Source organism: Nocardia sp. NPDC051570, assembly GCF_044454005.1.
GTDB lineage: Bacteria > Actinomycetota > Actinomycetes > Mycobacteriales > Mycobacteriaceae > Nocardia.
Map to the genome: position 1 here is coordinate 56,355 of NZ_JBITDI010000017.1, position 55,325 is coordinate 111,679.

Sequence of the window (55,325 nt, forward strand, 5' to 3'; positions counted from 1 at the left end):
ATCCGGGGAAAAGGTGTGGACCGGTCATGGCGTTTCCGTATGGAATAGACCTGGATCAGGCGCCGTTCGATCGGTGTGTCGGGCCGAGGACAGGGGATGCCGTTGACTGCCGCTACCACCACGAAAGCCTCGGTGGGTTTTCGCTCCGAGCGAGGGCCGATTCTCGCGGCGCTGATGGTCGCCACCTCGTTGGTGGCGCTCGACTCCACGATCATTGCCACCGCGGTGCTCACGATCACCGATAGTCTCGGCGGGTTCGCCCAGTTCCCGTGGTTGTTCTCGATTTATCTGCTGGCGCAGGCGGTGACGGTGCCGATCTACGGCAAGATCGCCGACACCGTGGGGCGCAAGCCGGTCATACTGTTCGGCATCGCCGTGTTCGCGCTCGGCTCGCTGCTGTGCGGGATCGCGTCGAATATGGTGGCGCTCATCATCTTCCGCGCCGTCCAGGGTGTCGGTGCGGGTGCCGTGCAGCCGATGTCGATGACGATCGCGGGCGATATCTACACCCTCGAGGAGCGGGCCAGGGTGCAGGGCTATCTGGCGAGCGTGTGGGCTGTTTCGTCGGTGCTGGGTCCGCTGCTGGGCGGGGTGTTCTCCGAATATCTGAGCTGGCGCTGGATCTTCCTGATCAACCTGCCGCTGGCGGCGCTGGCCGGATGGATGCTCGTCCGAACCTTCCGGGAGACGACGCGGCGGCAGCGCCAACGGGTCGATTACCTCGGTGCCGGATTGCTCACCGCCGGCGCGGGGGCAATCATGTTGGCGCTGCTCGAGGGCGGGCATTCGTGGGGCTGGACGTCGCCGACGAGCATCGCCCTGTTCGCCGGTGGTGCGGTCGCGCTCGCCGGATTCGTCGTGGTGGAGCGCCGGGCCGCGAATCCGATTCTGCCGCTGTGGATCCTCACTCGGCGGGTCCTCGTGGCCAGCAGCCTGATTTCGATGCTGGTCGGCGCTGTCATGCTCGGGTTGACCTCCTACGTACCGATTTTCACCCAGGACGTGCTCGGCACCGGTGCGCTGATCGCCGGGCTCACCGTAGGGGCGCTGACCCTGGGTTGGCCGCTGGCCGCCTCGCAGTCCGGCCGGATATATCTGCGCATCGGTTTCCGCATCACCGGCATGATCGGCGCGAGCATCGCCACGCTGGGTGCCGGGTCGCTGCTGCTGCTCACCGGCCATCCGCCGCTGTGGGAGGTGGCCGCGGGCTGTTTCATCGTGGGCGTGGGCTTGGGCCTGATCGCGAGTCCCAGCCTGATCGCGGCGCAGACCAGCGTCGACTGGTCCGATCGCGGCGTGGTCACCTCATCCAACATGTTCGCCCGCTCGATCGGCAGCGCGGTCGGTGTCGCGGTATTCGGCGCGATGGTGAACGCCAAGGTCGGCGGAGTCGACCATCCCGCCCCCGCCGCCCTCTCGTCGGCCGTCCACGGCGTCTTCATCGGCGTCGCCGTCATGGCCGTGATCATGATCGCCGCCGGCGCGGCTATGCCGCGCCCTCGCCCCGCCACTTCGGTCCCGGTGCCCATCGGCGACTGACCTGCCGCTGGTGCTAACAGGGCATGGGTTGGCCCTGGTAGTCGAGGAACCGCAATCCCGATTCGCCGCTGTGGCTTTCGATCGTGTCCACGACGATGAGGGCGGTCTCGGCGAGAGTACTCATTGCTCGCTCGAGCCCGGACCGCCGGCGTGAGGATCTGCTCACACCACTCGCGGAAGCTCGTCGGGCTCGCGGTGCATCGGTGCGGGAGTCTGCCGCTGACTTGGTGGTGGTAAGTCCGGGTTTGTGGCTTGTCCGAAGAATCGGTGTGTGGGGTCGGGTCGATTTTCGTGCATCCGGCAGAGAGCGTTACCACCGTCGCGATATGCCGGTATCTCGGATACTATCCTCGCGTGAGTCGTTACTGGCACGCTGTCACCCCGCCGCCGTCCGCTTGATCGGGCGCGCCTGCTGATCATTTGACCTGAACTCCGGCTGATCCAACGGCAGTCGTGAGCGTCGTGCGCCCGATTCGGATGATTTCCTGACGAATTCGACGACGGAGTACACGACTGTGCCGAATCGGCCTTCTGCTACATCAATCCGACCCGCTACTCTCGCACCGGCGAGTCCCTGGACCGGCCCGGTGCCCATCCTCACTGCCGCGGTGCTGTGGGGCTCGACAGGGACTGCTGCCTCCTTCGCGCCCACCGGAACACCCGCTGCCGCAATAGGTTCCGCGGGCCTGGCCCTCGGCGGTCTACTGCTGTTCCTGTCCGCGCGCGGTCACCGCCTGGCCTGCACCTCGTCCGAGCGCTGGCTGTTGCTACTCGGCGCGTGCGCGGTCGCCGGGTATCCGCTCAGTTTCTATCCAGCCGTGGCGCGAACGGGGGTCGCGGTGGCAACCGTGATCGCCTTGGGCTGCGCACCGATATTCTCCGGACTGCTGGCCTGGATGACGGGAAGGAGCGCCCCGACGGCACGCTGGGGTTGCGCTACCGCCGCGGCTGTAATCGGCTGCGCTGTGCTCGTTCTCGGCTCCGAACTGAGTGGGAGCACGGCATCTGTCGATCTCCTGGGAATCGTGCTCGCCGTACTCGGCGGCCTGACCTACGCCGTCTACGCACTGATCGCTGGTCGGCTCATCGCGCGCGGTCACGCCTCCGGTTCAGTAGTCGGCATCATGTTCGGCACAGCTGGACTGCTCGTCCTGCCGGTGGTGTTGTGCACCGGTCCGCGGTGGCTGGCCACCCTTCCCGGCGCCGCGGTGGCGCTGCACCTGGCGGTGTTCACCACCTTCCTCGCCTACCGGTTGTTCGGATACGGGCTGCGGCACACCAGTCCGGAAACAGCCACGACACTGACACTCGCCGAACCAGCGGTGGCAGCAGTCCTCGGCGTCACGATGGTAGGTGAGCGATTATCGGCACCGTCCTGGTACGGAATGGCGCTGCTTGCTATCGGTCTCATCACACTTGCCTTGCCTGCGCGCCGAACGAGCTGACCCTCATGGCGGTTCGTCGGGTGTGCTGTGCCGCCGTCCGTGCACAGGCACCCGAACGCGGTTCGGCACAGCAGGGCCCCGCCTCGACCTGCTGGCCGCAGGGTCGGGGTGGGGGTATCCCCGGGGTGAAGGCGGCGGCTGCCCCAGTGCGCGGCGACACCATCGCGGGTGACGCTTCTTGTGAGATCGCACCATCACAAGTCGAGGGGTATACAGCATGGTCAGGGACTGGAAACGCGTCAGCCGGCAGGGGCTGTTGGTGACGGCGGCGGTGATCGCCGTGGGGGCGATCACCGCATGCACCGCGACCCAGGCGGTGCCGGATGTGCAGCAGGATTCGCTGATTCGCGTACTGGAGCAGGCGGCTCATCCACTGCGCTCGACCGAGCCCGGGAGCGACACGGCCGATCTGCGAGCCCTGGGCGCGATGATCGGCAACGCCACGGTGGTCGGCCTCGGCGAGGCCACGCACGGCTCCCATGAGTTCTTCACCATGAAGCAGCGAGTCTTCCGCTATCTGGTGCAGGAGAAGGGTTTCACCACCTTCGCCCTGGAGCTGAGCTGGTCGGCGGGGCTGCGGATCGACGAATACGTCCAGACAGGCCAGGGCGACGCTCGCGCCATCGCCGAGGCGACACTGGCCGAATCTCCTTGGGACCGCGAGGAATTCGTGAGCCTCATCGAATGGATGCGGGACTACAACAGTCACCATCGTGGCCGCACCGTCCACTTCATGGGCGATGACATCGGCGCACCCACACTGGACGATGAGTTCTTCGGCCGAGTGACCGGCTATGTGCAACACAACTATCCGGAATCGCTGCCGCGGCTCACCGAGCTCTACACCGGACTGCGCCCGATCAACGACGTCTTTGCCTACCTGGGCAGGCCGCTTCCGGAACGACAGCGGCTGGCCGCCCAGGCACGGCAGGCCCTGGACCTGATCAGCGGATTGAAGGGCGCCGGGGGTGAGGCATTCGACCGGCTTGAGCAGAACGCCCGATCCATTGCCCAGACCGCCGAATTCCTCACCATGGACGTCGACGATCCGGCCTCGGTGACCACCTCCGAGCGCTTCCGCGACGAGGTGATGGCCCAGAACGTCACCTGGTGGCAGCGGCAGACCGGTCAGAAGATACTGCTGTCGGCGCATGACGACCATGTCGGCTACATCGCCGGGGATCCCAAGACATATCCCAAGACGCAGGGATCGTTCCTGCGCGACACGATGGGCGCCGACTACCTGGCCATCGGCTGCACCTTCGACCGAGGGTCGTTCCTGTCCAAGGACACCGCCCTCGGTGGCGACTGGAAGAAGTTCACCGTGGGCGCCGCCGCGCGCGGTTCGAACGAGTACACCCTCGACCAGGTCCGCGACCGGGACTACTACCTCGACGTCCGCACCGCACCGGCAGCCGCGCGCGCCTGGCTGGACATCGCCCGGCCCACGCGTGCGATCGGCACGCAGTACCCTGTCGATCCCGAGGACATCGCGATCGCCCGCTCCTTCGACGTCCTCGTCCACCTCCACGAGGTCCGCGAGGCCGATAAACGTAAGTCGTGACAGTGGTGGAGTTCAGTGGAGCGCTACCGAGATGCCCGCTGACGCATCACGGTTCAGCGTGTTCGCACCGGTGGACGAGGTCATCGAGGAGGCGGCCGAGCTGTGCTGGTCCATCTGGGACGGATTGTCGGTTCAGGCCAACCTCGGCACGGGCCGCGAGGACCTCCTCGCGGCGGCGCGCCTCGCCCGCGAGCTGATCTGCCGACAGACCACCGCAGCGGATCGCTCAGCCCGAATCTTCCCGATGGGCTACTTCAGTAGTTCGATCACGGCCCCGAACTTCTCCAGATCCGGTTCCAGCACAGTGAAATACGTGATTCCGTAACGGTCCCGGCATTCCCGCACACTGTCGGCGATCTGCTGTGGCGTCCCCACCATCACCGCGGGCGCGGTATCGATCCGATCGTCGGTGAATCCGGGCAGGTACCGGCGCACTCGCTCACTCACGGCGGCACGCTCCGACGGTGTGCCCACCGCCCACACCAGCAGGTTGAGTTCCACCTGATCGCCGCGGTCGCCGAGCAGGCCGCGCACGTACTCGGCGCGTTCGGCGAGCTGGTCCGGGGTCGAGGCGTTCGGCGGACCGGATTTCGGAGTCGTGGTGCCCGGTAGGCCCACCACATCGGCGTGCTGAGCGGCGATGCGCAGCAACCGGTTTCCCGATCCGGCGATCAGAACCGACGGTCCTTCCGGCCGTGCGGGCGCCGGTTGGTATCCGGGATCGGAGTAGAGCTTGCGCATGATGAGCAGGGTCTGCTCGAGGTGGTCGACGCGGGCGCCCGGGCTGGGCATCGGTATCCCGGCGGCATCGAATTCTTCCTTCACGTATCCCGCACCCAGCCCCAGTTCCACTCTGCCGCCGCTGAACTGGTCCAGTGCGGCAACGTCACGGGCAAGCAGCACCGGGTTGTAGAACGGGGTGTTCAACACGAAGGTGCCCAACCGAATTCGTTCGGTGGCCTCTGCCGCCACCGACAGGGTGGGGAACGGCGCGGGCATCCCGAGATGATCGGGCACCGCGAAGACGTCGAAGCCGAGTTCTTCTGCGTGGCGGGCCTTTTCGGCCCATTCGGAGCGGGAGCCCGGTGACATCATGTTGATACCGAAGCGGAAACTAGCAGCAGCCATGATCTCGTTCCTACCATCCGAACATCCGGCGCGCACCGAGCGCGCAATCGCGCCCCGCGTGAAGTCCGTCCGAAGCGGGCTGCGCGGGACCTCCGAAGATCTACGCGCCGTGGTTATCTCGGCCATCGCGCGAAGGCCGGGTTCATGGCCGTGGAGCGGGGCAAGCGGCCTCCCAGGCCGCCTCGATCATCGGAAAGATCTCGTCCATCGCGGCGTCCGGATCGTCCGCCTCGCGGGTCAGCGCGAAGGCGTCGATCACGAACCTCGCGATCGTCCGGCAGGCCGTTGTGGTCTGGGACAGGCCGGGATCGCCGGCGATGGCCGCGGCCAGCGACTCCGCATGGCGAAGCCGCATCGACTCCTCGTACTCCCGCAGCGCGGGTGATCGGTCGATCATGTGCCAGATCGGGGCGGCGCCGTCGGCCGTGCAATGTCGCACCATGGCGTGGATCTCGTGGCGCAGCGCGGGGATGAGCGGTTCGTGTGGCGCCCTGCCGGTGACCGCCCGCGTGAGACGCTGCTCGAAGTCTTCGTCCTGCTCGAACACCAGGGCCTCTTTCGAGGCGAAGTGGGAGAAGACCGTGGTGACGGCCACGTCGGCCTCGGCGGCCACGTCACGGATGCCCACCGCGTCGTATCCGCGTTCCAAGAACATCCGCAGGGCGGTGTCGGCGATCTTCTGGCGGGTGGCGGCCTTCTTACGCTCACGGCGTCCGGGAGGCACGGTCATGTCTTGACACTATCAGATGCAAATCTGTAGCAGTATCTAAACACTAACCGTTAGTGTTATGTTCGTCGGCATGAAGAGAGTGAGCTTCGCCGAGTTCGGCGGTCCGGATGTTCTGCGACTGGTAGACGTCGAGGAGCCGCACGCGGGCCCTGGTCAGGTACGCATTGCCGTGCGGGCGGCGGGCGTGAACCCGGTCGACTGGCGGATCCGCGAAGGCCAGTTCCAGCAGGTCCATCCGATCGAGTTGCCCGCCGGAGTCGGGCAGGATGCCGCCGGGGTGGTGGACGAGGTCGGCGAGGGCGCTCGAGGGGTCGAGGTCGGCGACCACGTATTCGGCGAGGGGTCGAGCACCTATGCGGAGTTCGCCGTGCTGTCGGCGTGGGCCCGGATGCCCGAGGGGCTGACGTTCGAAGAGGCGGCCGGGTATCCGTCCGTGGTGGAGACCGCGCTGCGCATCATCGGCCAGGTCGGTGTGCGGTCCGGGCAGACACTGTTGGTCAGCGGTGCGTCCGGGGGAGTCGGATCGGCGGTGCTGCAGATCGCCCGCGCCCGCGGCATCACGGTGATCGGTACGGCCGGGGCCGCGAACCAGGACTATCTGCGCGGCCTCGGTGCCGTCGCCACGACATATGGCGAGGGCTGGGTCGAGCGGGTGCGGCGGCTGGGCCACGTCGACGCGGCACTCGATCTGGCCGGCTCGGGCGTGATCCGCGAGCTCGTCGAGCTGACCGGGGATTCGCGAAAAGTGGTCTCCATCGCCGATCTCGGCGCGCCGGAGCTCGGTGTCCGGTTCTCCGGCGTGGCCGGGAGCATGCCGGATGCCCTCGCCCAGGCCGCCGACCTCATCTCGCGGGGAAAGCTGCACATTCCGGTCGAGAAGTCCTACCCGCTCGCCGAGGCCGCGGTGGCGCAGATCGATAGCCAGGCCGGTCATACGCGCGGGCGCCGGGTCGTGGTCGTCTGAGCCGTTCTCGCGCAGGATGTTCCGCGGCCGGAATGCGGTCGGGTGAACCGGTCGGCGCCGGCAAACCCGTCGGCCGCTGGATCCTTAGGTCGTGAATGGACTTGCTCAGCGGTGGATCGGCGGGCCTCGTGTCTATGATCATGAGGCCTTCACAATTGTTGTTGTGCCCCACGGGCAATGTGACACGGCACGAATCACCGCCCTTGCGTTCGGTTGGGCGAGCATCGGCTGACCGAGAATGTCGGGTGTGGCCGAGCCCGAGAACGATACCGTGACGATTGTCGATCTGCGAGGAATCGCGTTGGCGCACTATGAGCGCGGCCAGCGCGGTGATCGGCCGTGGGCAGAAGATCTACGCTGGGGTGACTTTCGGGATCCGAATTCGGCAGGCCTGATTCTGCGGGCACTGGCGGGATGGGGTGCGACCACCAACGCCGATTTGGGTGCCGTGTTGGTGAATGTGGGGGCTCACCGGCGACGGTTGTTCCACACGTACACACGGGATCTGACCGCGGTGCCGTCGACCGAGCCCGAGCTGCCGCCGGGGCTGCGGTCCGTCCCCGCATCGGACGTGCCGCCCGCCGCGCTGCACGAGGCACTGCTGGCGGGTTATCCCTCGACTCATCCCGACTACGACGAAGGGGCACTGGAGATTCTCGACGCGCTGTATGACGGCTCGTTCATGGGACCGCTGCTGTCGTGTAGCACCGTGGCATGGGATGGGCGCCGAGCGGTCGCCGCGGTGCTTGTCCAGGACATCGGGGGCGAGCCGCCCTTGGAAGGTCCCTGGATCTCCGACATCTTCCGCCAACCAGGCCCTGGTTACGCGGGACTCGGAGCGCTGCTGCTTCGGATCGTCATGGCCCGCGCGGCCGCGTCCGGCCTTGCGGCACTGGGGCTTTCGGTCACCGACGGCAACCCGGCCCATAAGGTCTACGACCGGGCCGGGTTTCGTCGCACGGCGAGCTGGATGGATCTGATCTTCCCCGCCTGACCGCTGGGTCTAGAGGTTTCGTTCGGCCGCGCTTCGTTCGACGCAGAACTCGTTGCCCTCGGGGTCGAGCAGGGTGACCCAGCCCAATCCGTCCGCGGTGCGATGGTCCTCATACAGCTTGGCGCCCAAGGCGATAACGCGTTCGACCTCGGCGTCGCGGGTCCGCTCGGTGGGCATCCAGTCGAAGTGGATGCGGTTCTTGACCGTCTTGCTCTCCGGTACGCGGATGAACAGCAGGGCCGGGCCGGGTGCGGGAGCCTCGATGAGGACCTCCTCGTCGCCCGGCTCGTCCCCGTCAGAGATCGGCCAGCCGGTGACGGCGTTCCAGAAGGTTGCGAGTTCGTACGGGTCGGCGCAGTCGATGGCCAGAGTGCGGAGGAGCATGATCGAGAGCGTAGCCGGAGATATTCTGTGCGGCAGTGCATCTCGGTGCGTGGGCGCGCATCAGGTCGGGGTGGCCAGGGCGAAGGGGAGGACCGCGGGGGCGCCGGACCGGCGGAGGGTGCGGGCGGCGAGGGTGAGGGTCCAGCCGGATTCGGTGAGCGTGTCCACCAACAGGATCGGGCCGTCCAGAGGAGGGAGGGTGGGCGGCTCCCAGGAGTCGAACAAGGCGGCCACTCGGTGGGCGGAGTTGGCGGCCGAGACCGGAGGATGGCCGGCGCGGGGGAGCAGGGTGCCGAGATCTTGGAGGCGGCCGACTTTGGCCAGGCGGGTGGCGAGGTCGGTGGTCAGGACGGGGTGTGTGGTCGAGGGCATGGCCATGATGGCGGTGGGGCGGTGGCCCCAATTCCAGTCGCGCAGAACGGCTACGCACGCGTCGAAGACCGAATCGGGCAGCGGGCCGTCGGGGCCGTCGAGCAGGGTGCGCAGGCGGCTGCCCCAGCCGAGGTCGCTGATGCGGCCCAGGACGCGGCCCGTTTCGGGACCGTCGGTTATCTTGCCCGACAACGGGATTCCCAGTTTGGCCATGCCGGTGGGCCATTGCTTGCGCGGGGACAGGTCGATGCCGGGGCGATCCAGGCGGGTGCGGATGGCGGCCAGATCGTCCTGGTTCACCGCGGTGTCGGGGCGGGTGCCGGTGCAGTTGTCGCAGCGGCCGCAACCCTGGTCGGTCAGGCCCGGATCGTCGAGCTGGCGGCGCAGGAAGTTCATGCGGCATTCGGTGGTCGACTGATAGTCGATCATCGCTTGCTGCTCGGTTTCGCGGGCGGCGGCCAGGCGCTCGTAGCGTTCGGCGTCGTAGTACCAGGGGTCGCCGGTGGCCAGCCAGCCGCCGCGCACGCGGCGCACCGCACCGTCGACATCGAGCACCTTGAGCACCATCTCCAACCGGGATCGGTTGAGTTCCACCAGCGGTTCCAGCGCGATCGTCGATAGCGGGCGTTCGCGATCGAGGGCGTCGAGCACCGCGCGCACCGCTGGTTCGCGCGGAAAGGCCACCGAGGTGAAGTAGCTCCAGATGCGGCGGTCCTCCTGACCGGGCAGCAGCACCACCTCGGCGCGGTCGGTGCCGCGGCCCGCGCGGCCCACCTGCTGGTAATAGGCGATCGGTGAGGAGGGCGCGCCGACGTGCACGACGAATCCGAGATCGGGTTTGTCGAAACCCATGCCCAGCGCCGACGTCGCCACCAGCGCCTTGACCTCGTTGTCGAGCAGGGCCGTCTCCAGCGCCTCGCGTTCGGCGGGATCGGTCTGCCCGGTATAGGCGGAGACCCGATGACCGTGCGAGGCAAGGACATCGGCGAGGTCGTGGGCGGCGGCGACGGTGAGGGTGTAGATGATTCCCGAACCGGGCAGCTCGTGCAGATATCGGCTCAGCCAGGCGGTGCGCTGTACGGCGTCGTCCATGCGCAGCACCGACATGTGCAGCGATTCGCGATCCAGTGTGCCGCGCAGGACGAGGGCGTCGTCGCGGCCGAGGCCGATCTGGGTGGCCACGTCCGCGACCACGCGATCGTTGGCCGTCGCGGTGGTGGCCAGCACCGGGATATCGCTGCCGAGGTCGGCGATCAGGGTGCGGATGCGGCGATAGTCGGGCCGGAAATCGTGACCCCAGTCCGAGACGCAGTGCGCCTCGTCGATGACCACCAGACCGGCATCGGCGGCCAGCTTGGGCAGCACCGAATCACGGAAATCCGGATTGTTCAGCCGCTCGGGACTCACCAGCAGCACGTCGACCTCACCCGCGGCCACCCGCGCATGGATCTCGTCCCATTCGGTGACGTTGCCCGAATTGATCGTTCCCGCAACGACTCCCGCCCGCTGCGCGGCCACCACCTGATTACGCATCAGCGCCAGCAGCGGCGACACGATCACCGTCGGCCCGCGCCCCTGCGCCCGCAACAGTTTGGCGGAGATGAAGTACACCGCCGACTTACCCCATCCGGTGCGCTGCACCACCAGCGCCCGGCGCCGACCCACCACCAGCGCCTCGATGGCCGTCCACTGATCCTCGCGTAGCCGGGCACGCGGCCCGGCCAATTCACGCAGCAGCGCCTCGGCGGATTCCCGCAGGTCGGTAGTCATGGGGCCCATCGTGCCGTACCCCACCGACAGCTGGCTACGCCGACCGCGCAGCCGCACCCCTTACACGCCGAGAAAGGGTGCGGGATGCGTGTGTTGCCCGATGTCTCGTCCGTCAGGCCAAGGTCAGTTCATATAGTGGTAGTTTCCTCAAAGTGCGGCGCTGAGCCAGCGTTTCCATTGTTTTAGGGTATCGGGGGATCTCCCCAGATTCCGGCCTCGCGAGCGATGGCGACCAGTTCGTGGAAATCGAGTGGTTGCACGACACCGCTCAAAGCGATGGAGTCTTTGACGCCCAGGGAGTCGAGCTCATCACGCAGGAGCATCATTCGGTAGTAGCCATTGCCGTGCGTCGGAGTTCTTGCTGGCCTGATAATTGTTCGTGTCAACGTCGGCAATTTGGATTGCCATGTGCGACAAGGCTATTCGAACCTATTACCCGAATGCGTGAATGGCGTGACCTCCGCCGAGGAGGTCCGCCTGCAATCCTGAGACGCCCCCATTGTCAGTGCGCTATACGTAACTACATTGTGCTCCTTCAGGTTTCGCTGTTGTGACGCCCGCGGTACGTATCCGGTAGAGTCCCGGGTCGAGCCCGGATCCCCTGTGCTACAGAGGAACAAAGGGGAAGTAGCCGCGAGTCAGCTAATCGATACACCATCGGAATGTCAGCCGTACGCGTGGTCGGCAAGGCGCACGGGTTGCCGTACTTCCGAGTGTCAGCGTTGGGGTCGGTTGCCTTGCTGGACAGTAGTGGCAGGTTGTTCTCGGCGGTGCGGCCCGCAGCGAAGGGCGGCTCGGGATGTAATGCCGCCCTTCCGATTGCGGTGTCCGTCACTCCTCGATCGATCGGCGTACGCCCTCGAGCGCCACCACCAGTACGGGAACGAGGGTGATATGCATCAGCGACAGGGCGATCGTCGACGCGGTGTCGAAATCGGCGGTGACGGTGAACCCGATAGTGGCCAATGCCAGCACTGAACCGGTGATTTCGGCGATCCGAAGTATGGCGATCCACCGGTAGGACAGCAATACAGCGGCAGTGGTGCCCACGAGCAGCGGTACCGCCGACAAGATGAGGACGCCGCCCGGTGCCACGGCGGACACATTGCCACTGGCATCGGTGATTTCGTAGGAGCCGCCGGCCAGGTTGCCGATGAGGCAGATGGCCAGATTGACGATCACGGCCATGGCGGTGCCGCCGAGCACGGCGACCGGGCGGCTGACAGCGGGGATTCGGGCGGTGGCAGTCGATACGGCCTGGACTGATACGGCCTGGACACTGCGCATGATGATGACTCCTGAATGGTCTGTGAGTTGCTGGACATCTATCGTCAAACATCAACAATTGTTCAGGTCAAGACCCGGTGCGGGAAGCACGGCTGAGTCAGCGGAGCCCGCAAGCTGGGGCAGGCGTCGAGCCGCCCGCTGGGTGGTGTTCGGTTGTTCTGTTGGGGTTTTCAGGCGGCGGTGCTTGTCGGGGGTGGGTGGGAGTCGGGGGTGGGTGGCCGTTGGTGGTGTTGTTCGCGGCTGCGTTCGTTGCGTTCGTTGCGCTGGTGGAGGTGGGTGAGGGCTTGGGCGAGGAGTTCGCTGGCGTGGTGGCGGTGGTTGACCTGTGGGGTGCCGGTGGGGTCGATGTGGGTGGGTGCGATCCAGGCGGTGCGGCCCGGGTAGCGCGAACTGCGGGTGCGGGGAACGGTTTTCCAGCCGCCGGGGCCGTCGTGGACCAGGGCGTGGCAGGGGTCGCAGGCCAGGGTCAGGTTCGACAGGTCGGTGCGGCCGCCTTTGCGGTAGTCCAGGACATGGTGGACCGCGCACAGGCTGGCGGGTGCGTCGCAGCCGGGTCGTGAGCAGCCGTGTAAGGCAGCGATCAACGCCAATCGTTGTGTGCGGGTGGCGAGCCGTCTGGTGCGTCCGAGGTGTAGTGGTAGTCCGGCGTGGTCGAACACGGCCAGGAACGGCTGGGATTTCTCCGCCAGCCTCAAGGCTTCGCGGATGGGTAGGGTGCCGCCGGTGGCGGTGGTCGCGACCCCGGACAGCTGTTCCACGTCCGCGAGGTTCATTGTCAGGACGGTCGTGACCGACATGCCGCGGTGGGTGCCGAGTTCGGTGCTGATCACCCCGGACTGCACCAGCGCCAGCAGCGCGTCGTGGGTGCGTTGCGCGGCACTGCGATGATCACGAGCCGCGGCGGCGGCCAGACGATCCGGATCGACATGATCGGGGTCCACGGCAGGACTCGCGGGGTCGTCGGGGTTGCAGACGCCCGGACGCGCGTATTTGGCCAGTATCGGGTCCAGTAGCGCGCGCAGGGTCGGGGTGATCTCGCCGCGGATCGGGGACATGCCGTCGGGGCGTTGGCGCCCGAGGATGATCCCGCGCATGCGGGCTCGGTCGTGGTCGTCGGTGAGGCGGCCGTCGGGGTCCAGGTGTGTCAGGATGCGGTCGCCGATCTTGGCGATGTCGTCGGGGGAGCCCGAGCGGGCGAACTCGGCCAAGACCTGTTCGGCTGCTTCCCGATCCTCGGCGGCCGTGGTGCGGGGGACGCGGTTCATCACCGCCACGACACCACGCACATGGTCGATCGAGATCTCCCCTGCCGCCAGCGCTTTCGCCGTATACAGCAGTGGTGGATCCACACACTCGCCCGCCGTATCGTGGCGGGTCCCGACCCAGTCCACCAGGTTCACCCGGCTGCCCGCATCTCCGCTCGACAGGCGCAGAGTCTGCATGAGGAACCGCTTCAACGTTTTCACCCCAGCACGGGAGGGAATCGAGCGTTCACTGATCTCGACCGCGAGGCGATGCTGGACCGCGGCGAGCATCCGCATACCGCGTTCGACCTGGCGTGTCAGTTCCACCACCGCATCGTCGGACAGCGGCGTGAGTGGGGATTCGAGCAGGGTGGTGGCGGTGGCCAGCAACGATTCCGCTGCCTGCTCCCCCACCTCATTCCGATTCGAATACATGTTCGAATACTATCCCTGGTCCGGGCTCGGCGGCTAGGTCCCGCCGGATCTGATATCGACGTCTTCACACTGGACGGACGTTCGAAAAGAACTGGCAGACCAGCGATTCGGATTGGGCAGTGAGTATCGGCGCACGGTCGATGTCATGACGCTGTTCAAAACAGTCCGCTGAGGTCGGCTGTGCTCGCGATGCATGCCCGGTTCGAGGGGCGCGTCATGGCGAATGGATCATGTTGTCGCCGACGAGAAATCGCTGTTGTAGACCCGGCGTATGCGGGGGTCGCCGTATTGCTTTCCGACCACGGATGCGGCGGTGTTCACCGTCGGCTTACGTCGACAGCCGTATGAAGCCCGTTACCATCGGTACCGAACATCCGCTTATCGGCGCGTCGAGGCGTCGTGTACTTCGCCGCGTGTGAAGGAGTACTCCCTCTCCACCCGTGCCACCTCGACCGTGTAGCTCTGGTACCAGCGTTCTTTGCCGAGTCGTTGGGCTTCGAGATGCTCGAGATCGGCCTTCCAGGCGTGGATGGATTCGTGGTCGCGGTAGTAGATGATCGACAGGTCTCGGCCCTGTCCGTCCGACATGCCTTGGCGCCCTAGGTAACCGGGCTGTCTGGTGCCCAGTTCAGCCATGCGGGCGGCCATGTCTCGATAATCGGCGGTTTCCTCACCGTGGAGTTGGGTGGTGATGATGACTGCGTAGTAAGGCGGTTCGAGGTGTTGGGGCGAGGACGAAGATGACACGGCGAGATCGTAGCGCCACGTGATTTCGCCGGCTGGCGACGCAGTTGACCCGAACGTCGGGGCAGAGATACGTGGTTTCGGCGGGCGAATGATGTTGCTGTGGAATGCCATTGGGGTGGAATCGTTTCTCGAATCGCTCGTGGATACTCCTGATCGGTCGTAAAGTCTTGGGTGTGCCCGGGTTCTGTCTCGGTGGCATTGCCATCGAGACGGGGCCTCCTCTTCCTGCAAATCCCTCCCGGGCGCGGAGTAAGCACAGCTCGAACTCGGTCTAGGGACAAGTAGATACGGGGGTATTTCGGTGGAATTCGTGTGTTTGCCCAGGATGAAGTCCGGAGCTGCCGGGGCGACGATCCAGCGAACCTCGGCGCCTCATCCACAATTCGAGGATTTCTCATCCGCAGCAGGAGGACGCTATGCCCGATACAAGTGCTACCCACGTCGCTTGCGACTCCGCCGTACCGCGACGTCAACTGGGTCGGCTGCTCCGCGATCTGCGGCAAGGGGCCGGGTTGACCCTGGATCAGGTGGCTCAGCTCATCGGGGTCGGAAGGACCACAGTCCAGCGGTTGGAGACCGCAGGCACGAATCGTATTGATCTGGAGGATGTCGAGGCGTTCTGTCAAGCCTGCGGTGCGGACGATCTCATGACAGAGGCATTAATGGGGCTTGCTCAGGGCGGGGATCCGAAGGGCTGGTACCACAGGTTCGAGCTCTATCTGGGGTTGGAGGCTGTGGCGGAGGTGTTGACCGATTTCAATGAGATTGTGCCCGGATTGCTTCAGACCGCCGACTACGCTCGCGCCATGTATCGGATCGGACATCCGAACGAGTCTCCAAGCGAGATAGAACAGCGTGTCGAGAGGCGAATGCGTCGTAGGCGCTTGGTCGTTCGCAAGTTGCGGCCGGTCCAGCTCAATGTCGTGCTCGATGAATCAGCACTCCATCGGGTGATCGGTGACCGGCGGACGATGCAGGCACAGTGTCGCCATTTGGCGGACATGAGCACCAAGTCGAACGTCGCTGTTCGCATCCTGCCCTATTCTGCGGGTTTACCGGTGGGAGAGCTGACAGGTCCGTTTGCCATCATGGACTTTGGGTCGAGGTCCGACGATGAGCCAGTCGAGCGGTCCTTGGTCTATGTGGAGAACTACCGGGGAGCAATGTATTACGACGATAAGGATGAAGTTCGAGCTTATCGGGCCACGCATGAAACGTTGGTACATGCAGCGCTGAACCCTGAAGCTAGTCGAGCCTTACTGCGGCGGACCGCGAGGAAGTACGAGTGTGAGCGTTGATCTATCTGGGGCACATTGGTTCAAGAGCAGTCGCAGTGGGGGCAAAGAGGATTGCCTGGAGGCGGCCTTCCTGCCCGGCGACATGGTCGGCATCCGGGATTCCAAGAACCCCACCGGCCCGGCCCTGATCTTCGACGCCGCCGACTGGGACGCTTTCATCGCGAGTATCTGAGCAACGGCCCTGCCCTCTGAGCAGGGCCGTTGCTCCGTCAGAGCTGCATGACGTACTGCACGAACCCCCGGTTCTCCGCGACCTGGTCATAGAGTCGCCGAGCCGTCTCATTGGTTTCGTGTGTCTGCCAGTAGAGCCGCGCGCACCCTCGTTCGCGTGCCCAGTGCTCGGTTTCCGTAATCAGCGCTCGCGCAACGCCTTTGCCTCGGGCGTCGGGATCGGTGAAGAGGTCCTGGAGGTAACAGACGTCTGCGCTGGTCGTGCTCGGGTGCGTGAGGAAGTGTGCGATGCCGACCAGGCGGCCGTCGATGCGCGCGCCCAGGGCGTGGATGCGGTCGGCGGTCTGGATTTCCTTCCAGGTTCGGTCCGCGAGTTCGGGTGGGAGATCTCGGCCGTAGAAGGCGTTGTATCCGGCGAACAGCCGTTCCCAGGTCGCGCGGTCGGTGGTCCGCAGGGTTTCGACGATCATGCTTCCATCATCGTGACCGTCCGGTCTGGGTGGGCGGCAAGGGATTCGGGCGACACCATCGATGACACGCGGAGAGTTTGCTGACGCGGCATCGGATTCGATGAGAGTTTGATAGAACTGGCGAAATGATGTCCTACGCGACTCAGAGCCGGTTCACCGATCCTCGCGATATGGCGTGGTGGTTGGGTGATGTGTCTGCTGAGATCGCCGACATTCATGCGGCCGCGGCCGGATTGGTGTTCCACTATCGGGCCAATGGGAATCTCGCGCGGCACGGTTTCGGTGCCGAGCGTGTTCATGAGATCGATCTGCGCTACGCCGATTCCCTGCTCACGCGTCTGCGCGAGTTGAATCCGGCGCCGCCGGGGCAGGCCCGCGCGCGGACCGATCGCGTGGTGGGCTGCTGCCGCGATTTCACCGTGCTGTTCATCGCCATGGCCCGGCAGCGCGGCATTCCGGTTCGCGCGCGAGTCGGATTCGCGACGTATTTGCTGCCGGGTTGGGCATTGGATCATGAGGTCGCGGAGGTCTGGGATGACGGCGAAAGTCGTTGGCGGCTGGTCGATCCGCAGCTCGTCGAGCATGACGAGTTCGATGTGCTCGACGTGCCGCGCGACGCCTTCCTGACCGGGCCGCGAGCATGGCTGGAGTGCCGTTCGGAGGCCAGGGACGCGGGGCGGTTCGTGGTCTCGCCGGATGACCCACTGCCCATGCTGCGGAGCTGGCCACAGCTGCGGCACAATCTGGTTCAGGATCTCGCGGCGCTGAACAAGTACGAGATGATCCTGTGGGACGTCTGGGGTCTGCTCGAAGAGACGCCGATCATCTCGGATGAGCAGGCCGCGAAACTCGATGCGCTGGCCGAACTTCTGGGATCGGTGGATATCGCGACGGATCGGATCGAGAATGCGTTCACCGACGCGGCGTTGAACGTTCCCGAGGTGGTGACGACCTTCTCGCCCGCCGAACCGGTGCCCACCCGAATTCGCCTGCGCCCTGTGTAATCAACCCTCGAGGCCCAGCGCCGCACCGAAACCGATCAGCGCCGTTCCCGTCACCACGTCGAGTGAGCGGCGGACCTTGCGGCGATGGAAGGCCGGGCGGATGCGGTGGATGAGCAGGATGAGACACAGCAGCCACAGGCCGCCGAGCACGGACACCGTGTAGGCCAGCAGGAGGGCGTCCCAGGTCGTGGTGACGCCGGGATGCAGGAACTGCGGCAGGACCGACAGATACAGTGCCAGCACCTTGGGATTGGTGATGTTCGAGAGGAAGCCCTCTCGCCACCGCCGCAGCGAGCCCGTGCGCGCGCCCTCGGCGTCCAGGGCCACGTACTCCCCGCGCCGGGCCGAGCGCAGCGCCTGAATGCCCAGGTAGGCAAGGTAAGCCGCGCCGACCCAGCGCAGGGTGAGGAACAGCGGCTGCGACCCGACGATGAGCGCCCCGAGTCCGAGCGCGACGGCGGTGCCCTGGATGAGATTGGCGACGGCGATTCCGAACGCCGTCATCATTCCACCCCGTTGACCACCCGCGAGAGCGTTCTTGAGCGTGACAACGGTATCGGGACCGGGAGCGATCACCACGAGTACGACGAAAACCAGATATGCACAGTACGAGCTCCAGGTCACCCCGATGATCATAGCCAGCGATCGCCCGAATCAGACAGCCGTTTCCGCGGCCAGATCCAGCAGCCGCTGCCGGACCAGCGCCGGGCGCTCCTCGGGGATGAAATGGCCGCAGCCCGAGACGTATTCGACGGTGTAGTCGTCGGCGCGGGCGGATTCGGCGGCGGCCAGGGAGTAGTGGATCGCGCCATCGGCCTTGCCGAACAGGGCGCGGACCGGGATCGTGGCGCGGGGGCGGTGAGCGCGGCCGAGGGCGGGGACCTCGTGCAGCAGGAAGGTGCGGTAGCTGTCGGTCGCGGTGCGGGCGGTGATCGGATCGCGGAAACTGTCGGTGTAGGCGCGGATCACCTCGGGTGAGAACTCGGTGCGGTCGACCACGCCGCGACGGAACAGTTCGTTGAGAAAGGGCGTGTGCCGCTGCAGCGGCACACCCAGGCTCGCGACCAGCGGCTGATACAGCAGGAAGCGCCACACGTGCGGCGCGAGAATGCGCGGTGTGATCCACGGGTGGGCGATGTTCAGCGGCATGAAGCCGTCGAAGCGTTCCGGTTCGCGCAACGCCATCAGGAAGCCGATGTATCCACCCCAGTCGTGTCCGACCAGCAGCGCGCGCCGCACGTCCAGCGAATCCAACAGGGCCAGTAGGTCACTGGCGACCTCGTCCTTCTCCCAGCGATGCTGGGCCGGGCCGGACCAGCCGTAGCCGGGCAGATCCGGTGCGATGATGCGCAGGCCCGCGGGCGGATCGGCGAGCAGATGCCGATACGCGTAGTGATGCTGCGGCCAGCCGTGCAGCACGACCACGGGCCGCCCGTCGGCGGGGCCCGCTTCGGTCACGTGGAAACGCACGCCCCGGGCGGTGATATGGGACCTGCGCACCCCTTCGATATGCGGTGGTTGCTCGGCCGATCCGGTACTCGCCATACCCGATGCTAACCACGCGGTAACGCGACAGGCGCGCCACGCGAACGATTTCCGACTCTGGTCGGACAATTCTGCGACCGCGGCATGACAATGAATGCGGCAGACACGAGGAGGACGGGCGATGCCGAAGAAGTTCGAATCACCTGCGGGGTGGTCGCCACCCGGTTCCGAGTTCCAGAGCCGCGGCGTCACCGCCGGCACCGCGGCGGGGGTGCTGTTCGGCCTGGTGGTGACGCCGATCGGGATCGCCCTCGCGGCCAAGGGCGGCGCCGATATTCGTTACTGGGTGATCGTCGGCGCCGTCACCGACCGCGCGACCGCCTCCCTCGAGATCATCGGCGGCTCACTGCTATTGCTGATCGTCGCCGCGCTGGCGACGTTCTCTCCGGCGGGCACGATCGCGGCCAGCCTGGTGTGGGGCGTGTTCCCGGGGATCCTGCATCTGCTGTTCCCCGACGATACGTTCCGATTGATCGGCGATCTGCCGTTCATATCCAGTGCGATGCAGGTGGCGCTGCACTCCTGGGTCACCAACGGTTTCGCGCTGATCTCCGGATTCATGTTGCTGGGCGCGGGCCTGGTCGGCCTGCTACGCAAGAGGTGAGGTTGGGCCCTGCACGCACAGCACCTGCTGCCGCAGTGTCGTGTGGGCCCACATGAGCATCTGCGCCCTGGTGCCGCGCAGCTCGACGGGAAATATGGTCTCGGTCCTGATTTTCGGTGGATACGACGTTGACGAGCGTGGTCATGGTGTGCGCCGGTGTGCTGGCGTTGCTCACGGCCGCGGTGATCGGTATGGCGCGTGCGCCGGAAGAATCAGTCGGGGCTGCCGATGCCGCCGCCGGGCGGGCAGTAGATCATGCCGTGGTCGGGTAGGTGGGCGGTCCATGCTTCGAATCGGGGGTCGGGTGGGCAGAGCAGCCGGGCGCCCGTATCGAAGGCGAGTTCGAGTTCCCAGTGGTCGACCCGCGCCGCGGATACCCGGTGATGGAGCAGTCCGAGCATCGGTGCCGCCGTGCGCGGGTCCTGCTCGATACTCACCTCCGATTTGCAGCCCTCTTCGTCGGTGAACATGAGATTGGTGAGGTCGATGAAGGTCCCCGGCGATCCGGGCGGGCCGGGGTCGAAGATGAGTCGCAGCGACCACCGGATCCAGACCTGCTCCACCTCGAGGTCCTCGAACGCCGAGAACATGCCCATGGTCGCGATTGTATGGACAGCGGGGGCGCAGTGGTCGGAGGCTCAGCAGGAGCTGATCTGCCGGCGCCGCAGCGCCCACCACAATTCCAGGGCGACAGCGGGTTTGCGGAGATCCGCCCCGGTGAGCGCGCGGAATCGGTCGATGCGGTATCGGACGGTGTTGGGATGCACGATCAGGTCCCGGGCGGTGGATTCGATGTGCTGTCCGTTGTCGAGATAGCGGCGCAGGGTATCCAGATACAGGTCGGGGGAGTCGGTTCGGCGCAGCGGGTCCAGGTAGCGGCGGACCAGGTTGTCGCCGATCTCGGCGTCCGCGAGCACGGCCGGCAGCAGGCCCAGGGCGTCCAGATCCTGTGCGCCGGTATGCCCGAACGCGACCATGGTGTTCAGCGCCCGGGTGGCCCGGACGAAGCCCGCGGAGAGTTGATCGATCGGCGCCGCGGCGGCGAATCCCACGGCGACGGGAGGCTTTTCGGGTAGTAGATCGGTGAAGCCCGCGAGATCGCCGTCGACCGTGGTGGTGAATCCGGTCCGGTCCGGCCGGACCAGGAGCCGCGCCAGTTCGTCGAGCGGGTAGGCGAGGGTGGGGCGGATCCGGAACGGGAGATAGTGATGATCGGTCTCGATGCCGTAGTGCTGGGCGCGCACGGCGAGTTCGGCGCGGCCTGCGGTGCCGCTGAGGACCGCCCGGGTGAAATCCGCGCGGGCCTGATGGTCATGCCGGGCGTTCTCGAGCTCGACCTCGCGGTGGCCGTTCGAGAACTCGGAGGTTGCCGTATCGACGATGTCGAGGAGCTGGCGGGTGAGTTCGAGTTGCACGCGATCGGGGTACTTGTGAGATCTTCCAATCTCGGTGATCTCGTCGAGGATTTCGCGTAGTCCGATGCGCCACGCGGCGAGCAGTTCGGTCAGGGAGACGCCCTGGCGGCCACGCACGACGCCGAACTCCCGGAAACCACGGAGTTCCTCGTCCGAGGGGCCTCGCTCCGCGACGAAGGCATCGAGTAACGCCTCGACCATCTGCCCGGTGAGCGGCCTGACCTCGGCCGGATCGAGTCGAACGTAGGCGGGGATCTCCGAGCGGGCGCGGGTGACGATCCGGTCGAGCACCACCGACCGCCGCTCGGCCAGTTCGGTGAGCAGCCGACGTCGGGCGGTGGGCGCTTTCGCGGTCATAACGCCTCGAGTGTAGGACATCGAGTTTGGGATTTCCTACAAGTCGAGGGCCGCCCGTTTCGGAATGGGCTCCATTGTCCCGGATCGATAGCCGGGCGATGCTGACCTCATGGATGTGACCGGGCTCATGCGACAGGCCGCGATGCTCAATGCCGAGCATCCGGCGGTGATCACCGAGGAATGTCGTCTCACCTTCGCCCAGGCGTGGGCGCGTGGTGTGCGACTGGCGAATGCGTTGCGCGCCTTGGGTGTTCGGCCCGGTGACCGGGTGGCCGGTCTGGAGGACAACAACCTCGGCTGTGTCGATATGGTGCTCGGCTGCGCTATCGCGGGCGCGGTGCGGGTGCCGCTGTATCCGCGCAATGCGCGAGAATCGCACGCGCACATGGTGTCCCGCACCGACGCCCGGGTGCTGCTCGTCGACGAGGCGTACGCCGACTCGGTACGCGATCTCGACCGCGACCTGGACTGCCTCGGACATATCGTCGTTCGCGATGTGGACTACGAGGACTGGCTGGCCGAACAAGACGATACCGATCCACTGCTCCCGATCGACCCCGACTCCTGGTACATCATCCGGCATTCCGGCGGCACCACCGGTAAACCCAAGGGCGTGGCCTACACCCATCACGACTGGGTGCTGAACTGCCGCAACTGGTCCTACAGCACCGAGCGCATGCACCGCGGCAGCGTCGTCGGCCACGCGGGTCCCATCTCGCACGCCTCCGGATATCTGTTCCTGCCTGGCTGGCTGGCCGGCGCCGCCAATCTCGTCTTCGGGGCGTTCGAACCAGGCAAGGTGCTGGCGATGATGGCCGAGCATCAGGTGAGCCACATCTTCGCCTCGCCCAGTCTGCTGGCCGCGCTGGCCCGGCATCCGCAGGCGTCCGGGCGGGACTGGCCGGCGCTGCGGACCATCATGGTCGGCGGGGCGCCGATCACCGATGCCACCGCGCTGCTCGGCCGAAAGGTGTTCGGCGACACCCTGTTCCAGGGCTTCGGTCAGACCGAGGCCGTACCGATCACAGCGATGGGGCCCGAGGATTGGTTCGGCACGATCGAGGGGTCGACGCCGCTGCGGTCCGCGGGCCGGGTGCTGCCGTACGCGCAGGTGGAGATTCGAGACGAGGACGGGCGGGTGCTGCCGATCGGGGAGACCGGTGAGATCGTCGCCAAGGTCGAGGGGCAGATGCGCGGGTACTGGGGCGACGAGGAGCTGACCCGCACCCGCCTGGTCGATGGCTGGGTGCAGACCAAGGACATCGGGCGACTCGATCACAACGGCTTCCTCTATGTACTCGATCGCGTCGAGGACATGATCGTCTCGGGCGGTTTCAATATCTGGCCCGCCGAGCTGGAGACGGTCATCGCGGACCATCCGGCCGTGCTGGAGGTCGCGGTATTCGGCATCCCGGACCAGCGGTGGGGCGAGACGCCGATGGCGGTCGTGAGTGTCGCGGATCCGGCGGCGGTGACCGCCGAGGAGATCGTCGAACTGTGCCGGGATCGGCTCGGGTCCTACAAGAAACCCGGCCGCGTCGAGATCACCACCGATGCGCTGCCCAAGAGCGTCGTGGGTAAACTGCTGCGCAAACAGCTGCGCGAACCGCACTGGGCCGGACATGAGAGCAGAGTCTTCGGCGCATGAAATCCGTTGTCCGCCATCGAAGGAGCTGGCATATGACAGTATGGAATCGCATCGACCGCGGCACGGGCCGCCCGCTGGTGCTGCTGCACGGCGGCGGCTCCTCGGCCCGGTGTTGGCTGCCGGTCATCGACCTGCTCGCCGCGCACCGCCGCGTCATCGCGCTGGATTTCCCCGGTTTCGGGCGGACACCGGCCATCACCGACCGGCCGTTCAGCATGGACCTGGCGATGCGGGTGCTCGCCGAGGAGCTCGACCGCCTCGGCATCGGCACTCCGGTCGATATCGCGGGCAACTCCATGGGCGGCTGGATGGCGCTCGAGGCCGCCAAACGCGGCATGGCGAGTTCGGTGGTGGCGATCGGCCCGGCCGGGCTGTGGGCACACGGCATGCCGCGGCTGACCCGGCTGCAGTTTCGCACCGGTCTGGTCGGCGCGCCGCTCGTGCACACCCCGGCACGCGCACTGCTGCGGTATCCGGTGGTGCGCGCGGTCGCCCTGGGCATTCCGGTGGCGAATCCGCGCGGGCTCAGTACCGACGACGCCGTCGGCATCGTCGAGGACATCCACCGGTCCGCGCCGACGCTGCGGCGCGCGCTCACGGTGGCTTATCACTCCAGATTCGAAGGCGGACAGCAGATCTCGGTGCCGATCACGCTGGCGTTCGGCGCACGCGACCATATGGTCCGGGTCCGCGACAGCCGCTTCCTCGATCAGCTGCCCGCCCATACCCGGCAGGTGGTGCTGCCCGGCTGCGGGCATATGCCGATGTGGGACGATCCGGCGCTCATCGCCCGCACCATCCTCGACGGTATCACCGTCGCGAGCGTGGATGAGGTCAGCGCATGACCGCGTTCAACGAACTTCGGGGGCGGCTCACCCTGCCGCTGATCGCCGCACCCATGTTCCTGGTGTCCGGGCCGGATCTGGTGGTCGCCGCGGCGCGTGCGGGCATCGTCGGCGCGTTCCCGACCGCGAACGCCCGCGACGTCGGCGAATTGGCCCGGTGGCTCACCGACATTCGGGACCGCCGCGAGCCCGGCCGCGGTGCGGTCGCCGCGAATCTGATCGTGCACCACAGCAATAGCCGGATGCGCGAGGATCTGGCCGTGCTGTGCGACCAGCCGACCGAACTGGTGATCACCTCGGTCGGTTCGCCCGCGCCGGTCGTCGACGCGCTGCACGAGGTGGGCGCGCTGGTCTTCGCCGATATCGCGACCCTGCGGCACGCCCGCCGCGCCGTCGCCGCCGGGGCGGACGGACTCATCCTGCTCACGGCCGGTGCGGGCGGGCAGACCGGCTGGGCCAATCCGTTCGCCTTCGTTCGCTCGGTCCGCGAGTTCTACGACGGCCCACTCGTGCTCGCGGGTGGTATCAGCGACGGGGTGGCCCTGCGCGCCGCGTTCACCCTCGGCGCGGACCTGGGATATATGGGAACCAAGTTCCTCGCGACCACCGAAAGCCTCGCGCCGCGGGAACATAAGCAGATGGTCGTCGACTCCGAACTCGACGACATCACCCTGACCTCGGCCCTCACCGGCCTGCCCACGAATATGCTGCGGCCCTCGCTCGACCGCGGCCTCGATCCGAACACATCCGGTCCCGATGGCGCCGACGTGAGCGGGCTCCTGGCCCAGGCGGGCTCGTCGAGCCCGTGGCGAAACTTCTTCAGCGCCGGGCATTCCGCCGGTGGCGTCCAGGACATTCTGTCGGTCGCGGAGCTGGTGGAACGGACCGCGTACGAATATCGGGGACTGTTCCAGCGCGCCGACGGGCCCTGATAGCGGGCGGCTCCCGATGTTCACCGGCCGGTTGAACGGGCGTCGCCCGGCCGCGATAGACAGCGCGGGTGAGTGCATATCGTCGTCTTCATTTCGCCGTTCTCGCCGCCGTCGTGGGGGCGGCGGCCGCCTGTTCGTCCGGGGGCGGCGCGGAGGGACTGCGTGCCGAGAAGGATCGGCCACTGGTCATCGGCCTGGACGAGCTGCTGGCCCGCACGGGCGGCAGTGCCGCTGTGGGAGTGAGCAATCCGCAGCACGGCCGGATCGAGCGGCGCGGTGACGGTGCGCTGGTGTACACCCCGCAGGCCGGATTCGTCGGCGACGAGACCCTCACGGTGACCACCACCGACGCCGTGCGGCTGTACACCACCAACATTCCGCCGATGGGTCAGTTCGGCGGAATCACGGTGCAGGCCAGTGGATTCGGCTCGGCATTCGCACCGGTTCCGGGATCGCCCGACGAGTTCTACGGTCTGACCGACCGCGGGCCCAATGCCGACGGACCGAAGAAGAACGAGAAGATCGCGCCCACACCGGATTTCGCGCCGAAGATCGGCAAGTTCAAGCTGACCGGCACCAAGGCCGTGCTGGAATCGACCATCGAGCTGAAGAACCGGGCGGGCGTCCCGTTCAACGGCCTGGTGGATACCTCGGCGCCGACGGGTGAGACGATGCGCGGCCTCGACGGTAATGTCTTGCCGCCCACCGATCATGGGCTGGACACCGAGGGTCTGGTGGCCATGGCGGACGGAACCTTCTGGGTCAGTGACGAATACGGCCCGTTCCTGGTCCACTTCGACGCGAGCGGTACCGAGATCGATCGCCTGGCGCCGGGAAACGGCCTGCCCCAGGAGCTTTCGCTGCGCACCCCGAATCAGGGCATGGAGGGTCTGACCCTCACCCCGGACGGTAAGACGCTGGTCGGTGCGATCCAGAGCGGTCTGCAGGCGCCCGGCGCGGGTTCGGCGCGCGAGGTGCCGATGACCCGGATCGTCACCGTGGATCCGGCGACCAAGGCGACCAAGGAGTTCGTCTATCCGCTCGAGGATCCCAAGAGTCGGCTCGCGGTCTCGGAGATCACCGCGACCGGCCCGAACACCTTCATCGTCGACGAGCGCGATGGCAAGCTCGCCCCGAAGGCGAACAAGAAGCTGTGGACCATCGATATGTCCGACGCGACCGATGTGGGACCGCGGTCGACCGTGCCGGGCGCGCAGTACGATCCGAGGCTCGGTCTGCTGATCGACGGTAAACCGCTGGAGGTATACGTCGGCGCGGTGTCGACCGCCGACGGCGTCGCCGCGCTGCGGCACGCCGGAATCACCCCGGTGGCCAAGAAGTCGAATCTGGATCTGGCCGGACTGGTCGACAAGCTCGCCGCCGACGGCACCTTCTTCGGCCACGACAAGATCGAGGGCGTGGCCACCCGCGACGGCGGCAAGACCCTCTACATCTCCAACGACAGCGATTTCGGCCTCGCCGGTAGCACCGGTGACACGCCGCCGTTCGGCCTGAAGGCCAAGACGCTGCCCAACGGCACGCAGGACACCGGCGAGGTCCTCATGGTCGACACGACCAAGCTCCCGGCCGCCACCCGCACCGCGACGGTGACGATTACTGTGCGCTGATGTCGATTCCGGGCCGTCTCGTTCGACGGATAGGTGAAGGGGTCGCATCGGCGGCCCCGGCACCGAAAGGACGAGACAATGCGGACAGTGGCTGCTTTCGAGCACATGACCCTGGACGGCTACGCGTCGTCGGGTCAGGGGACGGGGTTCGAATGGACCTTCCATGCCTTCAGTGACGAATTCGCCGAATTCGCCGACGGGCATCTCCGGGCTGATATCGATACCGCGATCTACGGTCGCCAGACCTATCTCGGCATGTACGGATACTGGGGCGATCAGCCCACCGCGGAGAGTTCGGCGCATGAACGCGCCCATGCCGAATGGGTGAAAGCGGTCGACAAGATCGTCTGCTCGACCACGCTGGAATCGGCGGATTGGAACAATACGCGCCTGATCCGGGGCGATCTCGCGCGGGAGTTCGCCGAGTTGAAGGCCGGCCCGGGCGGCACGATGGCGATCTATGCCAGCCCGAGGCTGGTGCATTCGTTCGTCGATCTCGGGCTGATCGATGAGTTCCGGCTCATCGTGCATCCGGTGGTGCTCGGATCCGGCACGCCGCTGTTCCACGACAAGTCGGCGCTGGATCTGGATCTGATGGAATCCCAGGCCTTCGAATCCGGTGCGATCTATCTGCGTTACCGGGTCGGGCGGGAGAGGATCGCCTGATGCGCTATCTGATGCTGATCCGTCTCGATCCCGCCATCGCGCCCGTCGCCGGACCGGACCCGGCGCTGCAGGCGGATATGGGTGCGTTGATCGAGGAGATGACCAAGGCCGGGGTGCTGCTGGACACCGCGGGGCTGCGACCGATGGAGGAGGCGACGCGGATCCGGTTGTCCGGCGGCGCCCAGACCGTTCTGGACGGGCCGTTCACCGAATCCAAGGAGATCATCGGCGGATACTGCCTGCTCCAGGCGCGTTCGAAGGAGGAGGCGGTGGAGTGGGGCTCGCGGTTCCTGCGCGTGCACGGGCCGGAGTGGACGATGGAACTCGAGATCCGGGAGCTGGATCAGTCGTGAGCCGTCGATGAGCGACGAGCGCCCGCCCGGGGAGTGGGTGGGCAGGGCGGTCGAGGCGGCGTGGCGGATCGAATGGCCGCAATTGGTGGCCGGATTGACCCGCCTGGCCGGTGATATCGATACCGCCGAGGAACTCGCCCAGGACGCGCACGTGGCCGCGTTGGAACAGTGGCCGCGCGACGGGATTCCGTCGAATCCGGGCGGTTGGCTCATGCGCACCGCCAAGCGCCGGGCGGTCGATCGGATCCGCCGCGATCTGACCTTCGCGCGCAAACTGTCGCTGCTCGGAAATGATCTGCTCACCGAACAGCGCAGTGGCGCAATGGATTCGGAGGTCGGTATCACCGACGATCTGCTGCGGATGATGTTCACCGCGTGTCATCCGGCGCTGTCGCGGATGTCGCAGGTGACGCTGACGTTGCGGATGGTGGGCGGCCTGACCGTCGAGGAGATCTCGCGGGCCTATGTAGTGCCGAAATCCGCTGTGTCACAACGGATCGTACGCGCCAAGCGGACGATCAAAACAGAGCGGTTGCTCTTCGAGGTGCCCGGGAACGAGGAACTGGCCGGGCGGTTGGCCGCGGTACTCGAGGTGATCTATCTGATCTTCAACGAGGGGTATGCCAGCACGTCCGGGCAGGAGTGGGTGCGCGCCGAGCTGTGTGAGGACGCCCTGCGTCTGGCGCGCATCCTCGGCGGTCTGCTGCCCGGCGAACCCGAGGTGCACGGGCTGGCCGCGCTGCTGGAATTGCAGGCCTCGCGCGTCCGGGCCCGCAGTGATGATGCGAATCGCCTTGTGCTGCTGCCGGATCAGGATCGCACGCGGTGGGATCGGCTGCTCATCCGGCGGGGCTTCGCGGCCCTGGGCCGGGCCCATGCGGTGGCGCGGCAACGCGGCGTCGGGCCCGGCTCCTACGCCCTGCAGGCGGCCATCGCCGCCGCCCACGCGATGGCCGCCACCGCCCAGGACACCGATTGGCGGCGGATCGCCGGGCTGTATGCGGTGCTGGCGCAACGCTTTCCGTCGCCGATCGTGGAACTGAATCGGGCGGTGGCGGTGGCGATGATGCACGGGCCCGCCGCCGGACTGGAACTCGTCGACGCCGTGGCAGCGACCGGTGTCCTGGATGGTTATCACCTGCTGTACGCCGTCCGCGGGGATCTGCTCGCCCGCCTCGGGCGCACCGCTGAGGCTCGCGCGGCCTTTCTGCGGGCGGGCGAGCTGACCGCGAACCTCGCCGAGCGGTCACTGCTGCTCGATCGGGCGGCCATACTGGAGTGATACCCCGCACGAACGAATCATCCGTGATCGCGCACAGTCGGCGTGTCGGCGCGGACAGGAACGGGATGAACGGGCACGGTGAGGATATGAACGTAACCTCGGGAACGTTCCAGCGCATCTACGATCCGAGCGTGGGGGAGGATCGCGAGTGGTATATCAACGACCACACCGTGATTCGCGCCGCGGACGGGCGCTGGCATCTGTTCGGCATCACCCATCCCGAGCCGGCGGATCCGGAGAACGAGATCGAATTCGCCCACGCCACGGCCGATGCGCTGCTCGGCCCGTGGACCAAGCAGCCGCCCGCGCTGACCGTGGACTACGCCTACGGGGAGACGCATCTGTGGGCACCGCATGTCGTGCGGGACGGCGATCGGTACTGCATGTTCTATGCCGGGGGCGGGGCCGACCGGACCGCCGCCGAGATGAATCTCGCCGTCTCCACCGATCTGTTCGACTGGCAGCGCCATCCGGGTGGCCCGCTGTTCGAGGACGGGTACGACGCGCGCGATCCGATGGTGCTGCGGTTGGCGGATCGATGGGTGATGTACTACTGCGCGACCAGCGATCCGGCGGGCGGCAATCATGTCGTCGCCTACCGGACCAGCACCGATCTGGTGAACTGGTGCGACCGCGAGATCGCGTTCACCGATCCGAGCACCGGCACCGGCGCCGGGAATACCGAATCGCCGTTCGTGCTGCCGCACAACGGTTCCTGGTATCTGTTCATCGGTCCGCGCCCGGATTACGTGGGCACCGATGTATTCCGCAGCGATGATCCGCTGTCGTTCCAGCTGGCCGATCAGGTCGGTCACATTCCCGCGCACGCCGCCGAGATCGTCGACGACGACGGCGCCCTGTGGGTCACCAGTGCGGGCTGGGGTCAGGGCGGTGTGTCGGTCGCGCCCTTGCTTTTCCAGGAGTGAGCATGTTTCTCGGGATCGATATCGGTACGTCCGGCTCCAAGGCCGTGCTGGTGGACCCGGACGGCACGATCGTCGCCAGGGCCGAACGGGCGCACGGTGTTTCGACCCCACATCCGGGCTGGGTCGAACACGACGCACAGGCGGTGTGGTGGGCCGATTTCCTCGCCCTGGTCGGCGAGGTGATCCGCACCGACGCCGACCGCGCGGGCCTGCGCGGACTCGCGGTGAGCGGCATCGGTCCCTGTCTGCTGCCCGCCGATGAGCGGGGCACGCCGCTGCGCCCGGCGATCCTCTACGGCGTCGACACCCGCGCCACCGCCGAAATCGCCGAGTTGAACGAGGAATTGGGTGCGGAGGCGGTGCTGCGGCGGGCGGGCTCGCCGCTGACATCGCAGGCGGTGGGGCCGAAGCTGCGCTGGCTGGCCCGACACGAGCCGCAGGTGTACGCGCGGATGCGAATGCTGTTGATGGCCAGCTCATTTCTCGTGCATCGGCTCACCGGCCGGTATGTGCTCGATCACGAGTCGGCCAGCCAATGCGTGCCCATGTACGACCTGCATCGCCGCGAATGGGCCTCGGACTGGGCGGAATCCGTCGCGCCGGGTCTGCCGCTGCCCGAATTGGCCTGGCCCACCGAGATTGTCGGTGCGGTGACGCGGGAGGCGGCCGCCGCCACCGGACTTCCGGCCGGACTGCCGATCACCACCGGCACCATCGACGCGTGGGCCGAGGCCGCGAGCGTCGGGGTGCGGGCGCCCGGGGATGCGATGGTCATGTACGGGACCACCATGTTCCTGGTGCAGGTACTGACCGATCCCCGGCCGCATCCGGGACTGTGGGGCACGTGCGGAACCTGGCCTGGCACATACACTCTCGCCGCCGGCATGGCCACCTCCGGTGCGGTGACCGATTGGCTGCGCCGCCTGGTCGGCGGCGAATTCGCCGATCTGGTGCGAGAGGCCGATGCGGTGCCCGCGGGCAGCCGCGGCCTGATCCTGCTGCCCTACTTCGCGGGCGAGCGCACGCCGCTGTTCGATCCCGATGCCCGCGGCCTGCTCGCCGGGCTCACCCTCGGGCACGGGCGCGCCGAGATCTACCGGGCCGCGCTGGAGGGGATCGGATACGGCGTGCGGCACAATCTCGAGGCGATGGCGGCGGCCGGGGGCAGCGCGCGGCGGCTGGTAGCGGTCGGTGGCGGCACCAAGGGCGGGCTGTGGACGCGAATCGTCTCCGATATCACCGGTCTGCCGCAACAACTTCCGGCCGAGACCGTCGGCGCGTGCCTGGGCGACGCGCTGCTGGCCGCCGAGGCGAGCGGCGTGGCCACCGCCGACTGGAATCCGGTGGTGACGACCGTGCAGCCGGATCCCGCGCACACCGCCGTCTACGACGAGTTCTACCGGCACTACCGAGGGCTGTACGAATCCACCCGCGAGAGCGCTCATTTCCTGGCCGATCAGCAGCGCCGGGCCGCGCCGTGACGTGATGGGCTGGTTCGTGGGAGAATCCAGCCCATGTCCACGCAGGTGTTGACACAGCAAAACTTCGAGCGGACGGTGTCCGCCGGTGCGATCGTGCTGGTGGATTACTGGGCGGACTGGTGCGGGTGGTGTAGTCGATTCGCGCCCATCTACGAGGAATCGGCGAACCAGCATCGCGATATCGTGCACGGCACCGTCGATGCCGAGGCCGAATCCGCCCTGGCCGCGGCCGCCCAGATCAATAGTCTGCCGACCCTGCAGGCGTATCGCGAAGGCCTGCTGGTGTATTCGAATCCGGGCTTTCAAACCGCCGCGCAGCTGGAGGATCTGGTCCAGCAGATCATGTGGCTGGATATGGATGCCGTGCGCCGCGAGATAGGCCAGCAGATCCCCGGTTTCACCGAGGCCCACTCCGAGCCGATGCTGACCGGCCCCGCCCCGACCGCGGGCCTGGCCGCCGGGGCGACCGGCTACGGCTGGCCGGGCCTGCGCCTGAGCTGAGCTGAGTTGTCGCACTGAGTTGGCTGAGTGGTTCGTACCGAGTTGGCTGATTCGTTCGCGCCGAGTCGGCTGAGTCGTCCGCAGCGAGCCCTCAGAACCTGGTGCGCGCGAGCCACGTACTGAGCACTGCGGCATCGCCCGACACCCGCACCCGCGGCGGTTCGACCGGGATCCGCCCCAGCAGCACCAGGAACAGGTCCGCGGCCGTCGCCTCGACCCCCGCGGTGGCGGACGCGGTATCGGTATCCCATTCGATCACGCTGTCGCCCTTGCGGATTCGCCAGTGATCCGCGTCATCGATGGCGTGCAGCGACAGGGTGTCGCCCGCGTCCAGCGGCGGCGCGAAGCGGGGCGAGCCCAGCGCGATGAGCCCCAGCAGTTCGGAGATGCCGTCGGCGGCGAGGGCGGGATCCAGATCGACCTCGCGGTCCAGCGCCAGCAGCGCGTCGGCGCGATGCCCGGTCGCCTCGTGCAGGCGGCGGCGGACCCACCACTCGCTCGGCCGTGGCCGCGAAAACGGCGTCCACACCGGCACTTCCGGCCCGACGTCGTCGACCGCATCGATCACCACCCGCGCGCCCTCGCGTAGCCAAGCCGCCGCCTCGGCCACCGCCCGCGGTCGCCGGATATCGGGAACTCGATCGAAATCCATTGCCGTGGCGGCACGTTCGGCAATCATGGCGGCGGCCCAACGATGCCCACCCCCCACATGCGCGACCAGATTGGCCAGCGTCCAATCCGGACAGGTCGGTATCGGCGTGGCCGGATCGGCCTCGAGGTAGAGCTCGGCCAGGCGGTCGGTCTCCTCGAGCAATGCTCCGCGCACGACCGTGGTGTCGAGAGAAGTCACCACCGGAACGCTAGTCACCATGATCGGCGCGGACCACTCGTGCGGTCCGGGCGGTCGGCGGTGGAATCTCCGGGGGTGCGGGCGATTCGGCACCGGAATGGGGCTGGGCGTGCCAAAATCCGGATGGTGCACGAGATATGGCGGCTCGATCAGGCACGGACTCGTTCGATCAGCGCGGAGAACCCTACGGGGGCGCCGGGTCAAGGTGGGCGCGCGACCACCGGAACGGGTGCGGATGCGGCGCGCGATCTGGGTGTCGGCTGGAAGGTGTCGCCGTCGATCCTGGTGAATCCGGGGCAGACGGCCGTACTCGCCGATATCACCGGGCCGGGGATCATCCGGCACTTCTGGCTCACCACCGATCGGTCGGTGTTGCAGCAGATCACCCTGCGGCTGTATTGGGATTCCGATACCGATCCGTCGATCGATGTGCCGCTGGGCTCGTTCTTCTGCAATGCCTGGGACCAGCTGGGGTTGGTGGGCTCCGAGATGGTCGTGGTCGCGCCCGCGGGCGGATTCAACAGCTACTGGCCCATGCCGTTTCGCGCGCATGCGCGCATCGAGCTGACCAACGGTGCCGACCATGCGGTGCCGGTGTACTACCAGGTGACCTATCTCGAGGAGGATGTGCCGCGCGAGGCGGGATATCTGCATGCCAGCTGGCGGCATGTCGATCCGCTGGGTCATCCGGCCATCCACACCGTCCTGGACGACACGCCCGGGCCCGGCCGCTATGTCGGCACCTACCTATCGATCTGCCCGAACGCGCCGGCCTGGTGGGGCGAGGGCGAGATGAAGTTCTACTTCGACGGTGACACCGAATTCCCGACCATCTGCGGCACCGGCACCGAGGACTACTTCGGCGGTGCGTGGAACTTCGATATCGACGGCGCGTATCGCCCGTACTCCACGCCGTATCTCGGCCTCGTGCAGGCGTTACCGCCGGATCAGATCTATCAGCCCCAGCAGCGCTTCGGCATGTACCGCTGGCATGTGCGCGATCCCATCTGCTTCCAGCGCAGTATGCGGGTCACCATTCAGGCGCTGGGCTGGGGCGCCAACGGCCGCTATCTGCCGCTCGAGGACGCCGAGATCGGAACCACTGCGTTGTGGTATCAAAACCGTCTGGTTACGGCTCGGCGCTGAAGCAACATCGATGTGAAAAGCGCCGCGTTCGTTCGGATCGGGTGCAAGGTGGAGATATGCGTGCCCTCGTGATCGAAAAGCCCGGACGATTCTCGGTCGAGTCGGTGCCCGATCCGACCCCCGGACCCACGGAGGCGGTCGTGCGGGTGGGTGCCGTCGGCATCTGCGGCACCGACGCGCATATCGTCAACGGGGAATTCCCGCCCACCCCGTATCCGATCGTGCCCGGACACGAATTCGCCGGAGAGGTGGTGGCCGTCGGCGGCGATGCGGCGGGGGTGCGCGTGGGGGATATGGTCGCCGTCGATCCGTCGCTGTTCTGCGGGCGCTGCCACTACTGCGCGATCGGGCGGGGCAATCTCTGCGAGAACTGGGGCGCGATCGGCGACACCGTCGACGGGGCCATGGCCGAATACGTGGCGGTGCCCGCGGCCAACTGCCATCGGCTGCCCGGTCATCTCTCGGCCGCGCACGGGGCGCTGATCGAGCCGCTGTCGTGCGCGGTGCACGGATTCGATGTGCTGCCACGGCAATTGGGTTCGCACTATCTCATCTACGGCGCGGGCACGATGGGCCTGCTGATGCTGCAGCTGGCCACCGCGGCCGGTGCGGCGTCGGTCTCGGTGATCGATGTCAATGCCGGGCGGCTCGAAGTGTCGCGCACGCTCGGCGCCGATGCGGCGTCGACGTCGGCCGACGAACTGGATCGGCCCGAGGGCTGGGAGATCGTCATCGACTGCACCGGTGCGATCGCGGCGATCGAGGACGGGCTGGCGCGGGTCCGGCGCGGGGGTACCTTCCAGCAGTTCGGGGTCGCCGCCGGCGATGCGCGCGCGGCCGTATCGCCGTTCCGGATCTACAACGACGAGATCACCATCGTCGGTTCGATGGCCGTGCTGCACAGCTTCGGGCGTGCGGTGGATCTGCTGTGCGAGGGGGTGGTGGACGCCGACACGATGATCACCCACGATTTCCCGCTCGACGAATTCGACGAGGCGTTGCGCACCTTCCGGTCCGGGATCGGGCGCAAGATCCAGATCCGGCCCTCGGGGCGGCGCTGATGCTGGTCGCGGGCGTCGACAGTTCGACGCAGTCGTGCAAGGTGGTCGTCTGCGACGCCGACAGTGGAAAAATCGTGCGGGAGAACAGGATTGCGCATCCGGACGGGACGGAGGTGCCCGCGGCCGCGTGGTGGGACGCGTGGCTCGCGGCCGCGGACGGGCTGCTCGACGGGGTCGGGGCGATCGCGGTGGCCGCTCAGCAGCACGGCCTGGTGACGCTGGATGAGCAGGGGCGGCCGGTGCGGGATGCGTTGCTGTGGAACGACACTCGCTCGGCGGGAGCGGCGGTGGATCTGGTCGGGGAGTTGGGCGGTCCGGCCGAGTGGGCCGAGGCGGTCGGTAGCGTGCCGTTGGCCGCGCATACCGTGGCGAAGCTGCGGTGGCTGGCCGATCATGAGCCCGGCCATGCGGATCGGGTGGCGCGGGTGCTGTTGCCGCACGACTACCTCACCTGGCGATTGCGTGGTGGGACACCGGATGTCGAGCCGACCACCGATCGTGGCGATGCGTCCGGCACCGGGTATTGGTCACCGGCCGAGGGGCGTTATCGAGAGGAGCTGGTGCGGCTGGCCTTTCGCGGGCGTCGCCCCGAGTTGCCGCGGGTGCTCGGGCCCGCGGAGGCGGCGGGGCATACCCCCGATGGTGTGCTGGTGGCGGCCGGGACGGGCGACAATGCCGCCGCCGCACTGGGTTTGGGACTCGGTGACGGTGAGGTGGTGGTCTCGCTGGGGACCAGCGGGACCGTATTCACCCGCAGCCCGTCGCCGTCCGCCGACGCCAGCGGTGCGATCAACGGATTCGCCGATGCCACCGGCGGCCATCTGCCGCTGGTGTGCACCCTCAATGCCGCGCGCGTCCTGGAATACGCCGCGGCCGTGCTGGGTGTCGGCCTGACCGAGCTGGAAGACCTTGCCCGCCGGTCTGTTCCGGGCGCCCACGGCCTCACGCTGCTGCCCTATCTGACCGGTGAGCGGACCCCCGATCTGCCCGATGAGACCGGTACCCTGCACGGCCTGACCCCGCTGACCATGCGACCGGAACATATCGCCCGGGCCGCGATCGAGGGCATGCTGTGCAATCTCGCCGATGCGCTCGACCAGCTGCGCACCCTCGAACCCCGCCGGGTGCTGCTGATCGGCGGGGCCGCGGCCAGTCCTCTGGTGGCCGGCATCGCCCGCGACCTGTTCGACCTGGCCGTGACGGTCCCCGAACCCCGCGAATACGTGGCCCTCGGGGCCGCCCGCCAGGCCGCCTGGGCTTTGGCCGCGACCCCGGCCCCGCCCGAATGGCCCGCCCCGCCCGCTCGCGAGATCCCGGCCCCCGAGGGCGATCCCGGTCGTGAGATTCGCGAACGTTACGGCCGTATCCGCCGACTCGTCCACGGCCGGTAACCTGTCCGCCTCCGGGCGCGACCATGATGGACGTAGGCCAGGAAAATCGGATGAATGCGCGGAACCGGTCGCCTACAGTCGTTTCCATGACCTGGACAGTTCCGGAGGTGGACCGGTCCGAACCGCTCGGCACTGGCGGCGAGCGGGCAATGCTGCAGTCGTGGCTGGACTACCACCGGATGACGTTGTTGCGCAAGTGTTCCGGGCTCACCGGTGAGCAGTTGATGCTGCGCAGCGTCGAACCCTCGGGGTTGACGCTGCTGGGGCTGATTCGGCACCTCACCGATGTGGAGCGATGCTGGTTCCGGCAGCGGGCCGCGGGGGAGGACATCGAATCGCTGTACATCACCGAATCGAATCTGGACGCCGATTTCGACGAGTTCGCCGATACCGCGGCCGAACGAGTCGTCGCGGCGTTGTGCGACGAGATCGAGGTCTGCGACAAGGCCGTGGCGAGTCTGCCCCTCGAGCACACCTTCATCCGCCCGGCTACCGGGGAGACACTGTCGCTGCGCTGGGTCTATCTGCACATGATCGAGGAGTACGCCCGGCACAACGGGCACGCTGATCTGCTGCGCGAACGCGTCGACGGTGTCACCGGGGAGTGAGTAGCCCGTGATCGTGGGGCTGCGCGAACGTGTTGACGGCATCACGGCGGTGTGAGTAGCCCCGTGATCGTGGGGCTGCGCGAACGCGTCGACAACATCACTGCGGAGTGAGCAGCCCGTAATCACGGGCCCAACCGGCGATCTGGGTGCGCGAGGTGAAGCCGAGCTTGGTGAGGATGTGCTCGACGTGGGTCTCCGCCGTGCGCACCGAGATCACCAGTTCCGCGGCGATGCGCTTGTTACTGTGGCCGACGGCCACCAGGCGGGCGACATCCTTCTCCCGTCGCGTGAGCACATCCAGTGCCGCCGTGTCGATTCGGCGCGGCGGGGCGGGCGGCCGTTCGGGTGGTGCGGCGGCACGGCCCAGCGCGTAGTCGATGGCGGCGGGCAGCGCCAAGGCCGCGCCGCTGTCATAGGCGGCGCGAAAACGTTTCTCGCCCAGCGTGTCCCGGACCTGTGCGCGCACCTTCTCGCCGACCGCGCCGATGATCGCATGCGCCAGCCGCACGGTGCTGCGCTGCAGGGTCTGGGCCGCGCCCATCAGGCGGGCCGCGCGCTCGACCTCGCCGCGCGCGGCATCCGACCAGGCCATCCCCTCGAATGCCGATGCCAGCCAGACGCAGCGATCGAACAGGGCCAGCATCTCGATGGCCCGGGCCAGGTACTCGGCGGCCGCGTCCTGATTACCGCGCCGCCAATGGTCCAGGCCCACCGCCCACAGCGCCAGTCCGCCCAGCAGATGCGAGCCGTATCGCGTTGTCAGCGCGAGGAATTCGGCCGCGATCGCCGTGGCGCGCTCATCGGCCAGCACGGTCGCGCAGATGAATCCGAAGGCCAGACTGTCCATTTCGACGGTCTGCCGTCCGCAGTCGCGGGCCCGGGCGGCGGCCTGTTCGCAGCGGGCCAGCGCGCCCGCGGTATCGCCGTCGCTGAAGACGATCAGCGCCTCGCCGAGGCGCGCCTCGGCGAGGATATCGTCCGCGCCCAGATCGGTGGCCAGCGTGAGGCATTCGTGCATCAACCGACCCGCGGGCGCGCGATCGGACAACAGTGCCGCGAGCGATCCCGCCGAGGACAGGCCGCGCGCCCGCATCGGCGTCGGCTCCGGACAGCGGGCCAGCGCGTCGGTGAGCCAGCGATAGCCCTCCGACAGAAACCGGTAATGCTCCCAGTACGGTCGCAACGCGGTCGCGGTCTCCAGCGCCAGCAGCGGCGCGTCGGTGAGCGAGAACTGCAGCGCCGAACGGAGATTCGCATGTTCGCGGCTCAGGTCCCGGAACCACGCCACATCCTCCTCGCCGCCATAGGCCTGCTGACCCCGCAGCGCCAGGGCCCGGTAGTGGTCGCGGTGGCGGGCCCGCACCGTCGCCTCGCCGCCGCGTTCGGTCAGCCGATCGTGCGCGAACTGCCGAATCGGTTCCAGCATCGAGTATCTGGCCGTGGCACCCTCGTACCGCTGTGTGAGCACCGACTTGTCCACCAGACCCGCCAGCGCGTCGATCACCGGCGGCTCGCCTGCGCCGAGCAGGCAGACCGCCTCGGCCGCGTCGAAGTCGAATCCGCCCGTGAAGACCGAAAGTTGTTCCCACAGTAGCTGTTCGGCGGGGGAGCACAGGTCGTAGCTCCAGCGGATCGCGCCCTCGATGGTCTGCTGCCGCTGGGGTGCGGTGCGCGGCCCGGCGCGCAGCAGCGCCATGGTGTTGTCCAGGCGGTCCAGGATCTGTTCGGGGGTGAAGACGCGAAAACGCAAGGCCGCCAGCTCGAGTGCGAGCGGAATACCGTCCAGGCGCCGGCAGATCGATACCAGGGTCCGCTGATTGGCCGCAGTGCGGGCGAATTCGGGATTGGCGGCGCTCGCGCGCTCGACCAGCAGCCGCAGCGCGTCGCTGTCGGGTTCGACGGCGGGCAGTGGCGGCACCGGCATCACCTGTTCGCCCGGGATGCCGAGCACCTCGCGGCTGGTGGCCAGCACCCGCACCCGGCCGGTCGCCGCGACGATCCGCTCGGCCAGGGTCGCGACCGCATCGATGAGATGTTCGCAGTTGTCCACGATGAGCAGCAGCTGCTTCCCGGCCAGGAATTCGGTGAGCCGCCGCAGCGGGGCGGTGGTGTCGTCGCGCAGATGCAGCGCCTCGACCACGCAGAGGGTGACCAGTTCCGGATCGCGCACATCGGCCAGTTCCACCAGCCATACGCCGTCGGGGAAGGATCGTGTCACGAGCTCACCGACCTGCCGCGACAGCCTGGTCTTACCCACTCCGCCAGGGCCGAGCAGGGTCAGCACCCGCGTCGAGGACAGCAGCCGGCGCGCGGTGGCCAGTTCGTCGCGGCGGCCGATGAAGCTGGTGACTTCGGCCGGAAGGTTTCCGGTAACTCGCCGCGCCATATTCGGTAACACTATCGTCACCTCGATTCCCGGTGGGTGGGCTTCGATGGCACGGGCATAGTGTGGATGTGCGGACAGTTGCAGTGTCCGCAAGATTTCCGCCTATCACGAGGAGGCACCCGCCGTGCGTATCGGCATCACGCTCGACCAACCGACCGGACCGGACGCGTTGCTTCGGCTGACCGAGGATTTGCAGCAGGCCGCCGACGAGGGCTTCGAATCCGCCTGGCTGCCCCATATCTTCGGGCTCGACGCGCTGACCGCGCTCGCGATCGCCGGCAGCCGCGTGCCCGGTATCGAGCTCGCCACGAGTGTCGTGCCGACCTATCCGCGTCATCCGGGCGCGCTCGCGCAGCAGGCCCGCACCACCGCCCTGGCCGTCGGGCCGGGACGGCTGAGCCTGGGCATCGGGCTGTCGCACAAGATCGTCATCGAGAACATGTACGGCTACGACTTCGCCAAGCCCGCCCGGCATATGAAGGAGTATCTGTCGGTGCTGATGCCGCTGCTCGAGGGGCAGCCGGTGTCGTATACGGGCGAGACGATCCGCGCCAATCTGGCGCTGGAGGTGCCCAACGAGGGTTCGGTGCCGGTGCTGCTGGCCGCGATGGGACCGGCGATGCTGAGGCTGGCGGGCCGCCACACCGACGGCACGGTGCTGTGGCTGACCGGACCGGCGACCATCCGCACCCATATCGCGCCGATCATCACCGCCGCGGCCGCGGAGGCCGGTCGGCCCGCGCCGCGCGTGGTGTGCACGTTGCCCGTGTGCGTGACCGACGATCCCGACGCGGTCCGTGACAAGGCGGGCAAGGTGTTCGAGGCCTACGGCTCGCTGCCGTCCTATCGCGAGATGATGGACCGCGAGGGCGCCGCGGGGCCCGCCGATCTGGCCATCGTCGGCACCGAGGATCAGGTGGCCGCCCGCATCCACGAGATCATCGCCTCGGGCGCAACGGAATTCGTGGGCTCCCTGTTCACCCGGGGTGACTCCGCGGCCCGCACCCGCAAGCTGCTCGCGGGATTGGCGGACTGAGTTCCGATGGCGCGGCGTGCCCGCGTGGCCGATGTGCACGACCTGGCGGCGGCCCTGCCGCATGTGACGGTCGAGCGCGGCCCCGCGGGCAATCCCGTCTATCAGGTCGGGCGCAAGTCGTTCATCTTCTTCCGCACGCCGCGCCCGGATGCCGTCGACCCCGAGACCGGTGAGCGCTTCGCCGATGTGATCGTGTTCTGGGTGCCGTCGGAGTCGGACAAGCTTGCGCTGGTGCAGGATTCGGATTCGCCGTTCTTCACCACGCCGCATTTCGACGGGCATCTGTCGGTGCTGCTGCGCGGCGCTCATATCGGGCGGCTCGACCTCGACGAATTGCGTGAGGTGGTGCAGGATGCGTGGCTGTCCCGCGCATCGGCGGCGCGGGCGCGCCGATTCCTTGACCTCGAGCATGCTCGAGGTAGCACGCTGGAGACATGACACAGTCTGCCGAAACCTGGAACAACGCCTACGACAACGACACCGCGCCGTGGGTGATCGGCGCGCCGCAACCCGCGATCGTCGCGCTGGAACGGGAGGGCCGCATCGCCGGACGGGTGCTGGATCCGGGATGCGGCGCGGGTGAGCACACGATCATGCTGACCGAGCGCGGCTATGACGTGCTGGGCGTGGATCTGTCACCCAGCGCGGTCGCCTATGCCCGTCGTAACGCGGCCGAAAAGGGTTCGCCCGCAGCACGATTCGAAGTCACCGATATGGTGCGGGTCGGCGCGGATCCGGAGTACGCCGCGCGGCTGGGCGTCTTCGACACCATCATCGACAGTGCGCTGTTCCATGTCTTCCTCGAAGATCCCGAGCTGCGCGCAGCTTACGTCCGCAGTCTGCACGCCCTGTGCAAGCCCGGCGGCACACTGCATCTGCTGGCGCTCCGATGCCGAACCAGGTTTCGGCCCCCGCATCAGCGATGGCATGATCCGCGAATCCTTCACCACCGGTTGGGATCTGGATGATCTGCGGCCGTCGCAGTACTCCGGCCGCGTCACCGAGTCGGTCGCCGATCATGTCCAGGGCCTCGACGTCGCCGCCGACGGCACCGTCCGCGTCGCCGCCTGGCTGGCCCGCATCCGCCGCGTCTAGGCCCGCCCTTGTCGTATCCGCGGGCCTCAGCGCCACCGCGCGCGCCGGGGCAGCAGCAGCCGCCCGGCCTCGTGCGAGACCTCGAGGACGACCCGGGCCAGGCGATCGAAGCTCATCCCATCGGCGCGGCCCGACAGCGACAGCGCCGCGGGAGCGGTGCCGCGGCCGCGCAAAGGCGCTGCGACGCAGGCGATTCCGGGGACGGCCTCCTCGCGGTCGATCGATACGCCCTGACGCTGGCGGATATGGGCGAGTTCGCGCTGCAGGGCCTCGGGTTCGCAGACGGTGCGCGGGGTCAGCCGCGGCAGCCGGACGCGGAACGCCGCCTCGGCGATATCGGGTTCGAGCGTGGCCAGCATGGCCTTGCCCAAAGCCGTTGCGTGCGCGGGCATCCGGCCGCCCAGCCGGGTGGGCAGGGCGGCGGCGAAGCGGCCGCCGGCCTTGTCCAGATACACCACATCGCGTCCGTCGAGCACCGCCAGATGTCCGACCATGCCGGTGCGCTGGGACAACTCGTGCAGCAGCGGGCTGACCGCCTCGCGGATCTCGTTGTGATCGGCGGTGAGTCCGCCCAGCTCCAGCGTGCGCATTCCCAGCCGGTAGCCGCCCGAGGAGTGCGCCAGCCAGCGCAGCCGGATCATCTGGTCCAGAATGCGATGCACGGTCGAGCGCGGCAGTCCGGTCCGGTCGACCAGCTCCAGCAGCGTCAGGGTGGGGGTGGAGGCATCGAACGCGTCGAGGATGAGCGTCATCCGTTCGATCATCGACACCGGATTCGAGCCGCGCTCCGTCGGGGGGCGACCGGCGGTGGTGGCGCGGTCCGCCGAGGGCAGCACGGTGACGGTCATATGTACCTCCGTTGGCTCATATGCAGCCTAGAAGCCGTGCGACCAGGCATGAGCGGATTCCGATTTGTGTCACCAGTCACAGTGCTAGCCGCGCGGGCCGCGCGAATCGGGGGAATTACGTACGCATTACCGATCTGTGGCGCCGGACCCGTTGTCGGTGAAGGTCACTCGGACCGAGACCGGGGTGGTCTGCAGCGCGGCGAAGCCCGCGGCCGTCAGCGGGGCCAGCCGCGGATGCGGTGCGAACGCCTTGGCCCGGGCCACCACATCGTCGTCGGGGCGCAGTTCGGCGCGGCCGAGGCGCCACCTATCCCCTTGGCGCAGCCGTACTTCCGGATTCGCGCGCACGTTGTTGCCCCAGCCCGAACGCAGGCCGTGCTGGCAGATGATCCACGCGCCCTCGTCGTCGAACAGTACCGATACCGGCACCCGGCGCGGCTGACCGGATTTGCGCCCGACCGTCTCGAGTTCGGTCGCGAAGGCCGACCGCACCCCGACCCGGTCCAGGGCGCGGAAGGTCGGGTTGACCACGTAGCGGCCCATCGCCCGCTCCATGGCGAACTTGCGGGCCAGCCGGTCGGTGCGGACCGGGCCGCGCTGCGGGCGCAGGGCGTCCAATCCGTTGCGCCGCAACATGGTCGCGGCCGTGCGCCAGGGCGAGCGCGCCGGATTCGGCTCCAGGCCCGCGCCGAGCCGGTGCAGCTGATCGGTGTGCCACTGCAGATCCAATGCGCCGTCGAGCGCCTTGACGGTGCGCACCCGCGCCAGCCGACCGCGCAGGCCCAGCGAAATGGCCGGCGGCCGTAGGGTGTCGGTGCGATCGCTGAGCAGATCGTCCGCGGCGGTGGTGATCACGGCCGTCGGTCTGCCCACGCCGATCACATCGCAGGCGCCCGATTCCACCGCATCGGCCATCGCCGCGCGGGATCGGAAGCCGCCGGTGACCGCCAGCGGCACCGCGGCCGCCGCGCGCCGCACGGTCTCGGCGTATTCGAGGAAGTACGCCTCGCGGGCCCGGGTGCTCGACGAGCGACCCATCATCGCCGGGGATTCGTAACTGCCACCGCTGATTTCGATGAGATCCAGGTGTTCGGCCGCGAGCCGCTCGATGACCGCGCGCGATTCGTCCTCGGTGAAGCCACCGCGCTGGAAATCGGCGGAGTTCAGCTTGATGCCGACCGCGAAGCCCGGGCTCACCGCCGCGCGAATGGCCCGCGCGACCTCGATCACGAACCGCGAGCGCCGCTGCGGATCGCCGCCCCATTCGTCGGTGCGGTGATTGGCCAAGGGGGACAGGAACTGTGAGACCAGATAGCCGTGCGCGCCGTGGATCTGCACGCCATCGAAGCCCGCGGTCTCCACGACGCGGGCAGCGGCGGCGAAGCGGGCGATGATGTCGAGGATCTCCGCCTCGGTCAGCGCCCGCGGCGTCGGCATGCCCGGGATACCGAGTGCGACCGCCGAGGGCGCCACCGGCCGCCGCCGCGACGCGATCGGATTCGATTGCCGCCCGGGGTGATTGAGCTGCACCCAGACCGGAGTGCCGCCGTCCTTACCCGCTTTGGCCCAGCGGGTCAGCCTCTCGAGGTGCCGCTCGTCCTCGATGGCGACATTGCCCGGCTCGCCGAGCTGGGCGCGGTCGATCATGACGTTCCCGGTGACGATGAGCCCGAATCCGCCCGTGCCCCATCGCTCGAACAGCCGCCGCAGACGCTCGTCCGGGCCGTGCTCGCGGTCGCCGAGGCCCTCGCTCAGGGCGGATTTCATGATGCGATTCGGCAGCACCTGTCCACAGGGAAGGGGCAGGGGTTCGGTCAAGGTCGCCAAGGTCGTACTCCCTTCCATACGGTCCACCCCGATAGTAGACCGATTGGTATAGTAGGGAGGATAGTACACCGATCGGTCTACATCAAGGGTAGGCTGCTGGGGACGGAGACCGTGCAGGAAGGGGACGAATATGGGAGCCCGCGATCGGCTCATCGACAGTGCCGTGGAGTTGATGCGTCGCAACGGCGTGGCCGGGACGGGTATCGCCCAGTTGCTCGACCACAGCGGCATCTCGCGGCGTTCGGTATATCTGAACTTTCCCGGCGGCAAATCCGAGCTGGTGGCCGAGGCGACCCGGTTCGCGGGCCGGGCATTCAGCGCGCTCATGCGGACCGTCGCCACGAGCACCGACGCCGCCACCGCCATCGCCACGTTCCCGGTGCTGTGGCGCGAGGTGATGGTGTCGAGCGATTTCACCGCGGGCTGCCCGATCGTGGCCGCGGCCCTGAGTCGTTCGGAGGCCCCGGACGCCGCCGATGCCGCGGGTGAGGCCTTCGGCGAATGGGAACAGATCCTCGCCGAGCGCCTGCGCGCCGAGCACGTGGAGCCCGAGGCCGCGCTGGCGCTGGCGACCACGATCATCGCCGCGGTCGAGGGCGCGGTGGTGATGTCGTTGGCGACGCGGTCGGTGACGCCGCTCGAGCGGGTGGGCGCGCAGATGTCGGCACTGGTGGCCCAGCACACGCGGGTGGCGTGAGCCTAGGGTGATTCACTCACGGAGTAGCCGCTCGATCTCGTCGCGCCGCGGAATCGATGCGCTCGCACCGAGTTTCGTGGTGGCGAGGGCGCCCGCGGCGCAGGCCCAGGCGAGGGCGATACGCGGACCCTCGTGCCAGTGGGCGGCCAGCGCGCCGGTGAAGGTATCGCCCGCGCCCGTGGTGTCGACCACCTCGACGGGGACGCCGGGGCTGTCGAATTCGCCGTCCGGGCCGCGATAGTGGGCGCCGTCACCGCCGAGCGTGGTCACCACGTGCCCGACCGGGTCGAGCGCCGACCCCAGCTCCGCGGCCTCGCCCTTGTTGACCACGGCGATATCGACGACCGCCCACAGTTCCGGTGAAAGCTGTTGGACGGGAGAGGGATTCAGCACGACGGCGGTGTCGTGCGCGCGGGCGTGCCGGGCCGCCGCCAGTACGGTGGCGACCGGAATCTCCAACTGGCACAACAGCACATCGGCCGCGGCGACGGCGGCGAGATCGGCCTCGGACAGCTCGGTCATCGTCGCATTCGACGCGGGCACCACGATGATGCTGTTCTCGCCCGAGGTGTCCACGATGATCGTGGCGATTCCGCTGGGGCCGTGCACCGATCGCAGCCGCGAGGTCCCGACCCCGGCATCGTCGAGCACCGCGCGCAGCCGCTCGGCGAACAGATCGTCGCCGATCGCGCCCACGAATTCGACCTCGGCGCCCGCCCGCCGCGCCGCGATCGCCTGATTGGATCCCTTACCGCCGGGCACCATCTCGAATCCGGTGCCGAGCACGGTCTCACCCGGCTCCGGCCGCCGCCCGGTCACGGTCACCTGATCCATGCTGATACTGCCCACCACCACAATCCGTGCCATGGTCGTACCGTAGTTGCCGACCCGGGGTCGTGCCGACGGGATCAGTAGGCTGGTCGGCATGACTGCTCCCACGACCACCGAACTGGACGACGTCCGCGCGGTGGTGCACGACGCGGCGCGCCGGGCTCGGGTGGCGTCGCGGACGCTCGCCCAGTTGACCACCGCCCAGAAGGATGCCGCACTGCATGCCGCCGCCGATGCGCTGCTCGGTGCGAAGGATCGGGTGCTGGCCGCCAATGCCGAGGATATCGACATCGCCCGGGACGGCGGCACCGCCGATTCGCTGCTGGATCGGCTGCGGCTGACCGCGGCCCGCGTCGACGGAATCGCCGCGGGTCTGCGTCAGGTGGCGGGCCTGCCGGATCCGGTGGGTGGAGTGGTGCGTGGTTCGACGCTGCCCAACGGGCTCGAGATCCGGCAGGTGCGGGTGCCGCTGGGTGTGGTCGGCATGGTGTACGAGGCGCGGCCGAATGTCACCGTCGACGCCTTCGGGCTGGCGCTGAAATCCGGTAACGCGGCCCTGCTGCGCGGTTCGTCCTCGGCGGCCCGCTCCAATGCCGCGCTGGTCGCGGTGCTGCGGGAAGCGCTTGTCGCACAAGGACTTCCGCAGGATTCGGTGCAGCTGCTTCCCAGTGCGGACCGGTCCAGCGTCACCCATCTGATCCAGGCGCGCGGCCTGGTCGACGTGGTCATTCCGCGCGGCGGCGCGGGCCTGATCAACGCCGTCGTCCGCGACGCGCGGGTGCCGACCATCGAGACCGGCACCGGCAACTGCCACGTCTACGTGCACGCCGCCGCCGATCTGGCGATGGCCGAGTCGATCCTGATCAACGCCAAGACCCGTCGCCCGAGCGTCTGCAATACGGCCGAGACGGTCCTGATCGATCAGGCCGTCGCCGAGGTCGCCGTGCCCCGCCTGATCGCCGCGCTCGAGCGGGCGGGCGTCACCGTCCACGGCGATCTGCCGGGCCTGGTCCCGGCCACCGACGAGGACTGGGCCGATGAATACCTCTCCCTCGACATCGCCCTGAAGGTGGTCGACGATCTCGACGCCGCCGTCGAGCACATCAACCATTGGGGCACCGGCCACACCGAGGCCATCGTCACCGCCGATCTGCGGGCCGCCCGAGAGTTCACCAGCCGCGTGGACGCCGCGGCCGTCATGGTCAACGCCTCCACGGCCTTCACCGACGGCGAGCAGTTCGGTTTCGGCGCGGAAATCGGCATCTCCACCCAGAAACTGCACGCTCGCGGGCCCATGGGCCTGCCGGAGCTGACCTCGACCAAATGGATCGTCTGGGGGGACGGGCAGATCCGCCCCGTGTAGCTGTACCGTCGATCCCAGATCGTTTTACGGTGCGTATCGCATGCGCCGGGCCCGAGGAGGACCGCAACAGTGCAGACAGCAGCGCACGAGCCGATCTTCGCGTCGGTCGACGACGTGCTCGCCCGGCTCGCGACGACCGGCTACCTGGCCGATAAGGCGACCGCTACGTCGGTGTTCCTGGCCGATCGGCTCGGTAAGCCGCTGCTGATCGAGGGGCCCGCCGGTGTCGGCAAGACCGAGCTGGCGCGGGCCGTCGCGCAGGTCGCGGGCGCGGAGCTGGTGCGGTTGCAGTGTTATGAGGGCATCGACGAGGCGCGGGCGCTGTATGAGTGGAATCACGCCAAGCAGATCCTGCGGATCCAGGCCTCCAGCGAAAACGGCTGGGAGGAAACGAAATCCGATGTCTTCAGCGACGAATTCCTGCTGTCGCGCCCGCTGCTGACCGCGATCCGGCGCACCGATCCGACCGTCCTGCTGATCGATGAGGCCGATAAGGCCGATGTCGAGATCGAGGGCCTCATGCTCGAGGTGTTGTCCGACTTCGCCGTCACCGTCCCCGAACTGGGCACCATCACCGCCGTCCGCCGCCCGTTCACCGTGCTGACCTCCAATGCCACCCGCGAACTGTCCGAGGCGCTCAAGCGACGCTGCCTCTATCTGCATATCGACTTCCCCGACGAGGAGTTGGAGCGGCGCATCCTGGCCAGCCGGGTGCCCGAGCTCAAGCCCGCCGTGAACGCCCAGCTGGTCCGGGTCGTGCATGTGCTGCGCGGTATGCAGCTCAAGAAGCTCCCGTCGGTCGCCGAATCCATCGACTGGGGCCGCACGCTGCTGGCGCTGGGCCTGAAGGATCTCGACGACAAGACCGTGCGCGCCACCCTCGGCGTCGTACTCAAACACCAGAGCGACCATCAGCGCGCGCTGGCCGAGCTGAAGCTGGCCTGAGATGACCAAGCGCAGCGCCGCCCGCACAGTGGTCTCCGCGGCGCTGCGCGGAAAAGAGAACGAACCGGAACCGCTTGCGCCGCACGGATTTCCGGGCCATCTGGTCGGCTTCGTGGAAGCCTTGCGCGCCAGGGGAATCGCGGTCGGGCCCTCCGAAACCGTCGACGCCGGACAGGTTCTCACCGTCCTGGATCTGATGGATCGCGAGATGCTGCGCGAGGGTCTGGCCTGTGCGCTGCTGCGCCGCACCACTCAGCGCGCCACCTTCGACGGGCTGTTCGATCTGTGGTTCCCGCCCGCGCTGGGCGAGCGGGCCGACGCGCACGAGGTCGAGATCCCGCGCAGGCCCGACGGCGAGGTGGACATCATCGAGCTGCGCAAGATGGTGGCGCAGTTGCTGGCCGCGGATCCGTCGGGGGAGCGGACCCGCGAGTTGCAGCAGCTCGCGGCGCAGATGGTCGAGCAGATGGGCCAGTACCGGTCCGCCAACGGTCCGTCGTTCTCGGCGTATCAGACCCTCAAGGATCTGCAGCCCGAACTGCTCGTCAGCAAGCTGCTCGCGGGATTGGCCGCGGGACAAGACAACTCAGCCTTCGACAACGAGGTCGCCCGCCGCGCCGCGCGCCAGCGCATCCGCGATTTCCGCAGCACCGTCGAGGCCGAGACCCGCCGCCGCGTCGCCGAGCGCATCGGCCGCGAGCGCGTCGCGACCTACGGCGTGCAGCGCCAGGCCGAGGATGCCGATTTCCTGCGCATCTCGGAGAACGAACTGGCCGAATTGCGCCGCAGCGGCCAGCGCCTGGCCCGCGTGCTCGCCGCCCGGCTGGCCGCGCGCCGCCGCCGCGCGCGCCGCGGTGAGATCGATCTGCGCAAGACGCTGCGCAAATCCATGTCCACCGGCGGCGTGCCGATCACGCTGGCCGCCCGCAAGCCCCGGCCCACCCGGCCGGATCTGGTGCTGCTGTGCGATATCTCGGGCTCGGTGGCGGGCTTCTCCAGTTTCACCATGATGCTGGTGAACTCGCTGCGCGAACAGTTCTCCCGGGTGCGGATCTTCGCGTTCGTGGATCGGGTCGACGAGGTCACCCACATCTTCGATCAGATCACCCCGCTGGATCAGGTGACCCGGCGCATCTTCACCGAGACCAAGGTGGTCGGCCTCGAGGGCCATTCCGATTACGGTGCGGCGCTGCGGGTCTTCGCCGAGAACTTCGCCGAGGCGGTGTCCAGCCGGACCTCGCTGCTCGTACTCGGTGACGCCCGCACCAACTATCGCGATCCGGCGCTGGACACCCTGCGGGAGCTGGCCGGGGTGGCCAAACACGCGTACTGGCTCAATCCGGAATCCGAAAAGATGTGGGGCACCGGCGATTCGGCCGCCCGCCGCTACGCCGAGATCGTCGAGATGCACGAATGTCGCTCGGCGCGCCAGCTGACCGCCGTCGTGAGCCGATTGCTGCCGGTGTAGCGACGCGGCGCGGGGTCGGCGGGCCGCGATCCCGACACCGCGTACCGCTCGCTAAGCTCGGCGGTTGTGCAACAGACAGGTCGGCGCAAACTGGGCGTGATGGGCGGCACCTTCGACCCCATCCATCACGGGCATCTGATTGCCGCCAGCGAGGTCGCCAATCGGTTCGACCTCGACGAGGTGATCTTCGTACCGACCGGGGACCCCTGGCAGAAGTCCGGGAAGAAGGTCAGCGCCGCCGAGGACCGGTATCTGATGACGGTCATCGCGACCGCGTCCAATCCGAGCTTCTCGGTGAGCCGGGTCGATATCGACCGCGATAAGGAGACCTACACCGTCGACACCCTGCGTGACCTGCAGGAACTGTATTCCGACGCCGATCTGTACTTCATCACCGGAGCGGACGCGTTGTCCAGCATCCTCACATGGCAGGATTGGGCGGAGCTGTTCGAGCTGGCGAAGTTCGTCGGCGTGAGCCGTCCGGGTTACGAACTGAACATCGACCATCTCGCGGAGCATCTGCGTGACAGCCCGGCCGATGCCGTGACCGTCATCGAGATCCCGGCCCTGGCGATCTCGTCGAGCGAATGTCGCCGCCGAGCCGCCGAGGGCCGGCCGGTGTGGTACCTCGTTCCGGACGGCGTCGTGCAGTACATATCGAAGCGGCACCTGTATGTGTCGAATGGGAACGGGAAGGTAACTGGATGACTGCATCCGCCGAAGCGGTTGATATCGCGCAGGCAGCAGCGCGCGCGGCCGACGAGAAGCTGGCATCCGACGTGGTGGTGCTCGACGTCTCCGAGCAGTTGGTGATCACCGACTGCTTCGTGATCGCCTCCGCGCCGAATGAGCGGCAGGTCAGCGCGATCGTCGACAACATCGAGGAGAGGCTTCGGCTGGCCGGGCACAAGCCGGTGCGGCGCGAGGGCACCCGCGAGGGACGCTGGGTACTGCTCGACTACGTCGAGGTGGTGGTCCACGTCCAGCACAACGATGAGCGCAACTTCTATGCGCTGGAACGGCTTTGGAAGGACTGCCCGCAGGTTCCGGTACCGGGTCTGGGCGATCCACGGGTAGAGGGCGCCGGAGATATCGAGTGAGCAGGCACGCCGGTGTGCGCCGCCTGGTCATGCTGCGGCACGGTCAGACCGAATGGAACGCGGTCGACCGGATGCAGGGCCAGACGGACACCGACCTCAGCGAACTCGGCCGACGTCAGGCCAAGGACGCTGCGCGCGAACTGGTTTCGCATGAGGCCATCGCGATTGTCTCCTCGGATCTGCGCCGCGCCTACGACACCGCGGTGGCGCTGGCCGATCACACCGCCCACGATGTGGTGCTCGACTCGCGGTTGCGGGAGACCAGCCTGGGGGCGTGGGAGGGTCTGACACATCTGGAGGTGGACGCCCGGTATCCGGGCGCGCGGCAGCAGTGGCGGCTGGATCCCACCTTCACCCCGCCCGGCGGGGAGAACAAGCTCGAGGTGGGGACCCGGGCGCTGCCGGTGGTGCGCGAGTTGTTCGCCGAGCGCGCCGACTGGCCGGGCCGTACCATCATCCTGGTCGCGCACGGCGGGTTGATTGCGGCACTGACCGCGGCTCTGCTGGATCTACCGGAGAAGAACTGGCCGGTGCTGGGTGGGTTGGCCAACACCAGCTGGGTGCAGCTCAGCAGCCACGGTCCGAGCATCGAGCAGCCCGGCTGGCGGCTGGATGTGTGGAACGCGGCTGCAAAGGTAGCACCTGATGTCCTCTGATAAGTCCCCCTCCGAGCGGGAGATCTCCGACGAATTGCTGCGCAAGGCATCGGAGGGTCCCGTCCGGCATCTGCCGGACGCGCTGTTCGGTGGCCCCGCGCCGGATTCGGCTGTGCGGCAGGCTAGCTCCGATGATGTTCCCGATCGTGGGGCCTCCGACGGGCGCCTGCCGGATGTGCTGTTCGGCGGGCCGGCGCCCGAAGCTCCCGCGCCGCAGGCGAATGATGCCCAGGACCGCAGGGCCTCCGACGGGCGCCTGCCGGATGTGCTGTTTGGCGGGCCCGCGCCCGAAGCTCCGGCACCGCAGGCGAATTCGGGCGGCGAGCATGGCGATGATCCGGGCGGTGACGGGGGATCGACCGGACCACCGGGGGATCAGGCGGGTACCTCCGGGGCCGGAGATTCGAGCACGCCCGATGGTGGCGATCACGCGGTGGAAGTCGCGGGGTCGCAGGGCGTGCCTTCCTCCGAGTCGGCCGAGAACCTCACGGCGACAGGCGATCCCGAGCGGCCGGTGCTGCTGGTGATCGCCGATTCGCTGTCCTACTTCGGACCCCAAGGCGGGCTGCCCGCCGACGATCCGCGGATCTGGCCGAATCTGGTTGCGGCCGAGCTGGATTGGGATGTCGAGCTGGTCGGCCGGATCGGCTGGACCTGCCGCGACGCCTACTGGGCGCTGATCGGTGACCCGCGGGTATGGGCCGCGGTGCCGCGCGCCGCGGCGGTGGTGTTCGCCACCGGTGGCATGGATTCGCTGCCGTCGCCGCTGCCCACCGCGCTGCGCGAGCTGATCCGCTACCTGCGGCCGCCGCTCGTGCGCAGACAGGTGCGCGCGGGCTATCAATGGCTGCAGCCGCGACTGTCCAAGCTGGGCCGCCCGGTGGCGCTGCCGCCGCGGCTGAGTATCGAGTATCTGGAGCAGTCCCGAAACGCCTTGGTGCAGTTGCGGCCCGAGCTGCCGGTCGTGGCCGTACTGCCCTCGGTGCACAACTGTGACGCGTATGGGCGCGTCCATGCCGGTCGCGAACCCGCGGTGCGAGCGTTGCGGGAATGGTCGGCGAAGACCGGTGTCCCGCTGGTGGATCTGGGCGATGCCGTGCGCGACAACATCTTCTCCGGCGAGGCCAATCCGGACGGAATCCATTGGGGCTGGGAGAGTCACGCGGCGGTCGCGCGATCCATGGTGAAGGTGCTCTCGGAGGTGCGCGGCGGTGCCTGAATGATGGTGCGGTAGCGGATGGCCGTCGTGGTCGTGACCGATTCCTCCGCGAGCCTGCCCACCGGCCTGGCCGAGGAGCTGGGCATCGATGTGGTGCCGCTGCATGTGCTGGTGGACGATCGCGCGTTACGCGAGGGCGTCGATACCTGCGATATCGACTATGCCTCGGCCACGGTGACGACCTCGGCCGCCTCGCCGGGCGAACTGCGCGCGGCCTATGAGCGGGCGCTGGAGCGCAGTGGCAGTGACGGCGTTGTGGCCGTGCACATTTCGCGGCAGCTGTCGGCCACCTGGGAGGCCGGACGCCAGGCGATCCGCGATATGGACGCCACCGGCCGGGTCCGATTGGTGGATTCGCTCAGCGCCGGACTCGGCACCGGCCTGCCCGCGCTGGCCGCCGCCCGCCGGGCCGCCTCCGGCGCGGCGCTGGATATCGTCTACGACACCGCCGTCGCGGCCGCCGCCCGCGGCCGCGCGTTCATCGTCGTCAATCGCACCGAACAGCTGCGCCGCGGCGGGCGTCTGAGCAGCGCCGCGGCCTTCTTCGGCAGCGAGCTGGTCACCAAGCCCATCCTCCAAATGGTCGACGGCCGACTGGAATTGCGCGAGAAGGCCCGGACGCGGTCCAAGGCCTTCGCCAAACTGATCGCCGCGGCCGTGGACGCCGCGGGTGAGGACGGTGCCGCATTGGCCGTCCAGCATCTGGGCGCCCCGGAGGCCGCCGCCCTCCTCACCGATCAGCTCGCCGAGCTCATCCCCGGCATCCACGAACTGATCGCCACCGAATTCGGGCCCACCCTCGCCGTCCATCTCGGGCCGGGCGCGGTCGGGGTGCTGGTGATGCCGGGCGGCTGCGGGACGTGACTCACCGGCTGCCGGTGAGGAAGTCCGACATCGCGGCCGCGACGGCATCGGGCCGGTCGAGCATGGACAGGACATAGGCGTCATCGATCTCGACGAGCCGGGCGTGGGGGATCAGCTCAGCCAGGCGGCGGCCGTGCGCGCGGGGCATGACCTTACCCGCCGACGACCACAGGATGAGGGTGTCGCCCGAGAAGTCGTGCAGTGCTTCGGTATTGGCGATGAGTTCGCGTGTGGGGAATCCGGAGCGGGTGTAGGCGAGCAGATCTCGGCGAATCCCCTTGTCGCGCAGGCCGGGCTCGGTCCAGCCGTGCACCAATTCGTCCGGGAGCGGCCGGCGCGCCATCCAGCCGAACAGCAGCGGCGACCGGCGCAGCCATCCGATGCGTAATTGCCTGAGCGCCAGGATCACTCCGCCGGGCAGGTAGGAGGCGAGGGTGGCCATCTTGCCGGGCAGCCTGGGCGGGAAGTTGCCGAATGCCTCGCAGGGCAACACGATCAGCCGCCCGACACGGTCGTCCAGGCCGTACGCGGTGAGGAACAGCCCGCCGCCCCAATCGGTGTGGACCAGCGTCACCTCCCGAAGATCGAGTGCGGCGAGGAAATCGGCGATGAGCCGGTTCATACCGTGCATGCTCAGATCCGTGCCCGGCCGCAGCGGTTCGGGATGCGCGCCGAGCGGCAGATCCGGCAGGACGTAGCGGAAACCGTCCGGGAGCCGGTCGAGCACCGGGTCCCACAGCGTGTGATTCATCAGGAGTCCGTGCAGCAGGACCACGGGCGGTCCGCTGCCGCGCTCCGAATAGTGGATTCGACCTGCGGATATATCGACGACCGGCATCAGTGCCTCCCAGTAGAGCAAACGCTCTAGAGCTTTTGCTCTAGTCTGAGGGGGTGGTCGAGAAGATGTCAACCAGCACCCGGGATCGCCTGGTGACCGCCGTCGGCGAGCTCATGCGCGGCCACGGCTACAGTGCCGTCACCGTCAAACAGATCACCACCGCCTCGCGGGCGCCCATGGGCTCGCTCTATCACCACTTCCCGGGCGGCAAACCCGAGATCGCCGCAGCGGCGCTGCGCACCTCGGGCGCGGCGTATATCCAGCTGCTGCCGCTGCTCATGGATCCGCACGAGGATCTGCGCGAGGCGGTGCTCGGCGCGTTCACCGCGGCCGCGGAGACCATCGAGCAGAGCGGCTGGATCAACATGTGCCCGGTCGGCACCGTCGCGGGCGAGATCGCCGACAGCGAGCCCGCGCTACGCGAGGTCGCCGCCGAGGTGATCGGCTCCTGGATCGACCAGGGCACAACGTATTTCGTCGACCGCGGCCTTACCGAGCCCGAGTCCCGGGAGCTGATCCTCGCCATCCTGGCCGCCCTCGAGGGCGCGTTCATCCTCAGCCGCACGCTGCGTTCCACCGAACCGCTGCTCGCCGCGGGGCGGGCCATGGCCGCGCGCACGGAAGCGTTCGTCGCGGGGGATCGCAGTCGGGGACAGTCCCCGATGCCGGGTGAGAAGGCTTGCGCCGCACAGTGAACCGGAGGATCTCCTCGCACACGACCCGCATGATCACTGCCGATAGGAGGTCAGGAAGCGGCCGATGCGTTCGATGATCGCCTCCAGGTCGTCGGCATGTGGCAGGGTGAGGATGCGGAAGTGGTCGGGGTGTGGCCAATTGAATCCGGTGCCCTGCACGATGTGGATCTTCTCCTGCAGCAGCAGGTCCAGGACGAATTGCTCATCGTTGTGGATCGGGTACATCTGCGGGTCGATCCTCGGGAACGCGTAGAGGGCGCCCTTGGGTTTCACGCACGAGACGCCGGGGATGGAATTGAGTGCCTCCCAGGCCCGTTCGCTCTGATCGCGCAGCCTGCCGCCGGGCAGGATGAGGTCCTGGATGCTCTGATGTCCGCCGAGTGCGGCCTGAATCGCCTGCTGCGCGGGCACATTCGCGCACAGGCGCAGCCCGGCGAGCATGGTCAGGCCCTCCAGATAACTCTCCGCATGGTGGGTCGGGCCCGACACCACCAGCCAGCCGGACCGGAATCCCGCGCAGCGGTAGGACTTCGAGAGGCCGGAGAACGTCAGACAGAGCAGATCGGGGGCCAGTGAGGCGGTCGCGGTATGCGGGGAATCGTCGTAGCGGATCTTGTCGTAGATCTCGTCGGAGAACACGATCAGGCTGTGCCGCCGGGCGATCTCGAGGAG

58 protein-coding genes (1 of these 58 only partly in view) are annotated in these 55,325 nt (G+C 67.8%); 38 read left to right on the plus strand and 20 right to left on the minus strand.

All coding sequences use genetic code 11. From position 1 onward, the window contains the following. Positions 1–96: 96 nt before the first annotated feature. The 4 genes from ACIA76_RS33440 (at position 97) to ACIA76_RS33455 (ending at position 4,873) form a co-directional block, all read left to right on the plus strand. Positions 97–1,539, plus strand: a complete 1,443-nt coding sequence (locus ACIA76_RS33440) for an MDR family MFS transporter (protein ID WP_397157651.1) — start codon at positions 97–99, stop codon at positions 1,537–1,539. A gap of 587 nt (positions 1,540–2,126) precedes the next feature. Beyond that, positions 2,127–2,984 carry an EamA family transporter gene (locus tag ACIA76_RS33445; protein ID WP_397157653.1) on the plus strand — a complete coding sequence of 286 codons (858 nt, stop codon included), beginning with the start codon at positions 2,127–2,129 and terminating at the stop codon, positions 2,982–2,984. Positions 2,985–3,201: 217 nt separating this feature from the next. Beyond that, entirely contained in the window at positions 3,202–4,548 is a 1,347-nt protein-coding gene (locus ACIA76_RS33450; protein WP_397157655.1) for an erythromycin esterase family protein, read from the plus strand. 31 nt (positions 4,549–4,579) lie between these two features. Next, on the plus strand, positions 4,580–4,873 hold the full coding sequence (locus ACIA76_RS33455; RefSeq protein WP_397157657.1) for a hypothetical protein: 294 nt from the start codon (positions 4,580–4,582) through the stop codon (positions 4,871–4,873). On the opposite strand, the gene ACIA76_RS33460 is transcribed toward ACIA76_RS33455, so the two are convergent. Together ACIA76_RS33460 and ACIA76_RS33465 are read right to left on the minus strand one after the other, a co-directional pair. After that, a complete protein-coding gene (locus tag ACIA76_RS33460; protein ID WP_397157659.1) occupies positions 4,798–5,676 on the minus strand; it encodes an LLM class F420-dependent oxidoreductase in 879 nt (292 codons plus the stop codon). The genes ACIA76_RS33455 and ACIA76_RS33460 overlap by 76 nt on opposite strands. A gap of 142 nt (positions 5,677–5,818) precedes the next feature. Continuing rightward, positions 5,819–6,406, minus strand: coding sequence for a TetR/AcrR family transcriptional regulator (locus tag ACIA76_RS33465; protein ID WP_397157661.1), 588 nt, complete (start codon positions 6,404–6,406; stop codon positions 5,819–5,821). Between the two features lie 70 nt (positions 6,407–6,476). Here ACIA76_RS33465 and ACIA76_RS33470 point away from each other — a divergent pair, with 70 nt between their 5' ends. Beyond that, complete coding sequence (locus ACIA76_RS33470) at positions 6,477–7,370, plus strand: NADP-dependent oxidoreductase (protein ID WP_397157663.1); 894 nt, start codon at positions 6,477–6,479, stop codon at positions 7,368–7,370. A 247-nt stretch (positions 7,371–7,617) separates the two neighbouring features. After that, positions 7,618–8,364: a hypothetical protein gene (locus tag ACIA76_RS33475; protein WP_397157665.1), complete on the plus strand. Its 747-nt coding sequence runs from the start codon at positions 7,618–7,620 to the stop codon at positions 8,362–8,364. Between the two features lie 9 nt (positions 8,365–8,373). Here ACIA76_RS33475 and ACIA76_RS33480 read toward each other — a convergent pair whose 3' ends face one another. From ACIA76_RS33480 to ACIA76_RS33505, 6 genes are all read right to left on the minus strand, one after another. After that, on the minus strand, positions 8,374–8,748 hold the full coding sequence (locus ACIA76_RS33480; protein ID WP_397157667.1) for a VOC family protein: 375 nt from the start codon (positions 8,746–8,748) through the stop codon (positions 8,374–8,376). 60 nt (positions 8,749–8,808) lie between these two features. Next, the gene (locus ACIA76_RS33485) at positions 8,809–10,899 is read right to left on the minus strand and encodes a RecQ family ATP-dependent DNA helicase (RefSeq protein WP_397157669.1); all 2,091 of its coding nucleotides are present in this window, start codon (positions 10,897–10,899) and stop codon (positions 8,809–8,811) included. A gap of 173 nt (positions 10,900–11,072) precedes the next feature. Continuing rightward, a complete protein-coding gene (locus ACIA76_RS33490) occupies positions 11,073–11,216 on the minus strand; it encodes a hypothetical protein (RefSeq protein ID WP_397157671.1) in 144 nt (47 codons plus the stop codon). 505 nt (positions 11,217–11,721) lie between these two features. Continuing rightward, positions 11,722–12,177, minus strand: a complete 456-nt coding sequence (locus ACIA76_RS33495) for a DUF6069 family protein (protein ID WP_397157673.1) — start codon at positions 12,175–12,177, stop codon at positions 11,722–11,724. A gap of 170 nt (positions 12,178–12,347) precedes the next feature. Further along, positions 12,348–13,856 (minus strand): DUF222 domain-containing protein, encoded by a 1,509-nt coding sequence (locus ACIA76_RS33500; protein WP_397157675.1) that lies wholly within the window; start codon positions 13,854–13,856, stop codon positions 12,348–12,350. A gap of 378 nt (positions 13,857–14,234) precedes the next feature. Further along, a complete protein-coding gene (locus ACIA76_RS33505) occupies positions 14,235–14,714 on the minus strand; it encodes an antibiotic biosynthesis monooxygenase family protein (RefSeq protein ID WP_397157677.1) in 480 nt (159 codons plus the stop codon). A 305-nt stretch (positions 14,715–15,019) separates the two neighbouring features. Here ACIA76_RS33505 and ACIA76_RS33510 point away from each other — a divergent pair, with 305 nt between their 5' ends. Together ACIA76_RS33510 and ACIA76_RS33515 are read left to right on the plus strand one after the other, a co-directional pair. Further along, positions 15,020–15,901: a helix-turn-helix domain-containing protein gene (locus ACIA76_RS33510; RefSeq protein WP_397157679.1), complete on the plus strand. Its 882-nt coding sequence runs from the start codon at positions 15,020–15,022 to the stop codon at positions 15,899–15,901. After that, positions 15,891–16,073, plus strand: coding sequence for a DUF397 domain-containing protein (locus ACIA76_RS33515; RefSeq protein WP_397157681.1), 183 nt, complete (start codon positions 15,891–15,893; stop codon positions 16,071–16,073). Before ACIA76_RS33510 ends, ACIA76_RS33515 begins: the two co-directional genes overlap by 11 nt. A gap of 37 nt (positions 16,074–16,110) precedes the next feature. On the opposite strand, the gene ACIA76_RS33520 is transcribed toward ACIA76_RS33515, so the two are convergent. After that, positions 16,111–16,542 carry a GNAT family N-acetyltransferase gene (locus ACIA76_RS33520; RefSeq protein WP_397157683.1) on the minus strand — a complete coding sequence of 144 codons (432 nt, stop codon included), beginning with the start codon at positions 16,540–16,542 and terminating at the stop codon, positions 16,111–16,113. 125 nt (positions 16,543–16,667) lie between these two features. Here ACIA76_RS33520 and ACIA76_RS33525 point away from each other — a divergent pair, with 125 nt between their 5' ends. After that, complete coding sequence (locus ACIA76_RS33525; RefSeq protein ID WP_397157685.1) at positions 16,668–17,546, plus strand: transglutaminase-like domain-containing protein; 879 nt, start codon at positions 16,668–16,670, stop codon at positions 17,544–17,546. Here the strand turns inward: ACIA76_RS33525 and ACIA76_RS33530 are convergent, their stop codons facing one another. Both ACIA76_RS33530 and ACIA76_RS33535 read right to left on the minus strand, forming a co-directional pair. Then, positions 17,547–18,170 (minus strand): LysE family translocator, encoded by a 624-nt coding sequence (locus ACIA76_RS33530; RefSeq protein WP_397157687.1) that lies wholly within the window; start codon positions 18,168–18,170, stop codon positions 17,547–17,549. It lies immediately after the preceding gene. A 30-nt stretch (positions 18,171–18,200) separates the two neighbouring features. Further along, a complete protein-coding gene (locus ACIA76_RS33535) occupies positions 18,201–19,091 on the minus strand; it encodes an alpha/beta fold hydrolase (protein WP_397157689.1) in 891 nt (296 codons plus the stop codon). A gap of 121 nt (positions 19,092–19,212) precedes the next feature. Here ACIA76_RS33535 and ACIA76_RS33540 point away from each other — a divergent pair, with 121 nt between their 5' ends. Continuing rightward, complete coding sequence (locus ACIA76_RS33540; protein ID WP_397157691.1) at positions 19,213–19,695, plus strand: hypothetical protein; 483 nt, start codon at positions 19,213–19,215, stop codon at positions 19,693–19,695. Positions 19,696–19,907: 212 nt separating this feature from the next. Here the strand turns inward: ACIA76_RS33540 and ACIA76_RS33545 are convergent, their stop codons facing one another. Continuing rightward, on the minus strand, positions 19,908–20,291 hold the full coding sequence (locus tag ACIA76_RS33545; protein WP_397157693.1) for a DUF6188 family protein: 384 nt from the start codon (positions 20,289–20,291) through the stop codon (positions 19,908–19,910). A 42-nt stretch (positions 20,292–20,333) separates the two neighbouring features. Then, entirely contained in the window at positions 20,334–21,467 is a 1,134-nt protein-coding gene (locus ACIA76_RS33550; RefSeq protein WP_397157695.1) for a PucR family transcriptional regulator, read from the minus strand. Positions 21,468–21,576: 109 nt separating this feature from the next. On the opposite strand from ACIA76_RS33550, the gene ACIA76_RS33555 reads away from it, so the two are divergent. The 10 genes from ACIA76_RS33555 (at position 21,577) to ACIA76_RS33600 (ending at position 31,729) form a co-directional block, all read left to right on the plus strand. After that, positions 21,577–23,115 (plus strand): class I adenylate-forming enzyme family protein, encoded by a 1,539-nt coding sequence (locus ACIA76_RS33555; RefSeq protein ID WP_397157697.1) that lies wholly within the window; start codon positions 21,577–21,579, stop codon positions 23,113–23,115. Between the two features lie 32 nt (positions 23,116–23,147). Then, positions 23,148–23,960 (plus strand): alpha/beta fold hydrolase, encoded by an 813-nt coding sequence (locus tag ACIA76_RS33560; protein WP_397157699.1) that lies wholly within the window; start codon positions 23,148–23,150, stop codon positions 23,958–23,960. Beyond that, complete coding sequence (locus ACIA76_RS33565) at positions 23,957–24,892, plus strand: NAD(P)H-dependent flavin oxidoreductase (RefSeq protein WP_397157700.1); 936 nt, start codon at positions 23,957–23,959, stop codon at positions 24,890–24,892. Before ACIA76_RS33560 ends, ACIA76_RS33565 begins: the two co-directional genes overlap by 4 nt. 68 nt (positions 24,893–24,960) lie before the next feature. Next, positions 24,961–26,520, plus strand: a complete 1,560-nt coding sequence (locus tag ACIA76_RS33570; RefSeq protein ID WP_397157702.1) for an esterase-like activity of phytase family protein — start codon at positions 24,961–24,963, stop codon at positions 26,518–26,520. Between the two features lie 78 nt (positions 26,521–26,598). Beyond that, complete coding sequence (locus ACIA76_RS33575; RefSeq protein ID WP_397157704.1) at positions 26,599–27,186, plus strand: dihydrofolate reductase family protein; 588 nt, start codon at positions 26,599–26,601, stop codon at positions 27,184–27,186. Then, the gene (locus tag ACIA76_RS33580; RefSeq protein WP_397157706.1) at positions 27,186–27,539 is read left to right on the plus strand and encodes a YciI family protein; all 354 of its coding nucleotides are present in this window, start codon (positions 27,186–27,188) and stop codon (positions 27,537–27,539) included. The genes ACIA76_RS33575 and ACIA76_RS33580 overlap by 1 nt, the downstream gene beginning before the upstream one ends. Before the next feature lie 7 nt (positions 27,540–27,546). Then, positions 27,547–28,821 (plus strand): RNA polymerase sigma factor, encoded by a 1,275-nt coding sequence (locus ACIA76_RS33585; protein WP_397157708.1) that lies wholly within the window; start codon positions 27,547–27,549, stop codon positions 28,819–28,821. An 86-nt stretch (positions 28,822–28,907) separates the two neighbouring features. Beyond that, positions 28,908–29,747, plus strand: a complete 840-nt coding sequence (locus ACIA76_RS33590) for a glycosyl hydrolase family 32 (protein ID WP_397157710.1) — start codon at positions 28,908–28,910, stop codon at positions 29,745–29,747. 2 nt (positions 29,748–29,749) lie between these two features. After that, positions 29,750–31,228, plus strand: coding sequence for an FGGY-family carbohydrate kinase (locus ACIA76_RS33595; RefSeq protein WP_397157712.1), 1,479 nt, complete (start codon positions 29,750–29,752; stop codon positions 31,226–31,228). A 33-nt stretch (positions 31,229–31,261) separates the two neighbouring features. After that, the gene (locus ACIA76_RS33600) at positions 31,262–31,729 is read left to right on the plus strand and encodes a thioredoxin family protein (protein ID WP_397157714.1); all 468 of its coding nucleotides are present in this window, start codon (positions 31,262–31,264) and stop codon (positions 31,727–31,729) included. 91 nt (positions 31,730–31,820) lie between these two features. Here ACIA76_RS33600 and ACIA76_RS33605 read toward each other — a convergent pair whose 3' ends face one another. Next, positions 31,821–32,579 carry a maleylpyruvate isomerase family mycothiol-dependent enzyme gene (locus ACIA76_RS33605; protein ID WP_397157715.1) on the minus strand — a complete coding sequence of 253 codons (759 nt, stop codon included), beginning with the start codon at positions 32,577–32,579 and terminating at the stop codon, positions 31,821–31,823. Between the two features lie 123 nt (positions 32,580–32,702). Here ACIA76_RS33605 and ACIA76_RS33610 point away from each other — a divergent pair, with 123 nt between their 5' ends. The 4 genes from ACIA76_RS33610 to ACIA76_RS33625 all read left to right on the plus strand — a co-directional run bounded on the left by ACIA76_RS33610 (position 32,703) and on the right by ACIA76_RS33625 (position 36,785). Beyond that, entirely contained in the window at positions 32,703–33,725 is a 1,023-nt protein-coding gene (locus ACIA76_RS33610; protein WP_397157717.1) for a glycoside hydrolase family 172 protein, read from the plus strand. Positions 33,726–33,781: 56 nt separating this feature from the next. After that, the gene (locus ACIA76_RS33615; RefSeq protein ID WP_397157719.1) at positions 33,782–34,786 is read left to right on the plus strand and encodes a zinc-dependent alcohol dehydrogenase family protein; all 1,005 of its coding nucleotides are present in this window, start codon (positions 33,782–33,784) and stop codon (positions 34,784–34,786) included. Then, entirely contained in the window at positions 34,783–36,177 is a 1,395-nt protein-coding gene (locus ACIA76_RS33620; RefSeq protein WP_397157891.1) for an FGGY family carbohydrate kinase, read from the plus strand. The genes ACIA76_RS33615 and ACIA76_RS33620 overlap by 4 nt, the downstream gene beginning before the upstream one ends. 86 nt (positions 36,178–36,263) lie before the next feature. Further along, entirely contained in the window at positions 36,264–36,785 is a 522-nt protein-coding gene (locus ACIA76_RS33625; protein WP_397157721.1) for a DinB family protein, read from the plus strand. 97 nt (positions 36,786–36,882) lie between these two features. Here the strand turns inward: ACIA76_RS33625 and ACIA76_RS33630 are convergent, their stop codons facing one another. Continuing rightward, the gene (locus ACIA76_RS33630) at positions 36,883–39,171 is read right to left on the minus strand and encodes a LuxR C-terminal-related transcriptional regulator (RefSeq protein WP_397157723.1); all 2,289 of its coding nucleotides are present in this window, start codon (positions 39,169–39,171) and stop codon (positions 36,883–36,885) included. A gap of 124 nt (positions 39,172–39,295) precedes the next feature. Here ACIA76_RS33630 and ACIA76_RS33635 point away from each other — a divergent pair, with 124 nt between their 5' ends. From ACIA76_RS33635 to ACIA76_RS33650, 4 genes are read left to right on the plus strand one after another with little or no spacing between them, the layout of a single operon-like run. Further along, on the plus strand, positions 39,296–40,207 hold the full coding sequence (locus ACIA76_RS33635; RefSeq protein WP_397157725.1) for an LLM class F420-dependent oxidoreductase: 912 nt from the start codon (positions 39,296–39,298) through the stop codon (positions 40,205–40,207). 6 nt (positions 40,208–40,213) lie between these two features. Further along, positions 40,214–40,645 (plus strand): MmcQ/YjbR family DNA-binding protein, encoded by a 432-nt coding sequence (locus ACIA76_RS33640; RefSeq protein WP_397157727.1) that lies wholly within the window; start codon positions 40,214–40,216, stop codon positions 40,643–40,645. After that, complete coding sequence (locus ACIA76_RS33645) at positions 40,642–41,175, plus strand: class I SAM-dependent methyltransferase (protein WP_397157729.1); 534 nt, start codon at positions 40,642–40,644, stop codon at positions 41,173–41,175. The genes ACIA76_RS33640 and ACIA76_RS33645 overlap by 4 nt, the downstream gene beginning before the upstream one ends. Then, positions 41,135–41,302, plus strand: a complete 168-nt coding sequence (locus tag ACIA76_RS33650; RefSeq protein WP_397157731.1) for a hypothetical protein — start codon at positions 41,135–41,137, stop codon at positions 41,300–41,302. Before ACIA76_RS33645 ends, ACIA76_RS33650 begins: the two co-directional genes overlap by 41 nt. A 26-nt stretch (positions 41,303–41,328) precedes the next feature. Here the strand turns inward: ACIA76_RS33650 and ACIA76_RS33655 are convergent, their stop codons facing one another. Both ACIA76_RS33655 and ACIA76_RS33660 read right to left on the minus strand, forming a co-directional pair. Next, positions 41,329–42,150 (minus strand): IclR family transcriptional regulator, encoded by an 822-nt coding sequence (locus ACIA76_RS33655; protein ID WP_397157733.1) that lies wholly within the window; start codon positions 42,148–42,150, stop codon positions 41,329–41,331. Between the two features lie 126 nt (positions 42,151–42,276). Next, positions 42,277–43,995, minus strand: coding sequence for a nitroreductase family deazaflavin-dependent oxidoreductase (locus tag ACIA76_RS33660; protein ID WP_397157735.1), 1,719 nt, complete (start codon positions 43,993–43,995; stop codon positions 42,277–42,279). Between the two features lie 112 nt (positions 43,996–44,107). Here ACIA76_RS33660 and ACIA76_RS33665 point away from each other — a divergent pair, with 112 nt between their 5' ends. Beyond that, positions 44,108–44,674 carry a TetR/AcrR family transcriptional regulator gene (locus ACIA76_RS33665; protein ID WP_397157736.1) on the plus strand — a complete coding sequence of 189 codons (567 nt, stop codon included), beginning with the start codon at positions 44,108–44,110 and terminating at the stop codon, positions 44,672–44,674. A 12-nt stretch (positions 44,675–44,686) separates the two neighbouring features. On the opposite strand, the gene ACIA76_RS33670 is transcribed toward ACIA76_RS33665, so the two are convergent. Then, a complete protein-coding gene (locus ACIA76_RS33670) occupies positions 44,687–45,541 on the minus strand; it encodes a ribokinase (RefSeq protein ID WP_397157893.1) in 855 nt (284 codons plus the stop codon). 58 nt (positions 45,542–45,599) lie between these two features. Here ACIA76_RS33670 and ACIA76_RS33675 point away from each other — a divergent pair, with 58 nt between their 5' ends. The 8 genes from ACIA76_RS33675 to ACIA76_RS33710 all read left to right on the plus strand — a co-directional run bounded on the left by ACIA76_RS33675 (position 45,600) and on the right by ACIA76_RS33710 (position 53,120). Further along, entirely contained in the window at positions 45,600–46,868 is a 1,269-nt protein-coding gene (locus ACIA76_RS33675; RefSeq protein WP_397157738.1) for a glutamate-5-semialdehyde dehydrogenase, read from the plus strand. A gap of 69 nt (positions 46,869–46,937) precedes the next feature. Further along, positions 46,938–47,813 carry an AAA family ATPase gene (locus ACIA76_RS33680; RefSeq protein ID WP_397157740.1) on the plus strand — a complete coding sequence of 292 codons (876 nt, stop codon included), beginning with the start codon at positions 46,938–46,940 and terminating at the stop codon, positions 47,811–47,813. 1 nt (position 47,814) lies between these two features. Continuing rightward, entirely contained in the window at positions 47,815–49,281 is a 1,467-nt protein-coding gene (locus ACIA76_RS33685; protein WP_397157741.1) for a VWA domain-containing protein, read from the plus strand. Between the two features lie 66 nt (positions 49,282–49,347). Then, on the plus strand, positions 49,348–49,989 hold the full coding sequence (gene nadD, locus ACIA76_RS33690; RefSeq protein ID WP_397157743.1) for a nicotinate-nucleotide adenylyltransferase: 642 nt from the start codon (positions 49,348–49,350) through the stop codon (positions 49,987–49,989). Then, positions 49,986–50,381, plus strand: coding sequence for a ribosome silencing factor (rsfS, locus tag ACIA76_RS33695; protein ID WP_397157745.1), 396 nt, complete (start codon positions 49,986–49,988; stop codon positions 50,379–50,381). Before nadD ends, rsfS begins: the two co-directional genes overlap by 4 nt. A 29-nt stretch (positions 50,382–50,410) precedes the next feature. Beyond that, complete coding sequence (locus ACIA76_RS33700) at positions 50,411–51,037, plus strand: histidine phosphatase family protein (protein WP_397157896.1); 627 nt, start codon at positions 50,411–50,413, stop codon at positions 51,035–51,037. 457 nt (positions 51,038–51,494) lie between these two features. After that, complete coding sequence (gene octT / locus ACIA76_RS33705) at positions 51,495–52,256, plus strand: diglucosylglycerate octanoyltransferase (protein ID WP_397157898.1); 762 nt, start codon at positions 51,495–51,497, stop codon at positions 52,254–52,256. Between the two features lie 18 nt (positions 52,257–52,274). Next, positions 52,275–53,120, plus strand: a complete 846-nt coding sequence (locus ACIA76_RS33710) for a DegV family protein (protein ID WP_397157747.1) — start codon at positions 52,275–52,277, stop codon at positions 53,118–53,120. Between the two features lies 1 nt (position 53,121). On the opposite strand, the gene ACIA76_RS33715 is transcribed toward ACIA76_RS33710, so the two are convergent. Further along, positions 53,122–53,958, minus strand: a complete 837-nt coding sequence (locus ACIA76_RS33715; protein WP_397157749.1) for an alpha/beta fold hydrolase — start codon at positions 53,956–53,958, stop codon at positions 53,122–53,124. A 65-nt stretch (positions 53,959–54,023) separates the two neighbouring features. Here ACIA76_RS33715 and ACIA76_RS33720 point away from each other — a divergent pair, with 65 nt between their 5' ends. After that, entirely contained in the window at positions 54,024–54,653 is a 630-nt protein-coding gene (locus ACIA76_RS33720; protein WP_397157751.1) for a TetR/AcrR family transcriptional regulator, read from the plus strand. Positions 54,654–54,686: 33 nt separating this feature from the next. On the opposite strand, the gene ACIA76_RS33725 is transcribed toward ACIA76_RS33720, so the two are convergent. After that, on the minus strand, positions 54,687–55,325 hold the 3' portion of the coding sequence (locus tag ACIA76_RS33725) for a pyridoxal phosphate-dependent aminotransferase (RefSeq protein ID WP_397157753.1). Its footprint extends 573 nt past the window's final position; the window shows 639 of its 1,212 coding nt (coding positions 574–1,212); its start codon lies beyond the right edge, outside the window; the stop codon is at positions 54,687–54,689.

Coding starts and splice junctions, on each gene's coding strand:
- ACIA76_RS33640 (WP_397157727.1), top strand. CDS start 40,214: ATGGCGCGGCGTGCCCGCGTGGCCGATGTGCACGACCTGGCGGCGGCC.
- ACIA76_RS33600 (WP_397157714.1), top strand. CDS start 31,262: ATGTCCACGCAGGTGTTGACACAGCAAAACTTCGAGCGGACGGTGTCC.
- ACIA76_RS33615 (WP_397157719.1), top strand. CDS start 33,782: ATGCGTGCCCTCGTGATCGAAAAGCCCGGACGATTCTCGGTCGAGTCG.
- ACIA76_RS33450 (WP_397157655.1), top strand. CDS start 3,202: ATGGTCAGGGACTGGAAACGCGTCAGCCGGCAGGGGCTGTTGGTGACG.
- ACIA76_RS33665 (WP_397157736.1), top strand. CDS start 44,108: ATGGGAGCCCGCGATCGGCTCATCGACAGTGCCGTGGAGTTGATGCGT.
- ACIA76_RS33525 (WP_397157685.1), top strand. CDS start 16,668: ATGATGTCCTACGCGACTCAGAGCCGGTTCACCGATCCTCGCGATATG.
- ACIA76_RS33555 (WP_397157697.1), top strand. CDS start 21,577: ATGGATGTGACCGGGCTCATGCGACAGGCCGCGATGCTCAATGCCGAG.
- ACIA76_RS33650 (WP_397157731.1), top strand. CDS start 41,135: ATGATCCGCGAATCCTTCACCACCGGTTGGGATCTGGATGATCTGCGG.
- ACIA76_RS33580 (WP_397157706.1), top strand. CDS start 27,186: ATGCGCTATCTGATGCTGATCCGTCTCGATCCCGCCATCGCGCCCGTC.
- ACIA76_RS33495 (WP_397157673.1), bottom strand. CDS start 12,177: ATGCGCAGTGTCCAGGCCGTATCAGTCCAGGCCGTATCGACTGCCACC.
- ACIA76_RS33670 (WP_397157893.1), bottom strand. CDS start 45,541: ATGGCACGGATTGTGGTGGTGGGCAGTATCAGCATGGATCAGGTGACC.
- ACIA76_RS33660 (WP_397157735.1), bottom strand. CDS start 43,995: ATGGAAGGGAGTACGACCTTGGCGACCTTGACCGAACCCCTGCCCCTT.
- ACIA76_RS33520 (WP_397157683.1), bottom strand. CDS start 16,542: ATGATCGTCGAAACCCTGCGGACCACCGACCGCGCGACCTGGGAACGG.
- ACIA76_RS33585 (WP_397157708.1), top strand. CDS start 27,547: ATGAGCGACGAGCGCCCGCCCGGGGAGTGGGTGGGCAGGGCGGTCGAG.
- ACIA76_RS33510 (WP_397157679.1), top strand. CDS start 15,020: ATGCCCGATACAAGTGCTACCCACGTCGCTTGCGACTCCGCCGTACCG.
- ACIA76_RS33720 (WP_397157751.1), top strand. CDS start 54,024: ATGTCAACCAGCACCCGGGATCGCCTGGTGACCGCCGTCGGCGAGCTC.
- ACIA76_RS33440 (WP_397157651.1), top strand. CDS start 97: ATGCCGTTGACTGCCGCTACCACCACGAAAGCCTCGGTGGGTTTTCGC.
- ACIA76_RS33460 (WP_397157659.1), bottom strand. CDS start 5,676: ATGGCTGCTGCTAGTTTCCGCTTCGGTATCAACATGATGTCACCGGGC.
- ACIA76_RS33595 (WP_397157712.1), top strand. CDS start 29,750: ATGTTTCTCGGGATCGATATCGGTACGTCCGGCTCCAAGGCCGTGCTG.
- ACIA76_RS33625 (WP_397157721.1), top strand. CDS start 36,264: ATGACCTGGACAGTTCCGGAGGTGGACCGGTCCGAACCGCTCGGCACT.
- ACIA76_RS33590 (WP_397157710.1), top strand. CDS start 28,908: ATGAACGTAACCTCGGGAACGTTCCAGCGCATCTACGATCCGAGCGTG.
- ACIA76_RS33565 (WP_397157700.1), top strand. CDS start 23,957: ATGACCGCGTTCAACGAACTTCGGGGGCGGCTCACCCTGCCGCTGATC.
- ACIA76_RS33490 (WP_397157671.1), bottom strand. CDS start 11,216: ATGATGCTCCTGCGTGATGAGCTCGACTCCCTGGGCGTCAAAGACTCC.
- ACIA76_RS33610 (WP_397157717.1), top strand. CDS start 32,703: ATGGTGCACGAGATATGGCGGCTCGATCAGGCACGGACTCGTTCGATC.
- ACIA76_RS33715 (WP_397157749.1), bottom strand. CDS start 53,958: ATGCCGGTCGTCGATATATCCGCAGGTCGAATCCACTATTCGGAGCGC.
- ACIA76_RS33540 (WP_397157691.1), top strand. CDS start 19,213: ATGCCGAAGAAGTTCGAATCACCTGCGGGGTGGTCGCCACCCGGTTCC.
- ACIA76_RS33655 (WP_397157733.1), bottom strand. CDS start 42,150: ATGACCGTCACCGTGCTGCCCTCGGCGGACCGCGCCACCACCGCCGGT.
- ACIA76_RS33575 (WP_397157704.1), top strand. CDS start 26,599: ATGCGGACAGTGGCTGCTTTCGAGCACATGACCCTGGACGGCTACGCG.
- ACIA76_RS33485 (WP_397157669.1), bottom strand. CDS start 10,899: ATGGGCCCCATGACTACCGACCTGCGGGAATCCGCCGAGGCGCTGCTG.
- ACIA76_RS33505 (WP_397157677.1), bottom strand. CDS start 14,714: ATGGCATTCCACAGCAACATCATTCGCCCGCCGAAACCACGTATCTCT.
- ACIA76_RS33465 (WP_397157661.1), bottom strand. CDS start 6,406: ATGACCGTGCCTCCCGGACGCCGTGAGCGTAAGAAGGCCGCCACCCGC.
- ACIA76_RS33700 (WP_397157896.1), top strand. CDS start 50,411: ATGCTGCGGCACGGTCAGACCGAATGGAACGCGGTCGACCGGATGCAG.
- ACIA76_RS33500 (WP_397157675.1), bottom strand. CDS start 13,856: ATGTATTCGAATCGGAATGAGGTGGGGGAGCAGGCAGCGGAATCGTTG.
- ACIA76_RS33455 (WP_397157657.1), top strand. CDS start 4,580: ATGCCCGCTGACGCATCACGGTTCAGCGTGTTCGCACCGGTGGACGAG.
- ACIA76_RS33545 (WP_397157693.1), bottom strand. CDS start 20,291: ATGGGCATGTTCTCGGCGTTCGAGGACCTCGAGGTGGAGCAGGTCTGG.
- ACIA76_RS33675 (WP_397157738.1), top strand. CDS start 45,600: ATGACTGCTCCCACGACCACCGAACTGGACGACGTCCGCGCGGTGGTG.
- ACIA76_RS33710 (WP_397157747.1), top strand. CDS start 52,275: ATGGCCGTCGTGGTCGTGACCGATTCCTCCGCGAGCCTGCCCACCGGC.
- ACIA76_RS33550 (WP_397157695.1), bottom strand. CDS start 21,467: ATGACCGCGAAAGCGCCCACCGCCCGACGTCGGCTGCTCACCGAACTG.
- ACIA76_RS33630 (WP_397157723.1), bottom strand. CDS start 39,171: ATGGCGCGGCGAGTTACCGGAAACCTTCCGGCCGAAGTCACCAGCTTC.
- rsfS (WP_397157745.1), top strand. CDS start 49,986: ATGACTGCATCCGCCGAAGCGGTTGATATCGCGCAGGCAGCAGCGCGC.
- ACIA76_RS33560 (WP_397157699.1), top strand. CDS start 23,148: ATGACAGTATGGAATCGCATCGACCGCGGCACGGGCCGCCCGCTGGTG.
- ACIA76_RS33685 (WP_397157741.1), top strand. CDS start 47,815: ATGACCAAGCGCAGCGCCGCCCGCACAGTGGTCTCCGCGGCGCTGCGC.
- ACIA76_RS33480 (WP_397157667.1), bottom strand. CDS start 8,748: ATGCTCCTCCGCACTCTGGCCATCGACTGCGCCGACCCGTACGAACTC.
- ACIA76_RS33470 (WP_397157663.1), top strand. CDS start 6,477: ATGAAGAGAGTGAGCTTCGCCGAGTTCGGCGGTCCGGATGTTCTGCGA.
- ACIA76_RS33645 (WP_397157729.1), top strand. CDS start 40,642: ATGACACAGTCTGCCGAAACCTGGAACAACGCCTACGACAACGACACC.
- ACIA76_RS33535 (WP_397157689.1), bottom strand. CDS start 19,091: ATGGCGAGTACCGGATCGGCCGAGCAACCACCGCATATCGAAGGGGTG.